This is a genomic window from Rhizobium sp. CRRU65, assembly GCF_048551595.1.
GTDB lineage: Bacteria > Pseudomonadota > Alphaproteobacteria > Rhizobiales > Rhizobiaceae > Rhizobium > Rhizobium leguminosarum_J.
The window spans coordinates 1-55,094 of the sequence record NZ_JBLYZH010000001.1; the positions used below are offsets into that span (position 1 = coordinate 1).

Annotated in this window: 56 protein-coding genes and 6 pseudogenes (1 of these 62 running past the window's edge); 24 read left to right on the forward strand and 38 right to left on the reverse strand. The window is 60.7% G+C overall.

The genetic code is table 11. The annotated features are described in order from the left end of the window. The 6 genes and pseudogenes from ACM5SV_RS00005 to ACM5SV_RS00030 form a co-directional block, all read right to left on the reverse strand. Positions 1–199: pseudogene (locus ACM5SV_RS00005) on the reverse strand (hypothetical protein); the annotation flags it as partial. A 379-nt stretch (positions 200–578) separates the two neighbouring features. Continuing rightward, complete coding sequence (locus tag ACM5SV_RS00010) at positions 579–1,736, reverse strand: glutathionylspermidine synthase family protein (protein WP_128450342.1); 1,158 nt, start codon at positions 1,734–1,736, stop codon at positions 579–581. A 1-nt stretch (position 1,737) separates the two neighbouring features. Then, positions 1,738–2,334: a DUF1190 domain-containing protein gene (locus ACM5SV_RS00015; RefSeq protein ID WP_419424869.1), complete on the reverse strand. Its 597-nt coding sequence runs from the start codon at positions 2,332–2,334 to the stop codon at positions 1,738–1,740. A 12-nt stretch (positions 2,335–2,346) separates the two neighbouring features. Next, entirely contained in the window at positions 2,347–2,748 is a 402-nt protein-coding gene (locus tag ACM5SV_RS00020) for a DUF350 domain-containing protein (RefSeq protein ID WP_003550237.1), read from the reverse strand. Positions 2,749–2,783: 35 nt separating this feature from the next. After that, positions 2,784–3,440, reverse strand: coding sequence for a YjfK family protein (locus ACM5SV_RS00025; protein ID WP_012755588.1), 657 nt, complete (start codon positions 3,438–3,440; stop codon positions 2,784–2,786). Further along, a complete protein-coding gene (locus ACM5SV_RS00030) occupies positions 3,437–4,492 on the reverse strand; it encodes an ion channel (RefSeq protein ID WP_128450341.1) in 1,056 nt (351 codons plus the stop codon). Before ACM5SV_RS00030 ends, ACM5SV_RS00025 begins: the two co-directional genes overlap by 4 nt. A gap of 103 nt (positions 4,493–4,595) precedes the next feature. Between ACM5SV_RS00030 and ACM5SV_RS00035 the strand changes: the two genes are divergently transcribed. The 6 genes and pseudogenes from ACM5SV_RS00035 to ACM5SV_RS00060 all read left to right on the forward strand — a co-directional run. After that, positions 4,596–5,042: a YjfI family protein gene (locus ACM5SV_RS00035; RefSeq protein WP_419425040.1), complete on the forward strand. Its 447-nt coding sequence runs from the start codon at positions 4,596–4,598 to the stop codon at positions 5,040–5,042. Beyond that, on the forward strand, positions 5,039–5,773 hold the full coding sequence (locus ACM5SV_RS00040) for a PspA/IM30 family protein (RefSeq protein WP_017956566.1): 735 nt from the start codon (positions 5,039–5,041) through the stop codon (positions 5,771–5,773). Before ACM5SV_RS00035 ends, ACM5SV_RS00040 begins: the two co-directional genes overlap by 4 nt. Positions 5,774–6,043: 270 nt before the next feature. Further along, positions 6,044–6,529, forward strand: coding sequence for an antitoxin Xre/MbcA/ParS toxin-binding domain-containing protein (locus tag ACM5SV_RS00045; RefSeq protein WP_012755584.1), 486 nt, complete (start codon positions 6,044–6,046; stop codon positions 6,527–6,529). Further along, positions 6,526–7,032 (forward strand): RES family NAD+ phosphorylase, encoded by a 507-nt coding sequence (locus ACM5SV_RS00050; protein WP_017996235.1) that lies wholly within the window; start codon positions 6,526–6,528, stop codon positions 7,030–7,032. The genes ACM5SV_RS00045 and ACM5SV_RS00050 overlap by 4 nt, the downstream gene beginning before the upstream one ends. 109 nt (positions 7,033–7,141) lie before the next feature. After that, positions 7,142–7,399, forward strand: a complete 258-nt coding sequence (locus tag ACM5SV_RS00055) for a ribbon-helix-helix domain-containing protein (protein ID WP_003550229.1) — start codon at positions 7,142–7,144, stop codon at positions 7,397–7,399. Continuing rightward, a pseudogene (locus ACM5SV_RS00060) lies at positions 7,399–7,767 on the forward strand (type II toxin-antitoxin system RelE/ParE family toxin); the annotation flags it as partial. The gene ACM5SV_RS00055 and the pseudogene ACM5SV_RS00060, both read left to right, overlap by 1 nt. A gap of 273 nt (positions 7,768–8,040) precedes the next feature. On the opposite strand, the gene ACM5SV_RS00065 reads toward ACM5SV_RS00060, so the two are convergent. From ACM5SV_RS00065 to ACM5SV_RS00085, 5 genes are all read right to left on the reverse strand, one after another. Next, positions 8,041–8,766, reverse strand: a complete 726-nt coding sequence (locus ACM5SV_RS00065; protein ID WP_012755581.1) for an amino acid ABC transporter ATP-binding protein — start codon at positions 8,764–8,766, stop codon at positions 8,041–8,043. Beyond that, positions 8,744–9,403 carry an amino acid ABC transporter permease gene (locus ACM5SV_RS00070; RefSeq protein WP_011648875.1) on the reverse strand — a complete coding sequence of 220 codons (660 nt, stop codon included), beginning with the start codon at positions 9,401–9,403 and terminating at the stop codon, positions 8,744–8,746. Before ACM5SV_RS00070 ends, ACM5SV_RS00065 begins: the two co-directional genes overlap by 23 nt. Beyond that, entirely contained in the window at positions 9,400–10,071 is a 672-nt protein-coding gene (locus ACM5SV_RS00075; RefSeq protein ID WP_011648874.1) for an amino acid ABC transporter permease, read from the reverse strand. The genes ACM5SV_RS00070 and ACM5SV_RS00075 overlap by 4 nt, the downstream gene beginning before the upstream one ends. Before the next feature lie 79 nt (positions 10,072–10,150). Next, a complete protein-coding gene (locus ACM5SV_RS00080; protein WP_012755579.1) occupies positions 10,151–10,936 on the reverse strand; it encodes a transporter substrate-binding domain-containing protein in 786 nt (261 codons plus the stop codon). Beyond that, positions 10,930–11,691: a GntR family transcriptional regulator gene (locus ACM5SV_RS00085; protein WP_128450339.1), complete on the reverse strand. Its 762-nt coding sequence runs from the start codon at positions 11,689–11,691 to the stop codon at positions 10,930–10,932. Before ACM5SV_RS00085 ends, ACM5SV_RS00080 begins: the two co-directional genes overlap by 7 nt. A 258-nt stretch (positions 11,692–11,949) precedes the next feature. Between ACM5SV_RS00085 and ACM5SV_RS00090 the strand changes: the two genes are divergently transcribed. Then, positions 11,950–12,216, forward strand: a complete 267-nt coding sequence (locus ACM5SV_RS00090; protein ID WP_012755578.1) for a type II toxin-antitoxin system prevent-host-death family antitoxin — start codon at positions 11,950–11,952, stop codon at positions 12,214–12,216. After that, a pseudogene (locus ACM5SV_RS00095) lies at positions 12,213–12,640 on the forward strand (type II toxin-antitoxin system VapC family toxin). The gene ACM5SV_RS00090 and the pseudogene ACM5SV_RS00095 overlap by 4 nt, the downstream one beginning before the upstream one ends. 36 nt (positions 12,641–12,676) lie before the next feature. Here ACM5SV_RS00095 and ACM5SV_RS00100 read toward each other — a convergent pair. The 4 genes from ACM5SV_RS00100 to ACM5SV_RS00115 form a co-directional block, all read right to left on the reverse strand. Further along, the gene (locus ACM5SV_RS00100; RefSeq protein ID WP_012755576.1) at positions 12,677–13,447 is read right to left on the reverse strand and encodes an amino acid ABC transporter ATP-binding protein; all 771 of its coding nucleotides are present in this window, start codon (positions 13,445–13,447) and stop codon (positions 12,677–12,679) included. Positions 13,448–13,459: 12 nt separating this feature from the next. After that, complete coding sequence (locus ACM5SV_RS00105; protein ID WP_011648868.1) at positions 13,460–14,119, reverse strand: amino acid ABC transporter permease; 660 nt, start codon at positions 14,117–14,119, stop codon at positions 13,460–13,462. A gap of 5 nt (positions 14,120–14,124) precedes the next feature. Further along, positions 14,125–14,787: an amino acid ABC transporter permease gene (locus ACM5SV_RS00110; protein ID WP_017996239.1), complete on the reverse strand. Its 663-nt coding sequence runs from the start codon at positions 14,785–14,787 to the stop codon at positions 14,125–14,127. Positions 14,788–14,904: 117 nt separating this feature from the next. After that, a complete protein-coding gene (locus ACM5SV_RS00115) occupies positions 14,905–15,744 on the reverse strand; it encodes a transporter substrate-binding domain-containing protein (protein ID WP_012755573.1) in 840 nt (279 codons plus the stop codon). Between ACM5SV_RS00115 and ACM5SV_RS00120 the strand changes: the two genes are divergently transcribed. After that, positions 15,743–15,919: a hypothetical protein gene (locus ACM5SV_RS00120; RefSeq protein WP_157628365.1), complete on the forward strand. Its 177-nt coding sequence runs from the start codon at positions 15,743–15,745 to the stop codon at positions 15,917–15,919. The genes ACM5SV_RS00115 and ACM5SV_RS00120 overlap by 2 nt on opposite strands. Before the next feature lie 95 nt (positions 15,920–16,014). Here the strand turns inward: ACM5SV_RS00120 and ACM5SV_RS00125 are convergent, their stop codons facing one another. After that, positions 16,015–16,650: a TetR/AcrR family transcriptional regulator gene (locus tag ACM5SV_RS00125; RefSeq protein ID WP_050786656.1), complete on the reverse strand. Its 636-nt coding sequence runs from the start codon at positions 16,648–16,650 to the stop codon at positions 16,015–16,017. Between the two features lie 37 nt (positions 16,651–16,687). On the opposite strand from ACM5SV_RS00125, the gene ACM5SV_RS00130 reads away from it, so the two are divergent. Next, positions 16,688–17,491, forward strand: a complete 804-nt coding sequence (locus ACM5SV_RS00130) for a crotonase/enoyl-CoA hydratase family protein (protein ID WP_012755571.1) — start codon at positions 16,688–16,690, stop codon at positions 17,489–17,491. Positions 17,492–17,530: 39 nt separating this feature from the next. On the opposite strand, the gene ACM5SV_RS00135 is transcribed toward ACM5SV_RS00130, so the two are convergent. From ACM5SV_RS00135 to ACM5SV_RS00145, 3 genes are all read right to left on the reverse strand, one after another. Beyond that, positions 17,531–19,318, reverse strand: a complete 1,788-nt coding sequence (locus tag ACM5SV_RS00135) for a methyl-accepting chemotaxis protein (protein ID WP_419424870.1) — start codon at positions 19,316–19,318, stop codon at positions 17,531–17,533. 222 nt (positions 19,319–19,540) lie between these two features. Next, positions 19,541–21,724, reverse strand: coding sequence for a DUF1217 domain-containing protein (locus ACM5SV_RS00140; RefSeq protein WP_012755569.1), 2,184 nt, complete (start codon positions 21,722–21,724; stop codon positions 19,541–19,543). A 209-nt stretch (positions 21,725–21,933) separates the two neighbouring features. Continuing rightward, entirely contained in the window at positions 21,934–22,581 is a 648-nt protein-coding gene (locus ACM5SV_RS00145; RefSeq protein ID WP_017996244.1) for a TetR/AcrR family transcriptional regulator, read from the reverse strand. Between the two features lie 163 nt (positions 22,582–22,744). On the opposite strand from ACM5SV_RS00145, the gene ACM5SV_RS00150 reads away from it, so the two are divergent. The 8 genes from ACM5SV_RS00150 to ACM5SV_RS00185 all read left to right on the forward strand — a co-directional run bounded on the left by ACM5SV_RS00150 (position 22,745) and on the right by ACM5SV_RS00185 (position 30,754). Further along, positions 22,745–23,623 carry an EF-hand domain-containing protein gene (locus ACM5SV_RS00150; protein ID WP_222026814.1) on the forward strand — a complete coding sequence of 293 codons (879 nt, stop codon included), beginning with the start codon at positions 22,745–22,747 and terminating at the stop codon, positions 23,621–23,623. A gap of 308 nt (positions 23,624–23,931) precedes the next feature. Beyond that, on the forward strand, positions 23,932–25,224 hold the full coding sequence (locus ACM5SV_RS00155; RefSeq protein WP_012755566.1) for a flagellar hook protein FlgE: 1,293 nt from the start codon (positions 23,932–23,934) through the stop codon (positions 25,222–25,224). 13 nt (positions 25,225–25,237) lie between these two features. Continuing rightward, the gene (gene flgK / locus ACM5SV_RS00160) at positions 25,238–26,698 is read left to right on the forward strand and encodes a flagellar hook-associated protein FlgK (RefSeq protein ID WP_017996246.1); all 1,461 of its coding nucleotides are present in this window, start codon (positions 25,238–25,240) and stop codon (positions 26,696–26,698) included. Positions 26,699–26,700: 2 nt separating this feature from the next. Next, entirely contained in the window at positions 26,701–27,747 is a 1,047-nt protein-coding gene (locus ACM5SV_RS00165) for a flagellar hook-associated family protein (protein WP_017996247.1), read from the forward strand. An 11-nt stretch (positions 27,748–27,758) separates the two neighbouring features. Next, positions 27,759–28,133, forward strand: coding sequence for a DnaT-like ssDNA-binding protein (locus ACM5SV_RS00170; RefSeq protein ID WP_017996248.1), 375 nt, complete (start codon positions 27,759–27,761; stop codon positions 28,131–28,133). Between the two features lie 155 nt (positions 28,134–28,288). After that, positions 28,289–29,182, forward strand: a complete 894-nt coding sequence (locus tag ACM5SV_RS00175) for a DUF6502 family protein (protein WP_419424871.1) — start codon at positions 28,289–28,291, stop codon at positions 29,180–29,182. Further along, positions 29,179–30,252 carry a DUF5666 domain-containing protein gene (locus tag ACM5SV_RS00180; protein WP_419424872.1) on the forward strand — a complete coding sequence of 358 codons (1,074 nt, stop codon included), beginning with the start codon at positions 29,179–29,181 and terminating at the stop codon, positions 30,250–30,252. The genes ACM5SV_RS00175 and ACM5SV_RS00180 overlap by 4 nt, the downstream gene beginning before the upstream one ends. Positions 30,253–30,505: 253 nt before the next feature. Next, positions 30,506–30,754: a hypothetical protein gene (locus ACM5SV_RS00185; protein WP_017996251.1), complete on the forward strand. Its 249-nt coding sequence runs from the start codon at positions 30,506–30,508 to the stop codon at positions 30,752–30,754. 96 nt (positions 30,755–30,850) lie between these two features. Here the strand turns inward: ACM5SV_RS00185 and ACM5SV_RS00190 are convergent. Beyond that, a pseudogene (locus tag ACM5SV_RS00190) lies at positions 30,851–30,937 on the reverse strand (type II toxin-antitoxin system VapC family toxin); the annotation flags it as partial. 223 nt (positions 30,938–31,160) lie between these two features. Between ACM5SV_RS00190 and ACM5SV_RS00195 the strand changes: the two are divergent. Next, complete coding sequence (locus tag ACM5SV_RS00195; RefSeq protein WP_128440191.1) at positions 31,161–32,978, forward strand: methyl-accepting chemotaxis protein; 1,818 nt, start codon at positions 31,161–31,163, stop codon at positions 32,976–32,978. A 20-nt stretch (positions 32,979–32,998) separates the two neighbouring features. Here ACM5SV_RS00195 and doeB read toward each other — a convergent pair whose 3' ends face one another. From doeB to ACM5SV_RS00245, 10 genes are all read right to left on the reverse strand, one after another. Beyond that, entirely contained in the window at positions 32,999–34,006 is a 1,008-nt protein-coding gene (doeB, locus tag ACM5SV_RS00200; protein ID WP_222018033.1) for a N(2)-acetyl-L-2,4-diaminobutanoate deacetylase DoeB, read from the reverse strand. A 7-nt stretch (positions 34,007–34,013) separates the two neighbouring features. Beyond that, complete coding sequence (gene doeA, locus ACM5SV_RS00205; RefSeq protein ID WP_012755557.1) at positions 34,014–35,195, reverse strand: ectoine hydrolase DoeA; 1,182 nt, start codon at positions 35,193–35,195, stop codon at positions 34,014–34,016. A 32-nt stretch (positions 35,196–35,227) separates the two neighbouring features. Further along, positions 35,228–36,220: an ectoine utilization protein EutC gene (eutC, locus tag ACM5SV_RS00210; RefSeq protein ID WP_017996254.1), complete on the reverse strand. Its 993-nt coding sequence runs from the start codon at positions 36,218–36,220 to the stop codon at positions 35,228–35,230. Continuing rightward, complete coding sequence (gene eutB / locus ACM5SV_RS00215; RefSeq protein ID WP_128440194.1) at positions 36,217–37,218, reverse strand: hydroxyectoine utilization dehydratase EutB; 1,002 nt, start codon at positions 37,216–37,218, stop codon at positions 36,217–36,219. Before eutB ends, eutC begins: the two co-directional genes overlap by 4 nt. A gap of 4 nt (positions 37,219–37,222) precedes the next feature. After that, positions 37,223–38,002 (reverse strand): ectoine utilization protein EutA, encoded by a 780-nt coding sequence (gene eutA, locus ACM5SV_RS00220; RefSeq protein WP_222018032.1) that lies wholly within the window; start codon positions 38,000–38,002, stop codon positions 37,223–37,225. 2 nt (positions 38,003–38,004) lie between these two features. After that, positions 38,005–38,664, reverse strand: a complete 660-nt coding sequence (gene ehuD, locus ACM5SV_RS00225) for an ectoine/hydroxyectoine ABC transporter permease subunit EhuD (protein WP_012755553.1) — start codon at positions 38,662–38,664, stop codon at positions 38,005–38,007. Between the two features lie 4 nt (positions 38,665–38,668). After that, positions 38,669–39,328, reverse strand: a complete 660-nt coding sequence (gene ehuC / locus ACM5SV_RS00230) for an ectoine/hydroxyectoine ABC transporter permease subunit EhuC (protein WP_003550191.1) — start codon at positions 39,326–39,328, stop codon at positions 38,669–38,671. Between the two features lie 180 nt (positions 39,329–39,508). Next, positions 39,509–40,357: an ectoine/hydroxyectoine ABC transporter substrate-binding protein EhuB gene (ehuB, locus tag ACM5SV_RS00235; RefSeq protein ID WP_017996257.1), complete on the reverse strand. Its 849-nt coding sequence runs from the start codon at positions 40,355–40,357 to the stop codon at positions 39,509–39,511. Between the two features lie 55 nt (positions 40,358–40,412). Continuing rightward, on the reverse strand, positions 40,413–41,198 hold the full coding sequence (ehuA, locus tag ACM5SV_RS00240) for an ectoine/hydroxyectoine ABC transporter ATP-binding protein EhuA (RefSeq protein WP_017996258.1): 786 nt from the start codon (positions 41,196–41,198) through the stop codon (positions 40,413–40,415). Positions 41,199–41,320: 122 nt separating this feature from the next. Beyond that, entirely contained in the window at positions 41,321–42,706 is a 1,386-nt protein-coding gene (locus ACM5SV_RS00245) for a PLP-dependent aminotransferase family protein (RefSeq protein ID WP_012755550.1), read from the reverse strand. Between the two features lie 101 nt (positions 42,707–42,807). Between ACM5SV_RS00245 and ACM5SV_RS00250 the strand changes: the two genes are divergently transcribed. The 5 genes from ACM5SV_RS00250 to ACM5SV_RS00270 all read left to right on the forward strand — a co-directional run bounded on the left by ACM5SV_RS00250 (position 42,808) and on the right by ACM5SV_RS00270 (position 48,000). Continuing rightward, positions 42,808–43,305: an Lrp/AsnC family transcriptional regulator gene (locus ACM5SV_RS00250; protein ID WP_164902817.1), complete on the forward strand. Its 498-nt coding sequence runs from the start codon at positions 42,808–42,810 to the stop codon at positions 43,303–43,305. A gap of 120 nt (positions 43,306–43,425) precedes the next feature. Further along, entirely contained in the window at positions 43,426–44,922 is a 1,497-nt protein-coding gene (locus tag ACM5SV_RS00255; RefSeq protein ID WP_017996261.1) for an NAD-dependent succinate-semialdehyde dehydrogenase, read from the forward strand. 43 nt (positions 44,923–44,965) lie between these two features. Then, on the forward strand, positions 44,966–46,345 hold the full coding sequence (locus ACM5SV_RS00260; RefSeq protein ID WP_017996262.1) for an aspartate aminotransferase family protein: 1,380 nt from the start codon (positions 44,966–44,968) through the stop codon (positions 46,343–46,345). A 14-nt stretch (positions 46,346–46,359) separates the two neighbouring features. Further along, entirely contained in the window at positions 46,360–47,433 is a 1,074-nt protein-coding gene (locus tag ACM5SV_RS00265) for an alcohol dehydrogenase family protein (protein ID WP_128440198.1), read from the forward strand. A gap of 171 nt (positions 47,434–47,604) precedes the next feature. Beyond that, positions 47,605–48,000 carry a DUF4112 domain-containing protein gene (locus ACM5SV_RS00270; RefSeq protein WP_012755545.1) on the forward strand — a complete coding sequence of 132 codons (396 nt, stop codon included), beginning with the start codon at positions 47,605–47,607 and terminating at the stop codon, positions 47,998–48,000. 132 nt (positions 48,001–48,132) lie between these two features. Here ACM5SV_RS00270 and ACM5SV_RS00275 read toward each other — a convergent pair. The 8 genes and pseudogenes from ACM5SV_RS00275 to ACM5SV_RS00310 form a co-directional block, all read right to left on the reverse strand. Beyond that, positions 48,133–49,171: pseudogene (locus ACM5SV_RS00275) on the reverse strand (Gfo/Idh/MocA family protein). A gap of 162 nt (positions 49,172–49,333) precedes the next feature. After that, a pseudogene (locus tag ACM5SV_RS00280) lies at positions 49,334–49,486 on the reverse strand (trehalose utilization protein ThuA); the annotation flags it as partial. A 172-nt stretch (positions 49,487–49,658) separates the two neighbouring features. Next, positions 49,659–50,624, reverse strand: a complete 966-nt coding sequence (locus ACM5SV_RS00285; RefSeq protein ID WP_419425041.1) for an ROK family protein — start codon at positions 50,622–50,624, stop codon at positions 49,659–49,661. A gap of 14 nt (positions 50,625–50,638) precedes the next feature. Further along, on the reverse strand, positions 50,639–51,340 hold the full coding sequence (locus tag ACM5SV_RS00290) for a ribulose-phosphate 3-epimerase (protein WP_012755542.1): 702 nt from the start codon (positions 51,338–51,340) through the stop codon (positions 50,639–50,641). Between the two features lie 4 nt (positions 51,341–51,344). Beyond that, a complete protein-coding gene (locus ACM5SV_RS00295; protein WP_419424873.1) occupies positions 51,345–52,154 on the reverse strand; it encodes an alpha/beta fold hydrolase in 810 nt (269 codons plus the stop codon). Continuing rightward, positions 52,151–52,996, reverse strand: a complete 846-nt coding sequence (locus ACM5SV_RS00300; RefSeq protein ID WP_003562554.1) for a sugar phosphate isomerase/epimerase family protein — start codon at positions 52,994–52,996, stop codon at positions 52,151–52,153. Before ACM5SV_RS00300 ends, ACM5SV_RS00295 begins: the two co-directional genes overlap by 4 nt. Continuing rightward, a complete protein-coding gene (locus tag ACM5SV_RS00305; protein ID WP_012755540.1) occupies positions 52,996–54,072 on the reverse strand; it encodes a Gfo/Idh/MocA family protein in 1,077 nt (358 codons plus the stop codon). The genes ACM5SV_RS00300 and ACM5SV_RS00305 overlap by 1 nt, the downstream gene beginning before the upstream one ends. A gap of 134 nt (positions 54,073–54,206) precedes the next feature. Continuing rightward, a protein-coding gene (locus ACM5SV_RS00310; protein WP_017996269.1) for an ABC transporter ATP-binding protein crosses the window boundary here: on the reverse strand, positions 54,207–55,094 show its 3' portion. The gene runs 258 nt beyond the window's last position; only the last 888 of its 1,146 coding nucleotides appear in the window; its start codon lies beyond the right edge, outside the window; the stop codon is at positions 54,207–54,209.

The window sequence follows — 55,094 nt, forward strand, 5'->3', positions numbered from 1 at the left end:
AGAGGTCTTCGGCTGTGAAGCTTGGCCAGAGGAAGTGCACAGCGGCCCAATGCACGAACTTGCGGTTCATGGCGCCGGTCGCAGTCAATCCTATGCCACCCTCACCGTCAGCATAGGCAACCGAAAGGATCATCCCGCGAAGAAGTGGTGACAGCGCGGCGACGTCGATGTCACCCTGCAGCTTGATTTCTGGAAGCATCGTGCGGCTTTGATCCCTACCCTGCAACAGACAGCTGCCAATAGTACAACCGGCGACGGAACAATTGCCACTGAGAAAGCTAAAGCCGATGGGGAGCACCTCACCCGCCCCCTCCCTTCCCTTGCAACCCGGTCCAGTCGGTCCGGTCGGGGGCTTGCCTCAGCGCAAGTGGACATGCCGAGTGACGCATTTGCAAATGGCTGAAGAAGCGCCCAAAGTGACACTTCTACTTTGCACACAAACGGACATTCCAACCCTGCCGCCACACGGTCTGTAGGGGGTACATTCTATTTCCAAGTGCGACATCGCCGCTGAAACTGGGGCTGCGTCGCTCGACGATTAAAAGAAGATAGCCGCGCATGGCGCGATATACCTTCTCTTATCCGACGATGACATGCGGTACGAAACGCGACAAGTTGGCGGTTATGCGCGAGCGATCCTCGCGGACGGCAAGACCGCAGGCGCGATCACCGACGATCCAGCTGCCGAGCACGGCGAAGCCACCATCGCTTTCGAAAAGCGGAGCATAGGCCTGGACGATAAAGCCTTCGTCGCCATAATCGCCGGGGGCGGAAATCAATTCCCGGCCATCTCGGAATATCGTGACGTTCTCGCCTTCTCGCGACAGCAGTGGTTTGCGCACATAATCGCTCAAACTGGACGCCGCCGGGTCGTCTGCGAAATAGCTAGCGAGCAGGTTGGGATGATTGGGGTGGCGCTGCCAGAGCAGAGGCAGAAGCCCTTTGTTGGAAAGCACGGCCTTCCAGGCGGGCTCGACGAAAACATCGCCCGAGCGCACGAGGTCGCGGGCGAACGGCTCGCGCAGCATGAATTCCCACGGATACAGCTTGAAGCAGCGGTCGATCACCCGATCCTTGAGATCGGTGTAACGGCCCTGTGCATCGATGCCGATTTCGCGGATGTCCAGAAGCTCGACGCGATGGCCGGCCTGCACTGCACAGTCCATCAGATAGACCGTCGTGCCGCGATCCTCCTCATTGTCGGTCATCGCCGCGAAGTGGAAGATCGGCTCCTTGGAAAATTGCTCGAACGCCTCGACGAGGCTTTCCTGCAAGGAATTGTACTGGTCCGCATCCTTGGGCAGGATACCCAAAGCCACCTGGTCGGTCAGCCAGTTGAACTGGAAATAGGCTGTCTCAAACACCGAAGTGGGAGTATCAGCGTTATATTCGAGCAACTTAACCGGGCCAGTGCCGTCATAAGCAAGATCGAACCGGCCGTAGAGGTGCAGGTCGCGACGCTGCCAGGAGCGCTGCACCACGTCGCGCAGGTCCTCCGGAATAGCCAGCTTGTCGAGCGACTCTTCGCTTCTGACGATATCATCGACCAGATCCATGCACATGTCGTGCAGTTCCTGGCTCGGTTCTTCAATCCGTGTCTCGATCTCATCGAGCGTGAATGTATAGGCGGCATCGTCGAGCCAGTAAGGCTCGCCGTACATGACGTGAAACCCGAAGCCGACGGCGCGCGCCTTGTCAAGCCAATCAGGACGCGCCGGAAGGGTGATGCGCTTCATGTCAGCCGCCGAAACTGAACGACGAACGGCCCCCGAAGCCTTGACGGGCGACGGTGCGGGTGTTGACGTTGACCGGCTTGACACTCTGACGTGAGGGCGCAGTCACGGTGTCGTTGCGACCGCCCGAGCGAACAGTCGTTGTCACCGTTTGCCCCGAGCGATTGCGATAAATCGGCGTCGAGCCGTAGGAGCCACTCTCCTCCTGGCGCCGGCGATAATCGTAATAGCCGCCGATGTTGTTCAATGCGGAAGACAGCATGTAGCCCGTCAGGAACGGTACGAAAAAGCTGCCGCCTCCGCCGGTATTGTTGGGGACGGCACTGGCCGACTGTTCCGTGCACTGGCCTGAGCCGTATTCGGCCTCGCAGGCGGCCATGCCGTTGAAGCGCGGCGCGGCGGCGAGATGGGCCCGCATGGCATCCTGATAGCCGGCCTGGCAGACCTGCCGGTCCATGCCGGAAGTCACGCATTGGTCGACGGAGGTGAACATTGTCTCCGAGGGAGTCTGATCGCCGCAACCGGACAGGGCCAGGCTCGAGGCAGCGATGGTGCCGAGGGCCAGGAAAGGTCGTTTGTGCCCGCTCTTACGTCTGCGCATCGTTCCCTCCCCTCAATAGGTCATGCAGGCGGCGTTGAGAATACCGATGACCAGCGCGATGCCGCCGCCCCATATGCCCGCGGCGATATCGCCGGCAGTGATCTTTTCATGCAGATCCGTCATGGTGAAATTCGCAATATAGTAAGCCAGGATCTGCGCCAGAATGCCGACCACCGCCCATATGATGTAATCGACTATGCTGACCGAATTGGCTGCGGCCGAAGCCAGCGGCAGGCTGAAACCAACAAGCGCGCCCAAGAATGCCGTGACGGCGGCAAGATTGCCTGCGCGAATGAGTTGGACTTCCTTCTGCGGCGTCAGGAATGTGTAGATCACCGCGAAAACGCCGTAAGCGGCAAGACCAACGGCGAAATAGCCGAGGAAGGCAGGCAGACCCGCCACGTAATCGAGCATTGAAAAAGTCCTCCGTTGAAATTGATAGGATCCCCTCAGACGCGGCGAACATCGGCCGGAGCGAGTCCATAGCCGATCAGAAATTCCACCGAGCTGCCTGCCTGGCTCTGTCCGAGATCGAGGTCGCGCTCGACATTGATCAAAAGCATCTCGCGCGTCGAGCCAAGCGGGCGATAATATAGCATGCAGGTCTGGTGAATGGAGCGCTGCGCCTCACCGTCGTCGACCTTCTCGACAAACTCCGCCAATGGGGTGCGTTCCGGGCCCTCGCCCCAGAAGCGGCTATAGAGGATGCCATCGGCATCGTAGCTTGGCTGACCGATCAGGCCGTCCGGCCCGGTCCAGCGGTTCCATTCGCCCTGCCCGGCAGGCACGACGCTGTCCCAGGGCTGATAAAAGCTGATGTCGTCGACATCACCCGGCTGGCCCGACGTCGACATCACCTGAATCATCCGATGGTCTTCATCGTAATAGCGCGACAGAACCGTCGCGGCATCGAGCGAAACCTCACCGTAGGCGGCAATGATGAACGGGCCGCTCCGTGGCAGCGGCATGGCCGGCTGGCCGGCCAAAGCATCGGCTTCGAGGGAGAGGAAATCGATCTCCAACGCCCCGCCGATGGCGGCGCTCAACGGGCCAAGTTCTTTGGGTAAGGGCCTTTCGTTCTTGTCTCTGCCGAACCAGCCGATCATGATACCTCTCCCATTCGAGCCCAAGCGATGGCAGCGGGATCTAGCCGCATTCCGCTGATGTAGTAAAGGGTCTCGCCGCCCCGCATCAGCGTCTCGTCCTGGCAATTGAGGTCGGTCATGCCCTGGCTCAGCATGCCCACCAGCGTCACATTATGCTGACGCTTGAGCCTTAAAAACACGTCCCCATAGAGTAGCGGCGTTTGCAAAGGCGGCACCGGCAGGGAAAACGCCGTGTCGGTGGAAGCGGCCGACAGCAGCCGTGCGGCGATTTCCGAAGAGCCCGGATCACGGGCGGAACGCGACAGCAGCTCCTCGGCGAGCGAGCCCACCGCCTCGACGCGCGGCCGGCGTTGTTTGACCATCTGTGCCGTGCGGTCGTCGGCGAAATAGGCCACGATATGGGCATTGGGCGCGTGGTCTTCGGCAATCAGCACGGCGGCCAGCGTCTCGTCGTCATTTGCACCGCGCGCGATGATCGCGCGCGCCTGGGCCACTCCGGCCCGCACCAGAGCCTCGGCATCGGCAAGCCGCTCGGTTCTGATATAGTCGGCGTAATTGCTGGCGGGATTTTCCGGCAGGTCCTTGGCAACCAGAACACTCATCGGCTCGTTGGCCTGCCGTTCGGCATGCAGCAGCCGCAGCGTCTGGTATGTCTGCCCCTCTTGCCAGCCCAGGACGATGATATGGCCGGCGCGTTCGCTGTAATCACCCAGTCCGCGCATGCGATTCCTCCAGATCGTACCGATATTTGTCAACAACTTGCCAAGAACAGCGGTGAAGATGGCAATGCCGCCGGGAAGAACGAACAGGACGGCAATTAATCGGCCGGCCCCCGATTTTGGAGAAAGATCGCCATAGCCGACAGTCGTTGCCGTCACCATATAGTAATAAAGAAAGTCGACCGGATTGCCGACGAGATCGGCTTCGCCGGCCAGCATGAAGAGCAGGTAAGAAGCGACCGGGTGGATCACGAGGATAACAAAAAGGGCTGACCAGGCCAATTCGCTGAGCGAGAGATATACACGCCGCATCAATGAAGCGATAAATGGCAAGCGATTCGCCCCCGTTCCCAACGCGTACCCTAGCGAAATTTATTTAGCGCACCAGATCTTTAAGTTGCAAACCGATTACCCAAATATTTTGACGTTCCAACCGATGGAGGACTTTTTGGAGACCTGGAACCTCACCACTTTAACGCGCCTGTTCGCCGCCGATCCCGACGCACTGGGCGATGTGGATGTAGCCGTACCCGAACAGGGCGACGTCATATGCGTGACTCTTAAGGAAAGGGGCGATCTCGACGTCTTCGTCGCGGTGAGCGGGGAGCGCGACATCCTCGTCAGCGCTGTTCTGGTGCCGTGCAAGGACGTGTCCAATCGAGAAGCCTTCGAACGGATGGTGCTGAAGACCCATAAGTTCGTGCCGCTCTCCAGCTTCGGCATCACCACAATCGACGGTGAGGAATGGTATGAATTGTTCGGCTCGCTGTCAGCACGCTCGCCGGCCGAGACGGTGGTCGAGGAAGTCGCGATTCTGGCTGCCAATGCCGTCGATGCGGCACACATGATTGAAGAGTGGAAAAGCGGGGAGATTGCAGCGTGAGCACTTGGGGCAAGATTTTCACCGCCATTCGCGGCGGCATTAACGAGGCAGCGGAAGCGGCCGCCGACAGCCAGTCCATGCGCGTCCTTGATCAAGAAATCCGCGACGCTGAACAGTCGCTGCGCAGTGCGCGATCCGATCTTGCCGGCATCATGGCGTCCAACAAGAGCGTCATGCGCCGACTTGACGAAAACCGCGCCAAGGAGACCAAGGATACCGACAGCGCTCGCGCTGCGATCTCCGCGGGCCGCACGGATCTCGCTCAAGGTCTGGCTCAGCGCATTGCTAGTATCCGTGCCGAAGTGCAGCGCGACCAGGAAGAGCTCGACCGGCTGCTGCCTCGCCAGCAGCAGATGCTGCGCACGATCCAGGAGACCGAAGCGCGCATTGCTCAGATGAAGCGCGAGGTGGGGAATGTCAAAGCCAATGAATCGCTGCTGCGCGCTCAATCGGCGATCGCCCATAGCCAGTCGGGCATCAATACCCGCCTCGGTAGCGCCGTCGAGAGTCTCGAACGCATCAAGAAACGCCAGGAAATCACTGCCGGCCGCATCGAAGCCGGTGCTGAACTGGCCGCGCTGGAAAACGGCAGCGACCTCGATCGTCAACTGCGCGAGGCCGGCATTGGCAGTTCGAGCCACTCGGCCGATGACATTCTTGCACAGCTGATGGCACCGAAACATTCGGTAGAGCCCATCTTGCTGCCAGCGCCGACCAGCAAAAAAGACTGATAATCCCGGGAGCGGCAGCCCTGCCTGCCATTCCCGCGCGCGCTTACGGAATTGGAGCGCCGCGACCCAGCCTCTGTGGGGATCGCGGCATTTCAATCCGCTGCAAGCTGCCCTTGGCAGGCGGTGCCATCGACGCCTGCCCGCTTGTTTGGCGCCGGCAGCGAGAAAGGCACGGTTCCGCGGCCGATACGCCGGATACGCCCGTCAGATCTTGAAATTTGTCGCGACACATGACATATAAAAAGCGACAGATGACGCAGGAGAAAGATCATGGCCGTCGCGGCAAAAGCACCCTCTTCAGCGGCAGGCGGTGGTGAACTGCAAAAAATCGAAGCATTGCTCGGCGGTTCGCGCATTCTGTCGCGTAGCCTGACCAATGCCCTCGACGCCCATGAGCTGCTCCTGCACGGCCTGCCTGCAACAGCACTGGATCATCTTGTCGGCACTCTCGTCGTCCTCGGCAAGAACGAGTCCCTCGAAAAGGCGGTGGGCATGAGCTTGCGCACCTGGCAGCGGCGGAAGGACACGCCTTCCAAGCCGCTCAGCCAGGAACAGAGCGGCCGCGCGTGGAAATTCGCCGAGATCCTCGCAAAGGCAACGGATATCTTCGGATCGCAAGCAGAAGCCGAACAATGGCTGGAGCGTCCGGCAGTCGGACTTGAGCAGCGCCGCCCGATCGATCTTCTCGGGACGCCCGCTGGTGTCGAGCTTGTCGAGGATCATCTCGATCGCCTGGAATACGGCGTCTATGCATGACCCTTTTGCCGATCGCGCTCGGCGGGACCGAGCTGGTCGCGTGGCGGCTCGATCAGGCTGTCCATGCGCCGACTTGGGATAGCGGAGAAGGCGCCTATCGGGTTGGCGGCCGCTGGAACAGCAAGGGGGTTCGCGCGGTCTACTGCTCGCTCGATCCCGCGACGGCGATCCTTGAAGTCGCGGTCCACAACGGGTTCCGGGCGCTCGACACCGTGGCGCACAGGATGACGGCAGCTGTCATTGCCGATGCTGGCGATATCCATGTTGTCGATCCGGGAAACGTGCCCAATCCCAACTGGTTGCGCCCGGGCATTCCCAGCGCCGGACAGCAGATCTTCGGAGACGATTTGCTTCGACAACATCGTTTCGTTGCGATCCCGAGCGCGGTCTCGCGGCATAGCTGGAACCTGATTTTTCTGGCAGGCGGTGCGACGGGCGCCTATGCACTGAAGTTCCAGGAGTCATTTGCCCTCGATACGCGGCTGCATCCGCCCACGTCATGAACGTCTTGGAGCCACGGGGCTATTTGGAAGGGACCGAATTCAATGTCAAATATTGACATCGCGACCCGGATGCAGAACAATTTCAGGAATTTGATAAGGAGGGTGCTTCATGACCAGCAGCCTGCATGTAAGCTTGCCCGATGAAATGCGTGCCTTCGTCGATATGCGCGCCAACGGGAAGAGCCAGTACACGACGCCGAGCGAATATGTACGCGCCCTTATTCGCGAAGATATGGCACGCGAAGAAGATCGCCGCTATGCCATCCGCTCGCTGCTGCGGGCGGAAGAGGAATTCCGGCGCGGAGAGATGCTGCCCCTTTCCGCTCTGGATGCTATCGACGCGGAGCTGGATGAAGAACTGCGCTAGTGGCTCCTCGCGTTCTCATCCTGCCGACCGCCCTTGATAACTACCGTCTGGCAGTCCGCGAAACGGCGCGAAAATGGTCCACCGAACAGGCCAAAGCATATAGCCGCTTGCTGCGGGCGGGATTTGAAGGCATCCCCGAAGCCTACGCCCGCGTAAGGATAAAGAAAGACGAGCGCGCCGGGAATTCGCTCTTCCGGCTCCACAAGATAGAGCACCATTACGCCGTATACATCGTCGTTTACGACTCAACCTTGGTCATTGCCGCGGTCTTGCATGAGCGGATGGATATTCCCGCACAGCTGAGGACAATCGAACGATTGACCGACAGAGAGTATGATGCGTTGATGGGACATCCTCGGCCGAAGTCCTTAGGACGGTCGGCCGCGATCACCGGCGGCGCGGCAGCAGATCGAGCAGCAAGCCGCGTTAGATAGGCGAGAGGCGCCCCGCTTACCGAGACCAAGCGGATAGTCGACGCGCAAACGCAGCACGCCATAAAAATGCTCGATCCGCCAAGTCGGCTATTCTCACTGCCTCCTAAAGCGTGTCGCGATCTTTCAGATTCGCTTGTCGCGCTTTAGCTCTTTGTTTTTACGCATGTCGTTGTCGCAAAACCGCTGCGCACTTTTGCGCGACATGCTTTAGTTGACCCCGAGAAATTGCTTCAACTCCGCTGTCTGCGGATTGGCAAAGACTTCCTCCGGCGGGCCTGCTTCATGGACTCGGCCCTGGTGCATGAAGACGACGCGGTTGCAGACGTCGCGGGCGAACTTCATCTCGTGCGTCACCATCAGGAGGGTCATTCCCTCGGCGGCGAGTTCGCGCACGACGGCCAGAACTTCGGCGACCAGTTCCGGATCGAGCGCGGAGGTGATTTCGTCGCAGAGAAGTGCTGTCGGCTGCATGGCGAGCGCGCGGGCGATGGCGACACGCTGCTGCTGGCCGCCCGAGAGCTCGTCCGGATAGGCGTCGAACCTGTGACCCAGCCCTACCCGCTCCAGCATCTTGCGGGCGGTCGCCTCGGCTTCGGCTTTCGGCGTCTTCTTGACCACGGTCTGCGACAGCATGACGTTGCCGCCGACGGTCAGGTGCGGGAAGAGGTTGAACTGCTGAAAGATCATGCCGACCTTGAGGCGCAGTGCCTTCAGATGCACTTCATCATCGAGGAGCTGCGCGCCGGCCACGGAGATGGAGCCGTCAGTGATGGTCTCCAGGCCGTTGATGCAGCGAAGCAGGGTCGATTTGCCCGAACCGCTCTTGCCGATAATGGCGATGACTTCGCCAGCCTCCACATCGAGATTGATGCCTTTCAGCACCTCGGTGGTGCCAAAGCTCTTGCGGACTTCAGTGATTTCGATGAGCGACATTGAGCTTCCTTTCCAGGATCTGGCTGCTTTTTGACAAAGGCCAGCAAAGGGCGAAGTAGATGAGAGCGACGAGCCCGTAGACGGTGAAGGGCTGGAAAGTGGCATTGGTGACGACCGTGCCGGCTTTCGACAATTCGACGAAACCGATGATCGAGGTCAGCGCCGTTCCCTTGACGATTTGAACGGAGAAACCGACCGTCGGCGGTATGGCGACCCTCAGCGCCTGCGGGAGGATGACATAACGCATCTGCTGCAACCGGCCCATGCCGAGGCTGGCGGAGGCTTCCCACTGACCCTTCACGACCGCTTCGACGCAGCCTCGCCAGATTTCGGCGAGGAAGGCAGCGCTCCACAAGATCAGCGCGAAACCCGCAGCAAGCCAGGCCGGCACGTCTATCCCGAAGAGGCCGAGACCGAAAAAGGCGATGAAGAGCTGCATCAGCAACGGCGTGCCCTGGAAGAGCTCGATATAATATTTCGCGACTGTCCTGAATGCCTTGCGCTTGCTGATACGCAGGAACAGCAGCCCCAGCCCGACCACGCCGCCGCCGATGAACGAGACCAGCGAAAGCAGGATCGTCCAGCGGGTGGCGAGCAGCAGGTTGCGCAGGATGTCCCAGAGTGTGAACTCGATCATCGTGCTGCTCTCCTCGGGAAAATGAACCCGCCGACCACCGCCAGCAGCTGCCGAAGCAGGATCGCCAGCACAAGATAGATGGCTGTCGAGACGATGTAGGCCTCGAAGGCGCGGAAGGTTCGCGATTGTATGAAGTTCGCGGCAAAGGTCAGATCCTCGGCGGCGATCTGCGAGACGACTGATGAGCCGAGCATGACGATGACCACTTGCGACGACAGTGCCGGCCAGATGCGCTGCAGGGATGGCACGAGAACGACATGCCGGAAGGTTTCGAAGCGCGTCATGGCAAGGCTCTCGCCTGCCTCGAACTGGCCCTTCGGGGTTGCCTGGATGCCCGCGCGGATAATTTCGCAGCTATAGGCGCCGAGGTTGACGACCATCGCGAGGTTGGCGGCCGTCAGTTCGGAAAGCTTGAAGCCGAGCGACGGAAGGCCGAAGAAGATGAAAAAGAGCTGGATCAGGAACGGCGTGTTGCGGATCAGTTCGACATAGGTCGCAACGACAGGCTTCAGCCAGGCCGGGCCGAGTGCACGCACCCAGGCACAGAAGATGCCGAGCGATATGCCGAGCACTCCGCCGATGGCGATAAGCTCCAGCGTGATCAGTATGCCCTTGATGATCTCAGGATAATATTCAAGCAGCCAGCCGAATTCGAAATGGTAACTCAAGGAATTGTCCCCTCTTGTGGCGACGGAGCGTCATGTCGTCCCGCGCGCGGGCGCGGGATGACATCCGTGAGACCGGTCCTTAGAGATCCGACGGGAGATCGGCGCCGAGCCACTTCTGCGATATGGCGTTCAGCGCGCCATCGGTTTTTGCGGCGGCGATAATGCCGTTCACCTTCTCCAGAAGGGCCGTCTGTTCCTTGTTGAGACCGATGTAGCAGGGCGAGTTCTTGATGAGGAACTTCATCTCAGGGCGCTTGGGAGGATTTTTGGCGAGGATCGCAGCGGCCACGACGTTGCCGGTGGCGATGGTGTCGACCTGGCCGGACAGGAAGGCCGAGATAGTGCCGTTGTTGTCCTCGTAACGCTTGATCGTAGCGTCGGCCGGCGCGATCTTCGTCAGCTCGAGATCTTCGACAGCGCCGCGCGTGACGCCGATGCTCTTGCCGGCGAGATCTTCCACCTTGGCGATCGAAACATCGGCCGGTGCGAACACGCCGTTGAAGAAGGGTGCGTAGGCCGTGGTGAAATCGATCACCTTTTCGCGCTCCGCATTCTTGCCGAGGCTTGATATGACCAGATCGACTTTGTTCGTCTGCAGATAGGGAACGCGGTTGGCGCTGGTGACCGGCACGAGCTCGGTCTTGACGCCGAGCTTTTCGGCAATGAGATTGGCCACATCGATATCGTAGCCCATCGGCGCCATATCGGTGCCGACACTACCGAAGGGCGGAAAATCCTGCGGGACGGCGACACGCAGCGTACCGCGCGCCGTGATGTCGGCAAGAGCATCGGCGTAAGACGCGGAGCCGAAGCCGAAGGTTGCAGCCAGGGTCGCGATTGCGAAGAAGACTCGTCTTGTCAGCATGTTTTAATTGCTCCTTTGAAGTTGTGGTTTTTTGGGTCTGACAGTTGGGAGACCGAGGGCACGGCCTTGGGAGGAAGTGACAGGGAATTCCGCAGTTCCGAGAGCGGATCGGGCCGTGTGGTGAGGTCGAGGCCCATTTCCACTTCGTCCAGATGTTCGATAGAGAGCTCGGCAGCTCTGACGAAATAGCCCGCTTGCATGGCCTCGAAGATGCGGCAGTGTCCGTCATGGGACTGTGCTGCATGAAATTCAGACTGATAGAGCATCGAAATGAGGATCGTCCTCGCGGTGAGATCACGGAGGATATCGACGATGATGGCGTTCCCGCTCAATTCTGCGATGCGGATGTGGAAATCGCCCATCAAATAGGTCAGGCGCTGGCGGTCGCCCGCAGCCATTGCGCTTTTTTCCTCGTTCAAATGCGCGTCGAGAGCTTCGCGTCCCTCGTTCGTCAATACGCGCATGCTGCGCAACAATCCCGCCTCGATGACGCGCCGTGCCTCATAGACCGCGATCGCCTCTTCAGCGGACGGCTCGACAACAAACCAGCCTCGTCTCGGACTGACATGCACGATACCGCGTGTTTCCAAGCGCATCATGGCTTCACGGACGCGGGTTCGAGACACGCTGAAGAGCGTTGCCAGCTGGTTTTCACTGAGACGCGTCCCAGGCCGAATCCTGGCTGAAAGAATCCCGGAGACGATCGTCTCCTCGATGGTCTTCTGCGTGGTCTCAGATGTCTGGCTATCTTGCATACAAGACAGGAAAGCAAAGCTCGTGCCAAAATTCGGCGTTCAGGACTTCCAAGATGTCTCGGATCCCTCCCCTGGAATTTGCACGCTGGGAATGCAGACTGGGCGTAATTTGAGCGCATGCCCGCAATTCCTTGCAAGCCCCAATCAGCGCCGGCCGCGCGAAACCGACGAAGCCCCTTCCCTATCGGAAGAGTTGCTTGCGGCAAGACCGGCTCGACCTATATAGTCATGTTAGTCACTATAGTCAGGATATAGCGAATGCAGCCATCACGACCAGAGGATAAAAGTTGGACCGTCGCCAGTGCGAAGGCCAAACTGTCTGAGGTTATCCAACGCGCGCAAGCAACGCCGCAAACGATCATGCGCAATGGTAAACCAAGCGTCGTCGTCGTTTCAGCCGAGGAATGGCAGCGGAAGACCGCGCGCAAGGGCACCCTCGCAGAGTTTCTGATGCAATCGCCGCTGCGGGGCGCCGATCTCGATCTCGAGCGTGAACGCGACGAACCGCGTGATCTCCAGCTGTGAGAGTTCTGCTCGACACCAATGTGCTTTCCGAGGTGACAAGGCCGCGTCCCGATGCACATGTCTTACAATGGCTGGACAGTCTCGACGAGGATCGCTCATTCATCAGCACCGTATCGATCGCGGAGATCCGGCGTGGTGTCGCATTGATGGAAAGCGGGCGAAAGCGCGACGCGCTGGCTGAATGGCTTGCCCAGGATCTGCCGCAGCGCTTCGAGCAGCGCGTCATCCCTGTGCACCAGCCGGTTGCGATAGCCTGGGGCGACCTGATGGGGCTCGCAAAGCGAAGCGGACGCGGCTTATCGTCAATGGACGGCTTAATTGGCGCCACCGCGATTGCTCACGATCTCACCCTCGCCACGCGCAATATAAAGGATTTCGAGGGCCTTGGGATCGAGCTTGTCCACCTTGGACCGAGCGCCCGTGACGATCCACAGAGCGGACCGCCACGGGATCTTTTCGTCTAGTTGAAACTCGAGGTTTTGAGGAATTCCGCCAGCCGTTCGGTCTTCGGATGCACGAACATGTCCTTCGGATCGCCCTCCTCGCAGATGACGCCCTGGTTCATGAAGATGACGCGTGACGAAACGTCGTAGGCAAAGCGCATCTCGTGGGTGACGAGCAGCATGGTCATGCCGTCGGCGGCAAGCCCCTTGATGACCTGGAGCACTTCGCCAACCAGTTCCGGGTCGAGCGCCGAGGTCACTTCGTCGAACAGCATCAGCCTCGGCGACATGGCGATGGCACGGGCGATCGCGACGCGCTGTTGCTGGCCGCCTGAAAGCTGGCCGGGATAATGGCTCGAGCGGGCGGAAAGGCCGACACGATCGAGCCATTTTTCCGCGATGGCGCGGGCATCCGGCTTCGTCATCTTCTTCACCTTGACGAGGCCGAGCATGACATTTTCAGCGGCACTCATATGCGGGAAGAGATTGAACTGCTGAAACGCCATGCCGGTCAGCGCGCGCTGGCGTGCAATCTCCTTCTCGCTCTTGCGGCGCCGCGTTGCGCCTTCGGCGCGGTAGCCGATCTCCTCGCCGTCGAGGCTGATCGTGCCACCCTGGAATTCCTCAAGCATGTTGATGCAGCGCAGCAAGGTGGTCTTTCCGGAGCCGGACGAGCCGATGATGGAAATGACTTCGCCCTCCTCAACGGCGCAATCGACGCCCTTGAGGACTTCGTGGATGCCGTAAGTCTTACGCAGACCCTGGATGTCGAGAATGGTCTTGGCCATCGGGGGAACTCCTCAGGACGGCAGGGCGGTCTTGCGCTCGACGTATTTGCCGAAGTGCTCGATGCCGTAGTTGATGATGAAATAGAGACCACCGGCCAGGAAGTAGAACTGGAGGCTCATGAAATTGCGGGAGATGATCTCCTGCGTGCGTAGGAGAAGCTCCGCAACGCCGATGACGGAGAGCAGCGTCGAGGCTTTCACCATCTCGGCCGCCGTATTCACCCAGGCCGGCAGGCATTGGCGCATGGCCTGCGGCCACAGCACAGAGGTGAAAGTCTGGGTAAAGGTCAGGCCGATCGCCTTGGCGGCTTCGGTCTGGCCCTTCGGGATTGCCTGAAGCGCTCCGCGCACGATTTCGCCGACATGGGAGGAGCAGAAGATGGCAAGGGCGAGCACCCCGGCCGAGAACGGCCCGAGATCGAGGCCGACGGCGGCGGAGACGTAGTAGCTCGCCAGCACCAGTACGAGCACCGGCGTGCCACGGATGATATCCGTATAGGCACGCACGGCCAGCCGCAAAACAACGCCGCCATAGACGAGCGCCAAACCGACGAAAACGCCAAGTATGGAACCCGCAAGGATGGCCAGCAGGGAGATCGACACGGTCACGCCGATGCCGTTCATGATGACGTATCGGGCGATCCAGAGTTGTTCGAGAAAAGTGTGGGACATCAGGTCTATCTCGGCAGGGCCAGACTGCGCTCGACGAAGCGCATCACGGCGGCGATGAGGAAACAGGCCGCGACATAGAGCGCTGACGTCACCATCCAGGTCTCTATGACGCGGAAGCTCTCGACATTGATCTTGCGGGCAGCAAACGTCAGTTCGGGCACGGCGATGGCGGCGGCGAGCGAGGTGTCCTTGAAGAGCGAGATGATCGTCGAGGACAGTGATGGCAGCACGTTGCGCAGCATCAGCGGAGCGATGATGGAGCTGCGGATCTGCATCCCCGTCAGGCCGATGGCAAGCCCCGCTTCCGTCAACCCTCTTGGAATAGACAGCAGCCCGGCGCGGAACACTTCTGCCAGATAGGCGCCGGAATAAAGCGACAGAACCAGGACGAAGCTTTTTATCTTGTCGAGGCGCAAACCCATTTGCGGCAGCGCGAAAAAGACGAAAAGCACCAGGACGAGAATCGGCAGGTTGCGAATGACAGTGACATAAACTCGCGCCGGCACCACCGCAAAGCGGCTTTTGGAGGTCAGCGCGAAGGCCACCACAAGGCCGATCGCGGCCCCGATCAGGATCGAGATCACCGCAAGGCCGAGACTGAGCGCGAGCCCGCTCAAAAGATAATCGAAGTTGCGCCAGACGGCAGCGAAATTCAACGTGTAACCCATACGGGCCGCCCTTTCAGACCAGAGCAGGATGCCGAAAAATATGAGCGGTTTTCGGACGGCGTCATGCTTTCACTCTTTAAATGCGGAGCGGGAAACATGTCCCGCTCCGCATGGCTGTTACTTGAATTCGACCGGGAAGCCGATCTGCGGCGGCGTCAGATCTTTGCCAAACCAGGTCTTGAAGGACTTGGCGTAAAAGTCGAATTCAACGCCGGTCATGGCTTCGTGCAGGGCGGTGTTGACGAAGTTCAGCCAATCCTGATCGCCGCGCTTGACGGCGCAGGCGTAGGTCTGCGGATTCCAGCCATAGCCGGCATCTTTGTAGCGGCCCGGATTCTGCGTCATGTACCAGGCGAGCGACGACTGGTCGGTGGCAACTGCATCGGCGCGTCCCGATTCCAGCGCCTGATAGATCAGGTCGACGGAATCGTACTGATCGACGGTCGCCTCCGGCAACGCCGCATGCACCATCGCCTCGGCATAGACGTTCTGGAGAACCGAGATGGTGACGGAGGAACCGGCCGCCTTGAGGGCTGCGTAGTCGGCATATTTTCCGTCCGCCTTGAGCATCAGTCCGACACCCTCGCGATAATAGGGAATGGTGAAGGCAACCTGCTGGGCGCGCTCGCCGGTAACGGTCATGAACTGGCAGGTAATGTCGACTTTGTCGGTGGTGATGTTCGGGATGCGGGCGTCGGAGGACTGGTTCACATATTCGATCTTCTCAGGATCGCCGAAGAGCGCCTTGGCGATGATATGGCCCATGTCGACGTCAAAGCCCTGAAGCTTGTCGTCGGCGCTTTTGAAGTGCCAGGGCGCATTGGTGCTGCCGGTGCCGAGGACGAGATGGCCGCGGGCCAGCACTTCATCGAGCTTGCTGCCGTCGGCCAGCGCAGGGGTGGACAACAGAGCGGCGACGGCCAGCGACATCACGCCGGTGCGAAAGGAAATAGTCATGGCGTTCCCCTTATCATGGTTTCTATTGTTCCAGTATAATGGACGCATGTCTGTTTTACTGGAACAACGTTATCAAGTGCCATCAAGGGTGAATTGTCAATGGGCCATGCTGAAAAAACGCGCAGTGGCGCGCGTGGCGATTTTTTCGGCAGTGCAGCATTGTTCTGTTGTTTAGAGGCTCAACATCATGCCCTTCCCGCTCAGCGACCTCAGGCCATGCCGAGGGCGCAAGATGTGCTCTTTACGGCGAGCGTCTCAGGATCCGGCGCCTTACCGGTTTGCGATTGCAGCGCGGATCAGTGAACCCGCCGCCTCGCCGGCGGCTTCCATGTAGGTCGGGTCGCGATGCAACAGAACGACGGCGAACGAGCCATCGAGCAGCAGGACGATCTGCCGGGCGAGCTGCGGCGCTTCCGTCTTGATCCCGGCCGCCTCGAATGTGACCCGCAACCACGCCTCGACCCTCCTCTTGTGTTCAATCCCGACTTTCATGGCTGGATGGCCGGGCATATTGACGAGTTCCGCAGAGGTGCGCAGGAAGCCGCAGCCCTTCCATTTCGGATGGCGGGCCGCGCGGGCGAGATTGCGAAAAATGCCTTGGACCTTATCCGCCGGTTCGCCCGCCGTTTCCGCGTACCAGCGCTTGAATAGAGAGAGGTTGGGCTGATCGCGCGCCTCCAGATATGCCCCGATGAGATCGTCCTTGCTGGCGAAATGGTAGTAAAGGGTGCGTTTGGTGACGCCGGCCTCTTCAGCCACCGCATCGACGCTGACGCTTCTGATGCCCTCGTTGTAAAACAGCTTGGCGGCGGCTGAGATGATGCGTTCGCGCGTTGGAACTGCAGGTGAGATCATGCCGCTATGTATACCGACTAGTGAGTATACACAAGCATCGGGCGGCGGCATACTTCTCCTGACGCAGCATACCGGAAAGGAAAACCGAATGGCCGACACTGTTTTGATCGACAGCCGCGACGGAATCGCCACGCTCACTCTCAATCGCCCGGAAAAACTCAATGCGCTAAATTACGCCTTGATAGACCGCTTGCTCGCGATCCTCGACGCCATCGAAACCGACAGATCAATCCGGGTGGTCATCCTCACCGGCTCCGGCGAGCGGGCATTCTCGGCGGGCGGCGATATCTACGAATTCTCAGAAAGCGTGGCGCAGGGCGCCGATGTCGCCATGCGCGATTTCGTCGCGCGCGGGCAGCGATTGACAGCGCGGTTGGAAGCCTACCACAAACCCGTCATCGCCGCCGTCAACGGCCTTGCCTTTGGCGGAGGCTGCGAGATCACCGAGGCAGTGCCCCTCGCCATCGCCAGCGAACGCGCCCTGTTCGCCAAGCCCGAGATCAATCTCGCAATGCCGCCGACCTTTGGCGGAACGCAGCGTTTGCCAAGGCTGGCCGGGCGTAAGCGCGCGCTCGAATTGCTGTTGACGGGCGATGCATTCTCCCCGCAGCGCGCCCTCGAACTCGGCCTTGTCAACCAGCTTGTCCCGCATGACGCTCTCATGCCGGCAGCCCACGACCTCGCGCGGCGCATTCTGCGTCATTCACCGCTGGCGGCGGCGAGCATTTTGACGGCGGTGACGCGCGGCATCAACCAGAGCATTGCCGAGGGGCTGCTAATCGAAGGCGAACAATTCGCCCGCATGGCGCCAACCGCCGATCTGCGCGAAGGGCTCGACGCGTGGATCGAGCGCCGCAAGCCGAACTATCCCGGCTCGTGGTCGCTCGATTGATTGTCGCCAATACTGCTGAGAATGGCTCAGCCAGCGTAATCAGAACTCTTCCCAGTCGGACTTCAGCGCGACGGAGGCCGAACCGCGCTGGATGGACGCGAGGGGCGAAGTACGAACGACTTTCAAAGGCGTCGGTGGGGCAGGGTGACGATCCGCCGGCGCAAACGAAGTCCTGGATCTCGGCGCATCGTTGAAACGGAACTGTTCAAGAAGCTCGAAGAGCGCGGCAGCCTCTCGTGCGAGACCATGGCTTGCAGCCGTCTGCTCTTCGACCATTGCGGCATTCTGCTGCGTTCCCTGGTCGACGGTGTTGATGGACTGGCTGATCCCACCGAGCGCAGTCGATTGCTCGCGCGCCGCCTCCACGATCGCCGTGACGTTGGTATTGATTTCGTGAACCTGAGTGGCAATTTCCTGGAGCGCGGATCCGGCATTCGTGACAAGGGCGACGCCGTTTGCGACATGGGAACCGGACGCTGTGATCAGGCTCTTTATCTCCTTGGCAGCTTTCGCCGACCGCTGCGCCAGCTCACGAACCTCCTGGGCAACGACCGCAAACCCCTTGCCAGCCTCCCCAGCTCGTGCCGCCTCGACGCCGGCATTGAGCGCCAAAAGGTTCGTCTGGAAGGCAATCTCATCGATGACACCGATGATATTGGAAATTTCCCGTGACGAGTTTTCAATCTGGTCCATCGCTCCGATGGCGTCACGCACCACCTGGCCGGAATGCTCGGCGTGATTTCTGGCGCGCCCCACGAGTTGACCGGCTTCCTCGGCGCGGCGGCTCGAATCCTTGACCGTCGTCGTGATTTCCTCAAGGGCGGCGGCCGTCTCCTCGACGGATGCCGCTTGCTGCTCGGTACGCTTTGCCAGGTCGTCGGCCGCTGTGCGGATTTCGTTGGAACCGGCTGAGATCGCCTTGGCATTTTTGGCAACCGTTGCCATTGCACCCTTCAACTTTTCCGAGGCGCTGTTGAAGTCGGCACGCAGCCTTTCCAGCGAAGGAATGAAAGGCTTCTGGATCATCTGCGACAGGTCACCGTCCGCAAGATTCGTCAGGCAACGGGCAAGTTGTTCGACATTTTCGACGCGCGCCGTGACATCGGTTGCGAACTTCACGACTTTGAACACTTTGCCGTTCAGGTCGAAAATCGGATTGTAGGAAGCCTGGATGTAGACCTTCCGTCCGCCCTTGCCCACGCGCATGAATTCGTCCGCGACCAGCTGACCGCTCGCAAGTCTCCGCCAGAATTCCTTATAAGCCTCCGACCTCGAGTAGTCGGCTTCACAGAACATCGAATGATGTTTGCCCTGGATTTCGGCAAGCGAATAACCTAGCGCGGACAGGAAGTTGTCGTTCGCGGTCAGGATTTCGCCGACCGGCGTGAATTCGATGATCGCCTGAGCCCGGGACAATGCGTCGATCTTGCCCGAATCCTCGGCAGACTTCAGCTTCTGCGCAGTGATGTCAGTTGCAATCTTGATAACCTTGACCGGCTTCCCGCGTCGGAACACGGGATTGTAGGATGCCTCGATCCAGACCTCGCGCCCGCCTTTTCCGACCCGCTTATATTGTTGTTGATCGAATTTCCCCGCTGACAGCTTTGTCCAGAAAGCCGTGTATTCCGCCGAGGATGCGTAGGCAGGTTCGACAAACATGCTGTGATGTTTTCCGACGATCTCCCTCAACTCGTAGCCGAGCGCCCGGCAGAAGTTTTCATTCGCGGTGAGGATCTTGCCCGATAAGTCAAACTCGATCATGGCCTGCGAATTTGATAAAGCGGCAAGAGCCGCCACAGCATTTGCTCCACGATCAAGAATACTCACGCGCAATCCCCCTAGATTTCATTGCTGTTGGGCCAGCCATGTCGGAAATATTCGCTTATGCTTATTAACGGGGATTTAATTATGAATATAACGCGCAGGATATTTTCTTTTCAACCAGCGCTGCGTTGATCAGGCACATCCTGGCAAAGGCAGCCGGCCCCCTGCCCTGCCGTGGATGGCAATGCACCTCTGTCAGGCTCCCCGAGGAAGGGGGCTTGCCGCTCAACCGCTTTTCAATTGCGCCATAGCAAGCAGCGTATCGGCGCTTATCGTCGCCGAGCCGGTCAGGATCGAAAGGGCTGACGACGTGGTGCCCGTGCCGTTGGCCATGTCATACATGGCGGTGAAGCGTTTGATCAGATCGTCGACTTTGTCAGGATCCGACAGATCCTTCATGTCGATGAAATTGTCGACCATCTCGGCTTGCTTGTCGACGTCCATGTTCGAGACGTAACTGGACAGGTTGAAGGTCGTCGTAAAGAACTCGAAGAGCGCGCTGTCGCCTAGAATGTTATAGGCGCTCGATATCTCCGGCGCCTTGCGCTGGAAGTAAAGGGCAAGGCGCACGCCGGTGTTGCTATCGCCTTGGTCGTCTTCGAGCGTCAGCCTGACATAGGCGTCGATCGTCTCCAGCACATCGCCGCGCTGCTGCACAGTCCCGGTCGGATCGGCGGAAATATTGCCGTCCTGATCGAAATTGAACGCGCCGACGAGTTCGGCGAAACGATTGTCGTCCAGCTTGTTGACATAACTGTCTTCGTCGTCGAGGTCGGAAGAAAACATCTTCTCCAACTCGTCCGACGTGACATCATCAGGGTCGAGCCCCTTCGCCTCAAGCGCAAAGCTAACCAGGCGATCGTCGGCCAGAAATTCGCTGGCCGTCGTGATCGTCGCCATCTGCTCGCGAAAATAGGTGATCTCGTCATTCGCTGCATCGGTCGCCTCGGTCAGTTCGGCGCCTTCGAGGTAGCGGATTTTGTTCTGCTTGTAATAGGCGGCATAGTCGTCGACGACGGATTCCGACATGGCCTGCAAGGGAACGGTGACATCACCATTGTCGTCGAAGTTGAAGGCTTTGCGAAAGGCTACGAACCGGTCGTCGTCGAGGCTGTTGACATAACTTTTCGAGTCCGCGGGATCGCTTTCGAGAATTTTCCGAACTTCGCTTCTCGAAACGCTGTCCGGGTCTATGTCATAGGCGCGCAACGCCATTTCCCACAGTTCCGGAAGATCGTCGTTGTCGTCGTCATCATCGTCATCGTTCGATACCAGGAAATCATCGATCGAGGTGACGCTGGCGATGCGTGTCGTATAGTTGTCGGTGGCATCTTCCGTGCTGGCGTTGGCGACCAGCACCTGATAATTTTCGTCGAAGGCTGCCGTGGTCGTGGCGGTCTGGTCTGAAGTCTGGGCGGTGTCGCCATCGGCAAGATCGCCGTCCTCATCGAAATTGAAGGCGTCGTGCAGGTCGGACAAGCCGATCGCGTCGGCGACGTCGGCGCTTTTCAGCGCCGCGGAAATGAAGTTGTCGGTCTCGCTATCGGTAAGCCCGTAGGCAGTTCTCAGATAGGAAACCAGTTTGTCGTCGCTCATCAACTCATCGACGGAGGTGATGTTGCCGATTTGCGCCGCGAAGTAGGTGTCATAGGCCTCCCCGGTTTCCGAGGAAGCGATCGTCGCCGAGGCCACCGCATAAGCGCTCGTGACCAGCGAGATCTGATCTTCCGACATCACGTCGCCGTCGGTCGAGCCGTCCTCGTTGAAGTTGAAGGCCTTCGCCAGGTTGACATAGACCGCGTCGTCGAGCTGGTTGACGAAACTATCGGCGTCTTCGAGATCGCTCGTCAAAACACTCTTCAGGAAGCTGGTCGAAGTATATTCGGTGCTGAGCCCGAAAGCCGTCAGCACATAGTTCTTCAGCTTCGAACTCGACAGGAGATCGTCGACCGAGGTGATCGACGAGATATTCTCTTCGAAATAGTCCGTCGCGTCCGCGATGTCGTCCGCCTCGGTGTCGAAGGACTCCTCATAAGCATCGAGCAGATTGTCCCGCTGCACGTCCGATTGCGCCGTCTTCGTCTCGCCGGCGAATTTGAAGGCGGCGGCAAACTCGGCATAGCGGGTGTCGCTCAAGCTGTTGGCGAAGCTCGATGAATCGCTGAGGTCACTCTCCAGCACCTTCGTCATGAAGGCCTTGGCATATGTCATGTCTTCAAGGCCGTAGGCCTTCATGGCATAGGAATAGAGCTTGTAATCGCTCATGAACTCGTCGACGGTCGTGACCTTGTCGATGTTTTCCTTGTAATAGGCACTGTCGCGGGAAACCGTTGCCTGCGAAGCCACACTCGAGAGACTGGCGTTCAGATTTCTGGCGACCGAGAGGTAGCTCACATAGGTGGAAACCATCGTCTGTCCCTTTGCATGAGCGCGCGCGCGAAAGCCTGCCGGCAGTCACGGTTGAAACTTTTCATGTTTGCTGAGATGTTTGCCGCCGCTCATGGCGCATACGGACCGCATTTCATGCGGCCGAATCAATTTAATAGAACCGCATGGTACTATAATTATTCGAAAATGCAATAGGAGGTCGAAAACCGAGGGATCGCGGCTCCATCGCGTTAAGCGGCCCCGACGCCCGCCGCAAAGATTGCAATGCAACGCCTGAGATGGGCAAGCAGCACCGCCCGATCAGGCCAGGCCTGAGCGCGCCCTTCCGGCGGACCCATGCCGCCGAAAATCATATCCATCAGCATCCGGGCTCCGCTGGCCGGATCATCAAGCGACAACTTGCCTTCCGCCCTACGGTGGCTCAGCCAGTCGGTGAGGTCCTGCCGGCTGGCAAGCATGCCTTCGCGCTGCAGAATATCGACGAGCTCGGGAAACTGCCCCGCCTCGCGAAAGACGAGTTGCAGGAAACCGGCACGATCCGCGTCCTTGTCCTCATCCATATCGATCATGAAGATGCGTTCGAGGCTCTCGGCGATCGAGATATCTTCAGCAGGCCGCGGCAGGTCGAGCATCAGGCGCCGATGCGCGCCGACCACAGCGGCAAACAGCTCTTCCTTGCTCTGAAACAGCTTGTAAAGCGTCTGTTTTGAAACACCCGCCTCGCTGGCGACGACTGCGGTCGTACTTCCGGCATAGCCGCATTTTACAAAAACGCGGCGGGCAATTTCGACGATATGCGCCCGCTTGTCCTCGTCGCTGGAGACTTTCGGCCGGCCTCGCTTGCGCGGCTCATCTACGGGCTCGTCGGCAACATCCATGATGATCTAGACCGCCTCAACGAAGCGCAAGCCGACGCCCGCAGAAAGGAGACTACGATTTCTGAGGGACGATTTTTTCGGTTGTGGCATTAGTAATTTCGATTTAGAGAACTCATCAGTTCTGTAATGCGTTGCATCCCCACCCTCTATCGATGGAGCGCTTATGACGACCATTTCTGCCGCAACGTCGATCTCTTCCTATTCGTACAGCAAGAGTTCGACGTCAGCATCCCAGGACATCCTATCCTGTAATACGGTTTCGGCAAAAAAATCAACCGCAAGCCAGCAGCTCAGCGAAGACGCGACCAACAGCGCTGAGAAACTCATGTCGCAGTTGATGTCGTTGACGATGAACGGCCTCGCCGGTCAGTCCGCTTCCAGCGAGCAGCAGGACGGCAGCGCAGACATGGACGTTGCGCAGCTGGACAGCGATGGCGACGGGTACGTGAGCAAGGCCGAGTTCGTCACAGCCCGGCCGTCCGATGTGTCGGAGGATGAAGCCGGCACGCTGTTCGACAGCTTCGACAGCGAAGGTTCCGGCTCGCTGTCGGTCGATGCGCTGACCGAGGCCATGTCCGCTCAGCAGTCGGAACGTGCCGAGGGGCCGCCACCCCCGCCACCTTCCGACGATGACGATCTTACATCCATGCTCTCCGATCTCGATACCGACGGCGACGGGCAGCTGAGCAAAGCCGAGTTCGTTGCAGGTCGGCCGTCCGATGTGAGCGAGGAGCAGGCCGGCACGCTGTTCGACAGCTTCGACAGCGAAAGTTCCGGCTCGCTATCGGTTGATACGCTGACCGAGGCCATGTCCGCTCAGCGGTCGGAACGTCCCGAAGGACCGCCGCCGTCCGCTGACGATGACGATGACCAGTTTGCATCCCTGCTCTCCGATCTCGATACGGACGGAGACGGGCTTGTGACATTGGACGAGTTTATGGCGGGTGAGTCGGACGACGTCACCGAAAGCCAGGCGAGCCAGCTCTTTAGTCTGCTCGACGCGTCAGGCACCGGTTTATTGTCTGCACAGTCCACGAGCTGACGGTCGTTAAGCCGTCGCCATTGCGGGCGCTGGAGGATCCGCACTGAGACGGTTTTAAAGCGAACCGGCAGTCGAGCCGGCAGAGCCTTCAGTCGGGTCGCTTGCGAAATATGGAAACGTTCGAATGGTGCGCCGTCACAGGCGCACGGATAACCAGCGCGCGGATGAGCCGAAGCGCCTATCGCCATCACGGGGTCAGTCCAGACAATCAGATCATCGACCGGTGTCGGCCTTGCCCGGCGCCAGCGATGTCGTGCGCCCCGCCCCTCGTCACATGGCATGTTCCCAGACCATAAAGGAATCGAGCCATGAGCATTTTTGGAAGCATGAAAACCGCCGTCTCCGGCATGAGCGCCCAGGCAAACCGGCTGAGCACGGTCTCCGACAATATCGCCAATGCGAACACCACCGGCTACAAAGCCGTTTCCACGTCCTTTTCGTCACTGGTTCTGCCGTCTTCCTCGGGCAATTATAATTCAGGCGGCGTTCAGACATCCGTGCGCCAGGCGATTTCTCAGCAGGGCGACATTTCCTATACGACCTCGGCCTACGACCTGGCGATCTCGGGAGACGGGTTCTTCATCGTGGAAAGCGCCGACGGCACGCCTGTGCTTACCCGGGCCGGCGACTTCTCGGTCGACAGCGACGGCAATCTCGTCAACGGCGCCGGTTTCACGCTGATGGGATATTCCTATGACTCCGGCGTGCCGGCGGTGGTCGTCAACGGCTTCGACGGCCTGGTGCCGGTCAACGTATCCCAATCGGGCTTGAGCGCCGTCGCTTCGAGCAGCGCTTACTTCAGCGGCAACCTGAACTCCGAAGCGACCGTCGTCACGGATACGACGACGCTGCCGAGCGCCAACACGGCAAGCGTCACCGACGACACGCAGAAGATGTCGCTGGTTGCCTATGACAGCCTCGGCGGCACCGTCCAGTACGACTATTACTTCACCAAGACCGGCGTCACGACGGACGCGAGCGGCGCGGTCACCGGCAGCACCTGGGAGGTTGCCGTTTACCGCAATGCCGATGCATCCACCGGCAGCACGACGTCCTTTCCCTACTCTTCCGATGCCGTGAGCGTTGCCACGCTCTCCTTCGACGCCGATGGCCAGCTGACCTCGGCAACCGACACCGACATCGTCGATCCGGTGACGGCCAAGACGATCACCATGGATTATTCCGACTTCACCCAGCTTTCCTCCGACTTCTCGGCAACGGGCTCAGCAGACGGCCAGGCCGCAAGTGCCGTGAGTTCGGTGTCTATCGGTACGGACGGCGTGGTGTCGGTCTCCTATGCGAACGGCGCGACAAAGGCTCTCTATCAGATCCCTCTCGCGACGGTTGCCAGCCCCGACAATCTGACGCTGCTCAGCGGCAACGTCTACAGTGCCAACGGATTGTCCGGCGTCACGGTCACCGGCTTCCCGCAGACGAACGGGCTCGGCTCCATCCAGTCCGGCGCTCTCGAAAGCTCGAACGTCGATCTCGCCGGCGAACTGACGGAGATGATCGAGGCGCAGCGCAGCTATACCGCCAATTCCAAGGTGTTTCAGACCGGCTCCGATATCATGGATGTCCTCGTCAATCTGAAACGATAGGGAGGGCGCCGGCATGTCGCTCACCTCCGCCTTGAACAGCGTGCAAAGTATTTTCAACAATACGGGCCAGCAAAGCAGCGTCATCTCGACGAATATCGCCAATGTCGGAAATTCCGACTATGTGAGACGGGAGGCGTCGGTTACGACGTCTCTTTCCGGCGCCCAGGTCGTCAGCATCAGCCGGGCGCAGGAAACTGCGCTGCTTGCCCAGTATCTGCAAACGAATGCCAAGGACAGCGCCCAGCAGACGCTGGTGACCGGTCTCGAAAGCCTGAAGTCGCTGGTGGGCGGCAATGACTACGAGACCTCGCCGAGTACCTATCTCACGGAATTCCAGCAGGCGCTCCAGACATTCGGCACGTCGCCGAGCAGCACGACATCAGCGCAATCGGCCGCGACCGCCGCGCAGGATCTCGCCAATTCGCTAAATACTGCAAGCGACGGCGTCCAGTCGATCAGAGCCGAGGCGGATGCGGAGATCGCCACACAGGTCTCCACCTTGAATACGCTGCTGTCGCAGTTCGAGGCGGCCAACAATGCGGTCAAGCTGGCGACAGCGACCGGCACCGATACATCCTCGGCACTCGACGAGCGTGAAAAGCTGCTGAAGCAGATCTCCTCGCTCGTCGGCGTCACCTCAACCGTGCGCGACAATAACGATATGGCGCTCTATACCTCTGATGGCACCGTGCTGTTCGAGACCATTCCCCGCACCGTCACGTTCGTATCGACGGCAACCTACGTTGCCGGAACCGAAGGCAATTCCATCTATATCGACGGTGTTGCGCTCGACGCCGGCGAGGGATCGACGACGAGTGCCTCGGGCAGCCTGCAGGCGCTGCTGCAGCTTCGCGACGAGATCGCCCCGACATTCCAGGCCCAACTCGACGAGATCGCCAAATCGCTCGTCCAGATCTTCTCGGAAACCGACGGCAGCACGAGCGCGCCGGGACTTTTCGTGTGGACGACGGCGTCGGGCGCAACCGGGGCAACACCTGCTGCTTCCGACGATACGACAGGGATCGCCTCCACCATCGCGGTCAATCTAGCCGTCGTCACGAGCGAGGGTGGTGATGCGACAAAGCTGCGCGATGGCTCCATCAGCGGCATCACCGATCTCAACACCGCGGGAAACAGCGGCTTCTCGGACAATCTCGACGCCCTGTATCAGGCGCTGACGGAACAGCGCTCGTTCTCTTCCGACGCCGGTCTCTCCACGTCACAAAGCCTGACGGACTACGCCAGCGCCTCCATCGGCTGGCTCGAACAATATCGAAGCGATGCCACGTCGGCCTCCGAAACAACGGCTGCGGCCTTGTCACGCTCCGACGAGGCCTATTCCAACGAAACCGGCGTCAACCTCGACGAGGAACTGACGCTGCTTCTCGACATCGAACAATCCTACAAAGCGGCGACGAAGATCCTGAACGTCATCGACGAGATGTTCCAGTCGCTCCTCGACATAGCGAGCTAGTCATGAAAGCATCTTTTGTCTCATCATCGGCGATGCAGAATGTTTTGCGGCTCACCATCAGCCAGTCCCAAAACAAGCTGCAGCAGGCCTCGACGGAAGCAACGACGGGAACCTACGCCGATATCGGCGTATCCCTCGGCAACGGCGCTGCAAAGTCGATCAATCTCACCAGCGCTATCGCCCAGGCTGCCTCGTTCAAGACGAGCAATGCCGTCGTCGAGTTGCGGATGGACGCATCGCAAACCGCCCTTTCGAGCCTCAAGGATGCCGGCGACAGCCTGGTCTCAAACCTGACGGCGCTCCAGGCGAGCCAGGATACGACAAGCATCGCCGTTGCCCTGCAGACGGCGGGCGCCACGATTTCGCAGTTGGTCTCGACGGCAAACACGTCGGTCAATGGCGAATTCCTGTTCGGCGGGACGAACCTCGACAGCCAGCCTCTGAGCGATCAATCCTCGGCGGTCTCGGATACGATCGTTTCGGGGCTGAACGATTATGCAACCGGTCTCGGAAAAGACGTCAACGAGTTGACAGGCGAGGAAATTGGCAGCTTCATCACGGACACGGTCGAGCCGATGTTCTCCGAGAGCGCCTGGACGGACACTTCCGACGGCTGGTCGACCGCTTCCAGCACCGACATGACGAGCCGGATTAGCGGATCGGAAACCATCACCTCGTCGACCAACGCCAATTCCGAAGGCATGCGTTATCTCGCGCTGGCATCCGTCGTCGTCTCCGCCCTCTTCGGCCAGGATCTCAGCTCCGACGCACAGAGCACCGTCGCATCCAAGGCGATCGCCTATGCGGCGCAGGCGACCTCCGGGATCGTGACGCAGCAAAGCGAACTCGGCCTCGCGCAAGAGCGGCTCGAAAAGGCAAATGACGCCCTCGACGCTCAATCCACTCTGCTTCAGGGAAACCTCGTCGATCTCCAGGGTGTGGATACCTATCAGGCTTCGACGCTCGTCAACCAGCTGCAGACGCAATTGGAAACGGCCTACACGCTCGTCTCGAAACTCCAGAGCCTGAGCCTGGTCAACTATCTCTGACGGATTGAAAAATGCGGGAATTCAAGCGGATGCAAATACCGGCCTTAGCGAGGGAGCCCAACACGACGTGTTCCGAAATCGTGGCGGAAGCGGCCTTCGCGCTTGCTTCCGGCATCATCGATACGATCCCCTTCGTCGGCAGCAAACTCGACGAGCAACAGACGCGGGCATGGCCACGATCGGGTGTCTTCACGGATGACGGCGTCGAGATGACCGGTACGCCCCCTGAAATATTTCAGCTTTGCGAGCTGCTGGCAGCCCACATCGAGAAAGGCACGTCCTTCGACGTTTTTGAGGTTTTCCACAAGATTGCGCGCATCGACCGGCTGATCGACTGGCGCCATGGCGCAGTGCTGTCACCCGAACCGCATCCGGTAACGCATTGACAGAAGGCGCAAAATATCTTCCGAATAGCGGCGCGATCACGGCCGCGCCACCAGGAAGCATGGCATAAGCCGGTCTTGCATATGGCTCGTCCGTTGCGGCAGTCTGGACTTTCCCATAGGGGAGACTGAAGACGATTGTCGAAGGTCTGCCGGCAATGGTCTTTCAGAGACCGAGTGTGTTGTTAATGTCGAAGCCGCGCGCAAAGCTTCCGTTCTCCGAAGAGACCTTGCAGGCCATGCTGATCCGCGTGCTTCGCCCGCTGGTCAAGCTCGCACTCGCCTCCGGCTTCAACTTCATCTCGTTTTCGACCGTTCTTCGCCGCCTCTATATCGAGGTCGCGGAGAAGGAATTTGCGCTGCCGAACAAGAACCAGACGGATAGCCGCATCTCGCTTCTGACCGGCATTCACCGCAAGGACGTCAACCGGCTGCGCGGACAGGTGCTTGCGGCATCCTTCCTGACCACCGGCGTTTCGCAGACGAGCCGCATTCTCGCCAGATGGCTTGCCGATCCGTTTTATTGCGATGCGGAGGATCGGCCGAGCGCCCTGCCCCGGACCTCCACCGACGGCGGTCCGTCATTCGAGAGCCTGGTGAGCGACATCACCAAGGACTTCCACCCCCGCTCCATCCTGGACGACTGGCTGGATAAAGGCATCGTCGTTGTCGATCAGAACGGCTGGATCCAGCTCGACCTTTCATCGATCGTCCCCAATGCCGGTGACGAAGCCCGCCGGCATTATTTTACGCGCAACCTCCGTGACCATGTGCAGGCGTCGGTCATGAACCTGATGAACGAGCCTCCTCCCTACTTCGAACGTGCGGTTCACTACGACGGGATGTCCCCCGAGCTGGCGGCCCGGCTCGACGAGATTGCGCGGCAGGAGGGGATGGCGCTGCTCCTGAAACTCAACAAGATCGCCCATCAGGCCATCAAGGACGACCCCGGCGGCAGCAGCCGCTGGATCACCGGGCTCTATGTCATGACCGAGGAGGGCGAGGCCGATCTTCAGCCAGACGCCGCATCGAAGACGGAGACGGGCGAATGACCCCGTCGGCGATCTCGAGAAGGCAATTTCTGCTGGCCGGAATAGCGCTTCAGGTCCTGGGGCCGAAGATTGCCGCCGCGCAGCCGACGGGCACCAGCGATCATGGCATCGGCGGATCCGGACTTTCCATCCAGGGCGGCGGGGAGAACGAAGATCACGGCATCGGTGGAACGGGCATCGTCGGAACCATCCAGGGCTTTGGAAGCATCATCGTCAACAACATCCACATACCGTTCAGTGCGACGACACCGATCGAAATCGACGGCCGGCGCGTTCGCGCGAGCGCGATGAAGGTCGGTCATGTCGCCCGGGTGCTGCTGACGGGCAAGCTTGCCGCCCGCATCACCATCGCCAGCGAAGTCCAGGGCCGCATCGACCGGATAGACAAGACCGGCATTACCATACTGGGGCAGACGATCGACACGACGGGTGTCGCGACGAAGGGCCTGCGCAAGGGCAAGCGGGTCGCCGTGTTCGGCATCCGCAAACCTGACGGTACGATCATTGCCCGGCGCATCGAGCCCCGCTCCGTTTCCGAAGGCGCCCATGTTCGCGGCATCCCTGTCAAGAGCAGCAATCGCGTCCTGCTCGGCGGCCTTTCGCTTGGAAGCACGCATGGATACCTGGCCGGCAAGCAAACGCTCGTGCGTCTCAAGGCCGTCGCCGATCGATTAATCATCACGCGCATTCAGGCTGAACCCCTGGTGCCGGGCTTGAAACAAGGCATCGTCAACGTCGAGACCTTCCAGCCGACGGATAAGGACAGGCCGGGCGCGGGACCCAGAGGCTCCGCGCCTTTCGGTACGACGCCGCCATCTCCTGATGGTCATGGCTTCGTCGATGTCGGCGTGCGGGACTCAAGCAGAATGACCGGCTTTCCCGACGGGCGCATTCCGCACGACTTCGGTTCGCGACGTCCAGGTGGCCCTTCGGATCGACCGCCTCCCGATCGTTCGCCCTTCGGCAGAGACGGGCCGGACCGAGATTTTCCTGCTCCGGATAGAGGCGGGGCGCCACCGCAGGACGGCCCGCCTCCTGGGCCGCCGCCCCCGGGGCCGGGTCCGCACTGAAAACGCTGTCATCGGCATTGACAAATGGGAAATTTTCCCATTTATTGTTCATGCGAATTCTACTCCGGGTGATTCCAGGAAGGGTTTGCCGATTGGCTAACGTGTCCGCCCCACACCCGCTAGCCAATCGTTTGATTTTCAATCGTTCCGAGACTGTCAAACCATGTTCTTGAGTCATCGCAGGAATGGCCCATCCTGTAGGCTGGATGGCGCCATCAGAACCAAACCGTCATCGCCCAAGAGGAATCAGGAATTGTTTTTGCTGGAACGCGAACCAGACATGTCGGTGGAGATGGACGAACCGACCATCGTTGCAACCTGGGAAAACCGCGCTCAAATCATCGAAATTATGAGCAGCGCACGCACCATGAGCCAGGAATTTCAAGATCTTTGGAACAGCAGCGGCGGAACGGGCCGGCTCAGCCAGGAAAACACGGACAGATTGGTCGAGCTTCTGCGCGAGATCGGCAGCCTGAACGAAAAGCTCATGCGCTTGGCTTGAAAGGCCTCTCAGCTACGAACGCCAAGCATGTTTCGGGAATTCAAAATGCCATGGTGAGATCAACTCAAGACCTGTGGTCGCAAAGTCCCCCAGGTTTCACGTCGCAAGCCGACCGCCTCTAACCCGCGCAATCGCGGCTATCATGCCATCTGGAGCCGACATTCCACGCCCTCGACGAGCAGCAAGAGGTTCAGCCAAGTTGGTGTCCCTTCACCTGTGTGCGCAGCATTAACCTGTCAGCCATCAAGGATGACAAATGATGGCTTGATACCACAAGTATTCATGGCTCTTATTCCGCCTAGATCTCCAAAATAATTAACCATATTTCAGTGTTCTCACGACATAATACTGCACCAGGGATCAGGCGTCTCGAACCGGAGAAGCCATATTATTCGGGAGACAGTCCTTGGCATTCACTATTGCCCGTAGTTTGGTTGCGTTTGGTGTCGCCGTTTCAGCAGGCCTTTTCATGTCGATTGGATTGCAGCAGTCGGCGCTCGAAAGGCTGAAAGTCAACGGGCCGGTGTACGAACAGGTCGTCTACGGCAAGGATTTGATCGCCGATATTCTGCCGCCGCCACTGTTTGTGGTGGAATCCTACATGCTGTCCTTCGAGGCGAGCAAATTTCCAGAGCTCACAGAAACCAATCTTGCCAAGATCGCAAATCTCAAAGCCGCTTACGACGACCGCCGTGCCTATTGGAAAACCACCCGGCTGCCGCAGGCTTTGAAGGACGAGCTTGAAAACGATGTCATCGCCAAGGGCGATGCATTCTGGGGAGTGATGAACCGTGAGATCATCCCGGCCCTGAACGCCAAGGACGAAGACAAGGCGCATGGTGCGATCGAGCAGCTGCGCGTCGCCTTTCATTCGCACCAGGACGCGGTCGAGAAACTCGTTGCCAATTCCGACGCCTTCCTGAAGGGCGAGGAGCGCAATGCCGCCTCGGAGATCGTCACCTGGACGATCTATGCGGGTGCTGCAGGCTTCGGATCGTTCGGGCTTTTGCTGGTGGGGCTTTATCTCCTGCGTCGACGGGCGATCGTGCCGCTCGATGGCATGAAGGCCTATATGGGCAACCTTGCCGAAGGCGACTTTTCGACCGATGTTCCCTATGCCAAGCGGTCCGACGAGATCGGAGCCATGTCCAAGGCCGTGGCGGTATTCCGCCGCAACGCGCTCGAACGGCAGGAGGCGCAGAAGCGCGAGACCGCACTTCGCGACGCGGAATTTGAGCGCGAACGCAGCCAACTGGCCGAAAGAGCCGCCGAGGAGCAGATCCGCGAAACGGTGATCGATCGGTTGACATACGGCCTGGAACAGCTGTCGACCGGCAATCTCGATTGCCGGATCACGACGCCGTTCGCCGCCGCCTACGAGACTTTGCGCGCCAAGTTCAACGACAGTATGGACGCGCTTTGCGCTTCGATGGCGGAGATCGCCCAGACCTCCAAGCAAGTGGGCAGTTCCTCGGCCGGCATCACCGATGCGGCCGACAGTCTTGCGTCGCGCACGGAACAGCAAGCCGCAATGCTCGAGGAGGCCACAGCCGCGCTCGATGAGATGAATACCAAGGCGAAAGACGCCTCCGCTCATGCCGGCAAGGCAACCGGTATGATGGCCGAGACCCGCACCAGCGCCGAACATTCGGCAGCCGTCGTTCGCGAAGCAATCGCCGCCATGGAAAGGATCGAAGGCTCGTCCTCCCAGATCGGCGATATCGTCAATGTCATCGATGAAATCGCCTTCCAGACCAATCTTCTGGCACTCAATGCCGGGGTTGAAGCCGCCCGTGCGGGCGAGGCGGGCAAGGGTTTTGCCGTGGTGGCGCAGGAAGTGCGCGAACTCGCTTTGCGCTCGGCCAACGCCGCCAAGGAGATCAGAGGACTGATTTCCACTTCCTCGTCTCAGGTCTCCAGCGGGGTGCAGCTTGTCAACCGCACCGGCAAAGCGCTGCTGGAAATCGAAGGACAGGTCGAGCAGGTTGCCGGGCTGATCGCCCGCATCGTTTCGGTGTCCGCCGAGCAGGCGGTGGCGATCGGTGAGATTAACGCCTCCGTCAACGCCCTCGATCAGGTAACGCAACGCAACGCAGCCATGGCCGTCGAAACCGCCTCGGCCTGCCGGGCGCTTGGCAGCCAAACGCAGACGTTGGAAGGGGTGGTAAACCGCTTTCAGATCGACGCGGCGGCCGGCGGGTCAAGACCGCAGAAAGCGGCTTGACGTGTGATCGTCGATCTACCTTAGTCGTCGACGATCGCCACGACGGCAACACAGTCACCAGCCTTGACCAGCCCCGGGAAATGCCGGGCACAGAGAATACCGTTCATGCCGGCGCGAATCTCGCGCGGCGCCACCCCGGTCCGCCCGGTCGGATAGATGCGCGCGATCACCGCATCGTCAGTGACGGCTTCACCGAGATCGATGACAGGTTCGATCAGACCTCCCTCTTCCGCGAAGGAGAAGCAGCGGCCGTCCGGCATGTTGAGCCAAGTCGTCGGACCGGGATCGACGGCGCCGGCGACAATCCCTGCGTGGCGTAGCACGTTCATGGTGCCGCGCTTGGCAATCGCCGCACTTTTGGCCGTGGCGGTGCCGCCGCCGCCGAGTTCCGTGGTGATGAAGATCTTGCCCATCTCCTCGGCCGCGGTGTCGTACATGCCGACCGCATCGATCTCCAGCATCTTCATCGAATAGGGTGCCGCAAACGCTCTCACGAATTCGAAAGCTTTTTCCTGCTGCTGCTTGTTCGGCAGGATGTGGGCTGCGCAGAACGGCAGAAAATCGAGCGTCTTGCCGCCGGAATGGAAGTCGAGGACGAGATCCGCCATCGGCAGAAGCACACGGCTGAAATAGTCGGCGATCTTCTCGGTCACCGTGCCGTCCGGCCGGCCCGGGAAGCTGCGGTTCATGTTGCCCCTGTCGATCGGCGAGGTTCTGGTTCCCGCTTCGAATGCCGGATAATTCATGGCCGGCACGATGATGACTGTGCCCCTCACCTCTTCGGCCTTCAGCGTGCGGGCAAGATCGAAGAGCGCGATCGGTCCTTCATACTCGTCGCCGTGGTTGCCGCCGGTCAGAAGGGCCGTGGGGCCCGTGCCGTTCCGGACGACCGTTATCGGCACCATCACCGATCCCCAGGCGGAATCGTCGCGGCTGTAAGGCAGACGCAGGAAGCCGTGCTGGATGCCCTCGGCGGCGAAATTGACCGTCGCGCTGATCGGCGACGGCCGCAAGCCAATCTCTGTCATGACAGCCTCAATCCTTGACCATCAGCCTGCGCGGCACTTTGGCGAAGCACTCGACGCCGCTGTCGGTGATGAGGATGCTCTCGGTCGTTTCGAAACCCATGTCGTCGAGCCAGAGACCGGTCATGAAATGGAAGGTCATGCCGGGCTTCAGCTCCGTCCGATCGCCCGGTCGCAGGCTCATAGTGCGCTCGCCCCAGTCCGGCGGATAGGAAAGGCCGATCGGATAACCGGTGCGGTTATCCTTGACGATCCCGTATTTCTTCAGCACCGCGAAGAAGGCGTTGGCAATATCCTCGCAGGTATTGCCGGGTCTGGCGACTGCAAGACCGGCTTCCATGCCTTCCAGCGTCGCCTTTTCGGCATCAAGAAAGGCCTGCGTCGGCTTGCCGAGGAAGACGGTGCGCGACAGCGGCAGGTGATAGCGGTTGTAGCAGCCGGCGATCTCGAAGAAGGTGCCCTCGCCCTTCTTCAGCGGCCGGTCGTCCCAGGTCAGGTGCGGTGCCGATGCCTCGACGCCGGACGGCAGCAGCGGCACGATCGCCGGATAATCACCGCCGATGCCGTCGACGCCGCGGGTGCCGGCATCATAGATTTCCGCGACCAGATCGCACTTGCGCATGCCGACTTCGATCTTGTCGAAGATGCGGGCGTGCATCGCCTCGACGATTCGGGCGGCATTGCGCATATAGCCGATCTCGGTGTCGCTCTTGACGGCTCGCTGCCAGTTGACGAGGGCGGTCGCGTCGACAAAGCGCGCGTTCGGCAAATGTTTTTGCAGCGCCGCAAAGGCCGCCGCCGAAAACCAGTAATTGTCCATCTCGACACCGATCGTCAGCTTGCCGAAGCCGCGCTCGGTCAGGATGCCCGAGAGGTAGTCCATCGGGTGGCGCTCGGTCGACTGCACGTAGTGATCGGGATAACCGACGATGTTGTCGTGCTTCAGATAGGCAGTGAATTTGGCGCCGTTGGCATCCTGGCCGCGGCCGAACCAGATCGGCTCGCCCTGCGGCGGCACGATCACCGCCTGGTGCACGTAGAAGGACCAGCCGTCATAGCCGGTCAGCCAGGCCATATTCGACGGATCGCTGACGATCAGCAGGTCGACACCCTTCGCCTCCATGGCACGCCGTGTCTTTTCCAGCCGCGCGGCATATTCGCCGAGCGAGAATTTGAGTTTGGGCTTTGTCATGTTTCTTCCCTTCTCTTCCGGCGCCGCGCCGGTCAGCTTTCGAATGTGGTCCCGGCATTGGCCGCGCCGGCGCGGGTAAAGGCGAGCGTGGCGATGGCGGTGTCCTGGATGCCGGTTCCGGTCAGGTCCGCAATGGTGATCTGGTCGTTGCGCGTCCGTCCCCGCGTCCGGCCGGCAACGATCTGGCCGAGCTCGGCAAAGATCGCGTCATCTGCGACCAGGCCGCCATCGATTGCGTGATGCAACTCGCCGAGACGGCGCGTCTGCTTCAGGCTGTCGGCGACGTAGAGGTCAGCAACCGCAATGGCGGCCGGATCGATCTCGTTCTTGTGTTCGGCATCCGAGCCCATGGCCGTCAGATGCTGTCCGGGTTCCAGCCAGCCGGCGTCGATGATCGGGGTTTCGGAAGGCGTGGTGGTAACGATGAGATCGGCGCCGGTCACTGCGCCTCTGGCGTCCGGTGTGGCGGTGACGGAAAAGCCGAGCTTTGCGGCCAGTTCCGCTGCCACGCTTTGCGCCTTGGCAGAATCGCGCGCCCATATCCTCGCTTCGCGGATCGGCCGGACCAGCGTCAGTGCCTCGAGCTGCAGCCGCGCCTGCATGCCGGCGCCGAAGATCGCGGCCACGGACGCATTTTCCCGCGACAGATGTTTTGCCGCGACGGCGCCGGCCGCTGCGGTGCGCACGTCGGTGAGATAGCCGTTGTCCAAGAGCAGCGCCTGCACCAGTCCGGTTCGGCTTGACAGCAGCACCATCATGCCGTTGGTGCTCGGCAGGCCGATCTTGGGGTTGTCGAAGAAGCCGGGGCTGATCTTGATTGCGAAGCCCTCGATGCCGGGCACATAGGCGGTCTTTACGTCGACTTCGCCCCGATATTCCGGAATGTCGAGCCGCAGGATCGGTGGCATGGCGACAGCCTTGGTCGCAAGCGCTGCGAAAGCGGCCTCGACGCAATCAACCGCATCGCGATCAAGCGCGATGACTTTCCGCAGTTCCGCTTCCGTCAGAATGATCATCCGGCTCATGGTCCCTCCTCCCCACAGAGTGCCGCCTTGCCATTGATCACCCGCCGGTGCTGTTCCATGTCGACATTCTGCCCGGACAGGATCGCGACGATGGGACCGTTCCCCACAATTTTCCCGGCAAGAAGCGCTGCAATGCCGACCGCGCCCGCGCCTTCGACGATCTGCCGTTCGCAGGCATAGGCATGGCGCATGCCGGCGGCGATTTCCGCTTCCGTCAGCAGGATGACCTCGTCGAGAAGGTCTCGGCACATGGCAAAGGTCACGCGATTGTCGAGGCCGATGCCGCCGCCGAGCGAGTCGGCAAGGCTCGACAATTCCTCGACCTGCACCGGCCGTCTAGCATCGAGACTTGCCTTCATCGCGGCACCCTTCTCCATCGTCAGGCCGATCACTTTGGTCTTCGAGCTGATGCCTTTGACCGCGGCGGCAACGCCGGCCGCCAGGCCGCCGCCCGAGAGCGGCACCAGCACGATTGCCGCCTCCGGCAAGGTGTCGATGATTTCAAGCCCCAGTGTCCCCTGCCCGGCCACGACATCAGGATCATCGAAGGGCGGGACCATCACCAGCCCCTCCTCGCGCACCAGCCGGTCGACCTCCTGCTGCGCTTCGTCTTGCGACCTTCCGATGATACGGACATCGGCACCGAGGCGGCGGATTTCCGAAACCTTGTTCTCCGGCACCAGCCGCGACATGCAGATGGTCGCGACGGCACCTTCCGCCTTTGCCGCATAGGCAAGTGCACGGCCGTGATTTCCGGTCGAGGCCGCGACGAAGCCGCGCGAGCGCTCCGCCGGCGACAAAGAAAGCACCGCGTTGGTCGCTCCGCGCAGCTTGAAACTGCCGGTCGTCTGATGATGTTCGAGCTTGAGATGGACAGGCGCGCCGGCCAATTGGCCAAGTGAAGCGGACTGCACCATCGACGTACAGAGCACGCGGCCGGCAATCCGGCGGGCCGCGGCGCGGATATCCTCCAGCGAAACGGGCAAGGTGCTCACCATGATCTCAGCCTTCCCGATAGGGCATGGTCATCAATTGACCGAGTTCGGGCCGCGCCCGATCATCGCCGCAAAGCCGCAGGCAAGCCCAGGCGGTCGCGAGATTGCTAGTGACCACCGGCTTGCCGACTTCAGCCTCGATCCGGGCCGCGACCTCTGCTGCCCGCACGGCCGTACAGGAAATAAACAGCGCGTCCGACTGCGGCGCCAGCGCCTGGCGTGCGAAGGCAAGGATCTCGTCCGGCGCGATCCGCGCCATCTCGCGATCATCGGTCAGGCCGAGACAGGTGAAGCGGTCGATAGCAAAGCCAAGCTCCGCGAAATAATCCGCCATCGGCCGGCTGGTCTCGATCGTATAGGGCGTCAGCACCGAAATCCGCCTGGCGCCCAGCGCCTTCAGGCCGGTTACGGCGGCAGCCGTCGGCGTCACGACGGGAACGCCGGGTTTGCCCGCATGGATCGCCGCCTCGATGTTCCGGTCGCCGATCACCACCGAGGCGGAGGTGCAGGAATAGACGATGGCATCGAGCGCCTCGCCCGGCAGGATCAGTGCCGCGCCTTCCGTCAGTGACGGCTGCATATTCAAGAGGTTTTCCGGCGTGACCGGATTGGCATAGTGGATGCGGCTGACATAGACGCCGAGGCGATCGCTGGCGACCATACGCTGGAAGTCGACTTCCGTTGTATGGTCCGTCGCGAGGATGACCAGGCCGATGCGCTTTTCCAGCGGCCGGTCCTCCAGCCGCGGCAGCCGGCCGGCCGGGATGATCTCGATCTCTGCGGTCATGGTCAGTCATCCATCCTGGCGTAGCGTTCTTCGAGCCAGCGTAATCCCACGACCGAGATCAGGCTGATGACGAGGAAGAAGACACCGACCAGCGTCATCGGCTCGATGTAGCGGTAGTTGCTGTTGGCGATGCTCTTTGCCTGGTTCATGAGTTCGAGCACGGTGATCGCCGAAAGCAGCGGCGTTTCCTTGAACATGGCGATGAAATAATTGGCGAGCGCCGGGATCATCGGCGGGATCGCCTGCGGCAGGATCACGTGGATCCAGGCCTGGCGCGTCGTCAAATTGGTGGCCTTGGCCGCCTCCCATTGGCCGCGCGGCACGTTCTCGATGCCGGCGCGATAGACCTCGGCGGTATAGGTCGCATAGTGAATGCCCATGCCGATGACGCCGGCGACCAGCGGCGCCAGCCGAATGCCGATATCCGGCAGTACGTAGAAGATGAAGTAGAGCTGCACCAGCAATGGCGTGCCGCGGATGAATTCCGAGACGAAAGCGACCGTCCTGGAAATGCCGGCGACCGGTGAGCGTCGCGCAATGGCGAGCCCCAGGCCGACGATCATGGCGACGGCAGCGCCGAGGATGGTCGCGAGAAGAGTGATCTTGAACCCTTCGAGAAGGGTCGGCATGATCTGCCAGACGAAGTCCCAATCCCATTCCATCTGATCAGGTCCTTATGCCGTCGAGGCTGCGCGCCATCCGTCGCTCCAGCCAGCGCATCGTCGCGGAGATCGCCGAGGCCATGAGAAAATAGAGGATGAGGATCGTCGCGAAGGGCACCAGCGTGTTGCCGGTTTGGGCCCGCACTACCTGCGCCTGGAAGGTCATATCGGTCAGCGAGATCAGCGACACGACGGCCGTGCCCTTCAAGAGTTCGATCGCATTGTTGCAGAAGGTCGGCAGCATCAGCGGCAGCGCCTGCGGCAGGATGACGTGGCGCATGCGCTGGTATCGCGAAAGGTTGAGCGCGATGCAGGCTTCCGACTGTTCGCGCCCGACGGCCTTGACGGCGCCGCGCACCACTTCCGCCGCATAGGCGCCAACATTCAGCCCGAGCGCCAACACGCCCGCCTGCAGCGGCGTCAGGGTCAAGCCCGCGAAAGGCAGTACGAAATAGACCCAGAAGAGCTGGACGAAGATCGAGGTGCCGCGGAAGAACTCGATATAGGCCGTCGCCAACGCGCGTACGGCGAAGAAGCGCGACAACCGGCCGAGGCCCGCCAGGAAGGCCATCACCAGCGCCAGCGCAGATCCCATGATCGTCAGTTCGAGCGTCACCAGGGCGCCCTCAAGGATCAGTGTCAGATAGCCGGACCATACCGACATCGGCAACTCACTTCTTCGAGCATGTCGCGCAAAACTGTGCAGCGCTTTTGCGAGAACGACATGCGTAAAAACAAGGACCTAAAGCGCGAGGTGCCAATCTGAAAGATCGCGACGCGCTTTGGAAGATCGTTCGGGGACAATCCGGCCATGTCCATGACATGGCCGGCTGCTAACCCCTTGTTACTTCGCCACGGCGCAGAGCTTTTCGCGGCTCGTCGACATCGCCGCCTTGGCCGAGAAACCGTAGGGCTCGATGATCTTGGCGAATTCGCCGGATTCCTTCAGCTTCTTCAGCTCGACATCGAAGGCGTCGCGGAGCGCAACGTCCTGCTTGCGGAAGGCCGCGCCATCGCAATAGACCGGCGCATTGACGACGGGTGCGACGGTCTCGAGGTTCGGATCGTTCGCCTTGGCCATCAGATCGTGGATCGACAGAACCGGCAGCGAGTAGACGTCGATGCGGCCGTCCTGCAGCATCTTGATGCCGCTCTGGCCATCCGGAACGACGATGACGCGATCGCGCGGCACGCCGGCCTCAAGCGCCAGCTTCTCCTCGGTACCGCCGCCCGGCGCGCCGATCTTGGCGTCCGGATTGTCGGCGATGTCCTTGTAGCTCGTCAGCTTCAGCGGGTTGCCCTTCTTGAGCGCGAAAGCTTCGGCGTCGCAAAGGATCGGTTCGGAATAGGCGACTGCGTTGCAGCGCTCGGGCTTCATGAAGAGGCCTGCGGTGATCGCGTCGTGGCGGCCGGCCTGCAGGCCGGGGATCATTGCGCCATATTCCGAGATCGAGGCGACCACTTCCTTGACGCCCAGCTTTTCGAATATTGCGCGCGCCACATCGGGGGCCGCGCCGGAAACCTTGCCGTCGGCGCCGACGGCGGTGAACGGCGGCTCGTTGGCGATGGCGATACGCGCAAAGCCTTGCTCCTTCAACTGCTCGAGCTTGTCATCGGCGGCGGAGGCAGGCGAAGCCGCCGTGATCAGAAGCACTGACAGGCTGGCGGCGCTCAAAAGATATCGTGTTTTCATCGTTCCCAACTCCTCTGATTTTCCTTGAGTTTGTTCTTGCGGGCAATGTCTGAGGTCAGACGCGGTGCCCCGCCGCAATGATCTTGCGCAGGAAGGTCTGCGTTCTCTCCTGTTTCGGATTGCGAAAGATGTCGCCCGGCTTGCCTTCCTCGACGATTTTGCCGCGATCGAAGAACAGCACACGGTCGGCGAAATCATGGGCGAAGCCCATTTCATGCGTGACGAGAAGCATGGTCATGTCGGTCTCGGACGCCAGCCGCCGCATGACGTTCAGCACCTCCTCGACCAGTTCCGGGTCAAGCGCCGAGGTCACCTCGTCGAACAGCATGATCTTCGGCGATAGCGCCAGCGCCCTAGCAATGGCGACGCGCTGCTTTTGCCCGCCGGAAAGCTGCGCCGGGACACTTTTAGCCTTGTCGGCCAAGCCGACCATGTCGAGAAGCTCCATCGCCCGTTTTTCCGCCACGGGCCGCTTGATGCCCTTGGTCAGCATCGGCGCCAGCGTCACGTTGTCGAGCACGCATTTGTGCGGGAACAGATTGAAATGCTGAAAGACCATGCCGATCTTTTCGCGCATCCGATGCAGGTGCCGTTCGTCGGCCGGCACCAGCCCACTGCTACCAGGCATATGGTAGAGCTGTTCGCCGTCGACTTCGATATGGCCGCCGCTGATCGTCTCCAACGTCATCAGAATACGCAGGATCGTCGTCTTGCCGGAGCCGGATGGCCCGATCAGCGCCAGCTTCTCGCCCGGCATGACATTCATCGACAGGCCGTCGAGCACGGTCAGCGGGCCGTATTTCTTGACGATGTTGTCAATGCGGATGATGGGCGGAAGCATTCATGTCTCTCCCTGTTGAGACAAGCAATGTCCTAACGATGACGGCCCATCAAAATCATGTCAATTCGTAAAATAATATCATGACAATTATTCTGCATATGCTCAAACGCAAGGCATTTGCATCAGATCGCGAGCAGCAGCTCTTGCGGATTTCCCTGCGCCAATGAGGCGACGATGCCGAGCCCGGTCCGCAGCTCGCTTTCGGTCGTCGAACCGAGCGAGATGCGCACGGCCGGCGTCCAGCCCTGATCGGTGGTGTGGAACGATTTGCCGGGCGCGATCGCCACGCCGCGCAGCCTTGCCTGCGATACGAACCCGTCTTCGGTATGGTTGCCGGAGAGCGGCAGCCAGACGTGCAGGCTTTGCGGATGCGCCCGGTATGGCTGGCCGGCCAGCATCTCCGCCGCGATCGCATGCCGGCTCAAAAGGGCGCGGCGCTGCCAGTTGACCAGTTCCATCGCCGTGCCGTCGCTGACCCAGCGGGTGGCGATCTCGGCCATGGCAGGCGTCGCCATCCAGTTGGAGACGAGATGCCGGTTGGCGACGGCGGCGACATAGCGGTCAGGCGCGGTGAGATAGCCGATCCGCAGGCCCGGAACGGTAATTTTCGTGAAGCTCGTAACGTAGAGTGTCCGCTCCGGCGCAAACGCGGCCATCGGCGGCGCACGATTCTCGACCATCGGGCCGAGAATATCGTTTTCGATGATCGCGATATCATGTTTGGCGGCGACAGTGGCGAGCGCCTGTCTGCGTTCCGCGCTCATCAGCGCCGCCATCGGATTGATCACCGAGGGCTGCAGGAAAATCGCCCGGATCGGTCCCTTCCGGCAGGCTTCGTCCAGCGCATCGGGGATCATGCCCTCCTCGTCGATCGCCAACCCTTCCAGGTGCAGACCGAGATAGGTCGAGAGCGGAACGAGCGTATGATGGCTGATGGCTTCGGTCGCAACCGTCGAGCCGGGCGGGGCAACGCTCATCAACGCCACGGTCATGCCCGATGTCGCACCGTTCGTCACGCTGATGTTCAGCGGCGATATCTCCAGCCCGCAGCGCGCCAGCCATTCCGTGGCGACGGCGCGGTGGCGCGGAAACACCATGTTCGGCCTGAACGACAGCGCCGAGCTGGAAGGCAGGTTTTCCGAAAGCCAGCCGAAGGCCTGCCGCAGCCTTTCCAAATGGATCTGCTCGCAGACCGGTTTCAGGATCGACAGATCGATCACCTCGCCCAGCCGTTCCGGCAGATAGGGCGGCTCCGGTTCACGCGGCCTGGTCTGGACGAAGCTGCCGCGTCCGATCTCGCCTGATATCAGCCCCCGACGGATCAGCTCGTCATAGGCGCGGCTGACCGTCTGCACGGAAAGATGCAGGTCGTCCGCCAGCTTGCGATGCGGCGGCAATTGTGTGCCGTCGGTGAGCTTGCCGTCGGTGATCGCGTTTGCGATCTGTTCGGCAAGCGAAAGATAGGCCGGCCGGCGAAGTTGCGAGGGATCGGGGCGCCACTTTGTCATGATTTCAACACTGCTGAAAATCAGTTCAATTGACAATGCCAAAATGCGCTCCCATTGTCTTTTCCCTGCGTTTGAAATGATTTCTTTCTAAAGAAAGCACCATGAAGCTCGACGCCATCGACCTGCGCATTCTCGACGCCGTCCAGCGCGACGGCCGCATCACCAAACTGGCGCTGGCCGAAAAGGCCGGGCTGTCGCCGACGCCGTGCTGGATGCGGCTGCGAAAGCTCGAAAAGGCCGGGATCATCACCGGATATCACGCACGCATCGCGCCGCGGCGCATTGCGCCGGTCGCCAGCGTGATGATGGAAGTGACGCTCGCCAACCATCGCCAGGCGGATTTCGAGCGCTTCGAGCGGGCCATCAGCGCAATCCCGGAGATCGTCGCCTGCTGGTCTGTCGGCGGCGGCGTCGATTACATCCTGAAAATCATCGCGCCCGATATCGATGCCTATCAGCGGCTGGTCGACGGGCTTCTCGAACGCGAACTCGGCATCGACCGCTACTTCACCTACATCGTCACCAAGACGGTCAAGGAGGACACAGTCCTTCCGGTCTCGTCCTTCACTGCCACCGGCGAGGAACAGGCCGCGTCGTAGACAATCTCTCTGTCAGGCCGCCGTCCTTTAGACCATCTCTCTCTTTTTGCATCAGCCAACAGACAATCTCTCGCCCGCTCCCGTGGAAGACTGACGTCAACCGCCACGAGGAGACTGGACATGACCGCCGTTTTTGCCCGCCCCGCCTATCATGACGCGCTGTCGCGGCTCGCCGACCGTCATCTCCTGCGCGATCTGGCCTATGTCGGCGGCCGGTGGATCGCCGGCAAATCAGGGAAAAGTTTCGAGGTCACCGATCCCGCCTCTTCGGCGACGCTGGCCTGGGTTGCTAGCCTTGACGCCGATGAGACGGCAGTGGCGATCGATGCTGCGTCGGAGGCTTTTGCCGGCTGGCGCGCAATGCTGCCGCAGAGCCGCGCGGCGATCCTGCGCAAATGGTTTGAGCTGATGCTTGCGGCCAAGGAGGATCTGGCGCTGATCATGACGCTCGAACAGGGCAAGCCGCTTGCGGAATCGCGCGGCGAGATCGATTACGCCGCCTTCTTCGTCGAATGGTATGCCGAGGAAGGCAAACGGCTGAACGCCGAAAGCGTCACCAGCCATCTGCCCGGCGCGGAAATGATCGTCCGGCGTGAGGCGCTCGGCATCGTCGGCATCGTCACGCCCTGGAATTTCCCCTCTGCCATGCTCACCCGGAAGGCTGCCGCGGCCCTCGCCGCCGGTTGCACGGTCGTCGCCCACCCCTCCTCAGAAACGCCGCTTTCGGCACTGGCGCTTGCCGAGCTCGGCGAGCGGGCAGGCATTCCCACCGGCGTCTTCAACGTGGTCACCGGCAACGCCGCAACGATCGTCGGACGGATGTGTGCCGATGTCCGCGTGCGCGCCATGAGCTTCACCGGCTCCACCGGAATCGGACGGCTGATCGCCGCCCAATGCGCCCCGACCCTGAAGCGGCTGGTGATGGAACTCGGCGGCCACGCCCCGCTGATCATCTTCGATGACGCTGATATCGAAAAGGCGGTCGAGATCGCCGTCAACGCCAAATTTGCCACATCAGGCCAGGATTGCCTCGCCGCCAATCGCATTTTCGTCCAGCGGCGGATCGCCGATGGCTTCGCCAAGGCCTTCGCAGACCGCATTGCCGAACTGAAAGTTGGTCCGGGTCTTGAGGATGGCGCCGAGATCGGGCCGCTCATGCATGAACGCGCCGTCGCCAAGGTCGAAGAACAGGTCGCCGACGCGCTGGCGCGCGGCGCGCGGCTCGTTACCGGCGGCAAGCGCCATAAGGCCGGCCGGCTTTTTTATGAGCCGACGCTGCTGAGCGACGTGCCGGCGGATGCGCTGATCATGCACGAGGAGACCTTCGGCCCTGTAGCGGCCATCACCGCCTTCGATACGGAAGACGAGGTCATCACCCGCGCCAACGATACCGAATACGGCCTTGTCGCCTATATCGTCACGGAAAACGGCGCCCGGCAGATGCGCCTCGGCCGCGCGCTCGAATACGGCATGGTCGCCGTCAACCGCGTGAAAATCACCGGCGCTCCCATTCCCTTCGGCGGCTGGAAGCAGTCCGGCCTCGGCCGCGAGGGTTCACGCCATGGGCTCGAGGCCTTCACCGAGCTCAAATATCTCTGCATCGACACGGCCGCCTGACCCCATTTCAAGTGAGCCCCCATTTTCAAGAAAGAGGCTAGACATGCTCGACAGAAGCAACGAACTTACCGCCTGGGACCGCGATCACTTCTTCCATCCCTCGACCCATATGGGCGGGCATGCCCGCGGCGAGACGCCGACCCGTGTCGTTGCCGGCGGCGAAGGCGTCTACATCACCGACACGACAGGCCGCAAAAGCCTCGACGCCTTTGCCGGCCTCTATTGCGTCAATGTCGGCTACGGCCGCCAGAAGATTGCCGATGCGATCGCCGAGCAGGCAAAGAACCTCGCCTATTACCACGCCTATGTCGGCCACGGCACGGAAGCCTCGATTACGCTGTCGAAGATGATCATCGACCGCGCCCCCGCCGGCATGAGCCGCGTCTATTTCGGTCTCTCCGGCTCGGATGCCAACGAGACCAACATCAAGCTCATCTGGTACTACAACAACATCCTCGGCCGTCCGGAAAAAAAGAAGATCATCTCGCGCTGGCGCGGTTATCACGGCTCCGGTGTCATGACCGGCAGCCTCACCGGCCTGGCCCTCTTCCATAATGCCTTCGATCTGCCGCGGGCGCCGGTGCTGCACACCGAAGCACCCTATTATTTCCGCCGCCCCGACCGGTCGATGAGCGAGGAGCAGTTCTCGCAATATTGCGCCGACAAGCTCGAGGAGATGATAATCGCCGAAGGCCCGGAAACGATCGCCGCCTTCATCGGCGAACCTATCCTCGGCACCGGCGGCATCGTGCCGCCGCCGAAAACCTACTGGCAGAAGATCCAGGCCGTGCTCGACAAATATGACATCCTGCTTGTCGCCGATGAAGTCGTCACCGGCTTCGGCCGTCTCGGCACGATGTTCGGCTCGGATCATTACGGCATGAAGCCGGACCTGATCACCATCGCCAAGGGCCTGACCTCGGCCTACGCTCCCCTTTCCGGTACGATCGTTTCGAACAAGATGTGGCAAGTCCTGGTGCAGGGTTCCGATCAGATGGGCGCGATCGGTCACGGCTGGACCTATTCCGCCCATCCGATCTGTGCTGCCGCAGGCATTGCCAATCTCGAACTGATCGACGAACTCGGCATTGTCGAGAATGCCGGGGCGACCGGCGCCTATTTCCGCTCGGAACTCGCAAAGGCCGTCGGCGGCCACCGCAACGTCGGCGAAGTCCGCGGCGACGGGCTGATGGCAGCCGTCGAATTCGTCGAGGACAAGGACGACCGCACGTTCTTCGATGCCGGCCGCAAGATCGGCCCGCAGGTCGCCTCTGCCCTCCTCGAACGCGGCGTCATCGGCCGCGCCATGCCGCAGGGCGACATCCTCGGCTTCGCCCCGCCGCTCTGCCTGACACGCGAGGAGGCCGACATCGTGGTCAAGGCCGCGGCGGACACGATCGAAACCGTCTTCAAGAACATCTGAGGGAGAAGATCGGCATGACGATCCCGGAAAAGATGGCGGCCGTATTGCTCACCGGCCATGGCGGTCTGGACAAGCTCGTCTATGACAGGGACGTGCCCGTCCCGAGACCCGCGGACGGCGAGGTTCTGATCCGCGTCACGGCCTGCGGCATGAACAATACCGACGTCTGGGTCCGCCAAGGCGCCTACGGCACCGAGGACGATCCGTCGGCCGTCTCCACATGGCGCAGGCAAGGCAATACGCTGACATTCCCGCGCATTCAGGGCACCGATACGGTCGGCCATATCGTCGGCGTCGGCGCCGGCGTTAATCCGGCGCGCGTCGGCGAACGCGTCATGGTCGACTTCTCGATCTATAACCGCGACGACGACAGCCTCGCCGACATCGATTACATGGGCCATGGCCGCGACGGCGGTTATGCCGAATACATGGCACTGCCGGCCGAGAACGCCCATGTCGTCGCAACCGATCTGACCGACGTCGAACTCGCCACCTTTTGCTGCGCCTATCTGACCGGCGAGCGCATGCTGGAACGGGCAAGGCTTGTCGCCGGTGAACGCGTCCTGGTGACCGGCGCCTCGGGCGGCGTCGGCTCGGCGATCATCCAGCTCGCACGGGCCCGCGGCGCCATCCCGATCGCGGTCGCCGGCCCCGGCAAGGAGGCGGCGATGCTCGATATCGGCGCCGAGGCGGTGGTGACCCGCGGCAAGGGCGATCTGGTCGAAGCCGTCCATTCCGCCAGCCGTGGCCAGCCGATCGATGTCGTCGCCGATCTCGTCGGCGGACCGCTGTTCAACGATCTCCTGAAGATCCTGCGCCCCGAAGGCCGCTACACGACAGCCGGCGCCATCGCCGGCCCGGTCGTTCAGCTCGATTTGCGGTCCATGTATCTGAAGCAGCTGGAGCTGCACGGCTCGAGCCAGGGAAGCCGCGCCGACTTTCGTCGGATCGTCGGTTATATCGAAAGCCGGAAAATCCGGCCTCTCGTCGGCGGCGTCTATCCACTATCGGAATTCCACCGCGCGCAGACCGATTTCATGGCGAAGAACTTTGTGGGCAAATTGGTCGTGGTCCCCGACGCGAGATGATCCTTGCTTTAGCGGGCGAACCTTATCGGGTTTGCAGCGTTTCACGGCCATGGGAACTGATGATGGCACCGGGCTTTCGCTGCGTCGGACTATTTCGCAGCAATGCGACGACATTCTTGCCGCGCCCTCACTGGAGGAGGCGGAACGTTCGTTCGCGCCAAAAGGTCGCTGATGCCAGCCTCCGCCAGCACCAAACATCTGACCTCCATCGAACTTGGAAGAATTCGGCGCGCCGTCGCCATAGCGCGCCTGATGGATACCGCGGTCAGATTGCCTGTCATCGGCGTGCGGATCGGTGCAGACTCGATTCTCGGCCTTATCCCGGCCGTCGGAGACATTGCCGGATCCCTGATCGGTCTTTTCATCATCGATGAGGCAAGACGCCTCGGCATTCCCACCCAAAAGCTCGCACGCATGGCCGTCAATCTCGGGATCGACGCCGCCGGCGGGACGGTTCCGTTGCTCGGCGATATCTTCGACGTCTATTTCAAGTCTCATCGCCGAAACGTCGGCATCATTCTCGACCACTTTGGGATCAGCGAAGACGAGTTGAACCGGCGCATCTGAGCAAGCCGACGTCCCTTTGAGGAATTTATACGAGGCTGTCGGCGCCGGCTCCAACGAGGCCGCGCAACCGGTACCCTGGCCTTAAGACGACGAGCAACCTGCCGAGGTGGCACTGAACTGGAGCACCTTTGCTTAAAGTTCGATCAGAGCGCCGGCCGTCTTCACTGCGTGGTCAAGAACGAATTGCAGCTTGGCTGCGTGGCCAAAACCAGGCTCATCCAGCTGCCCCTTTTGCACGGCGTTTGCAAAGCGCTGGAAATTAGTGATAACCGGTTCGACGTCGATCTTACGCCAGATTGCCTTGTCGGCATCGGGACCTTCACAGGCCCTGAGCGTCGAACCTTCAGGCGTATGCACCACCTCCAGCGCGCCCTTGTCTCCATGCAGGCGCAGGCGCAATTCGTTCAGATGGCCGGTTGCCCAGCGCGTTGCGTGGATGACGCCAGCGGCACCGTTTTCGAGTTCAGCCATCATCAGGAAACTGTCGTTGGCGTCGAGATCATACTCGCCGATCCGATTTCCGGGGCTCTTGTCGAACACCTTAAGATGCGATGCGGCCGCCTTGACGTCACTTCCGGCGGCAAAAACCGCGAAGTCGAGAATATGGATACCGACATCGCCCAGCACGCCATTGGAGCCGTGCTTTGTCGACAGCCGCCAAAGCCATTGCGATTCCTTGGTCCAGTCGCCCCACGCCTTTGAGACCAGCCAGCTCTGGAGATAGGATGCTTCGAAGTGGCGGATCGCGCCGAGGCGTCCGTCCAACACCATCTTACGCGCTGCTTGCAGCGGCGCTACATTACGATAGGTAAGGTTTACCATCGTGACCTTGCCGGACGCAGCGGCAGCGTCGGCCATCTCTTTGGCTTCGCGGTAGTTAACCGCCAGCGGCTTCTCGCAGAGGACATGCTTGCCGGCGCCGAGTATCTTCATTGTCGTGGAATAATGCGCGCGATCCGCGCGTGACATTGGTCACGGCGTCAAACTCTCCCCAGGCAAGAGCGTCATCAAGCGACGTGAAGGTAAGTGGGATACCATGCCTTAGCGCGAAGGCCCGTAGCCGGACCTCGTCCGTATCAACAGCAGCAACAATTTTTACGTCGGCGATTTCGGAAAAATTCATGGCATGGGTGTTTGCCCATCCTCCGGTTCCGAGAATGATCAAGCGCATTTTTGTCCTCATGGTCGTTTATCGAGATCATTCGCGCCAGAACCGTCGTCTTTCACAAGCGCCAGATGGTCTTGCCAAATGGAGAGCGACGACTGTCAGCACAGCGTTTTGCCGGGCGGACCGCATACGTGGCGTCCCGCCCAAGGACGGTGTTTCAGTTCCTCAGCGGTAACCGGCTTCGCCGGCCTGGTGCAGTCTCGGGCCGCGTTCGACGATCGGCTCCAGTGCTTTTTCTACAGGCACATTTGGAGCATCGGTGATACCAGTCAACGACCCCTCGGGATTATAGGCCCACGTGACGCCGTTGATCAGCACCGTAAGTATCGCCTCGCCGCCCTGACGGAGAGCAACCTCTCGATACGGAAAGGGGACGTCGACGATTGTCTTGGCTGCGCCCATTTCGACGCTGCCCGTCGCACAAACCGTTCCCGTGTCTCGAGGGGCCTTGCGTCATTGCGTTTACAGCACGCAGGATCGGCCTGCTTTTCTAAATCTGATCGACCGCCGGGACCTTTCCGGTCAGAAACGCCAGAGCAGCTGCGCCGACGAGGCCCGAGTTCTGGTCCAACGCCGCCAGCATTACCCTGACATCCTTGAATGCCGGCATTGCCCATTGCGTGATGTAGCCTTGAATGCCGGGTTGCAGTCGGTCGAACTCGTGGGAAAGACCGCCTCCCATCACGATGATATCGGGACTGAAGATATGGATCAGGCTGGTGAAGCCGCGACCCAGAATTTCCGCTTCCTCGTCAATCAGTTGATTTGCGAGACGATCGCCATTTCTTGCTGCGGCAAAAACGCTGCGGCTATCGATGGCGCCGCCATCGCTGCCTATTGTCGTCGCGCTGGATTCCACAGCCCTGATTTGGGCGCGGCGCGCAAATGCCGTTCCGGATCCGTAGGCCTCGAAACAACCCCTGTTGCCGCAGGGGCAAAGCTCTCCGTTCGGCACGACCGACATGTGCCCAACATGGGCTGCCATGCCCTTGCGGCCGCGCACGACGCGACCATCCGACACAACGCCACCGCCAATGCCAGTGCTCACGGTGACATAGACCAAATTGTCGAGCCCCTTGCCGGCTCCGAACTGCCACTCACCGATGGCAGCGGCAATCGCATCATTCTCGAGGTCGACCGGAAACGGAAACCGCTTCTGCAACTCCGCCTTCAGCGGAAAGTCGACAAAGCCGGAGAGGGTCGGGATATTCGAGGCGACACCGGCGACCGTATCGAGCGGGCCCGGAGCGGATAAGCCGACGCCCACCACCGAAGCGGGGTTCGATGCTGCAAGCAGTCCGTCGGTCAGGCCGCAGATTTGGGCGAGCACGCGGTCGGGGCCCGCCAACGCATCCGTCGGTTCGGCTGCGCGCGTCAGAATCCTGCCCTGCTCGTCGACGAGGGCAGCGCGCACCTGCGTCCCACCGAGGTCGATTCCAATGGCAACCTGCTGCATGTGAAGACCACGAGTTAGAGTGCGCGCACCCATGCCATCCGCTCGTCTAGCGATGGCGCATTGAAAGCCAGGGAACCGAGGACCACCGTTTCCGCACCCGACTGGCGCAGAAGCGGCACGGTGTGCTCGCGAATACCGCCGTCGGCCGCCAGCACGATCCGATGCGCCGCACCGCAACCGGCGATGATCTGCTTTGCCTGCTGAAGCCGCGCACCAGCCTTTTCGTCGAGGCCCTGGCCCTTCACGCCAATCGCCGTGCCGAGCAGCGTCACAAAGCGCAGCCGGGAAGCATATCTCTCGACCCGTTCGACGGGGGTGTCGACCTTGAGCACCATGCCGGCAGCGACACCGCGGCGATCGAGAAGATCGAGAGCCTCGACAGCGACGCTTTCGTTTTCGACATGAAGACTGATCAGGTCGCTGCCCGCATCGGCGAACTGCTCGATCTGCGACAGGAGGATGCTGTCGGCGACCATCAGGTGAACATGGATCGGGCGCGCGGACACTTTGCGCACGCCGGCAACAAGATCGGGGAAAAACAACATGGCCGGCGCGAAATGGCCATCGGCGACATCGATGTGGAGGATGTCGACGTGAGGATCGACACGCGCCAGATCATCCGCCAGATGCACGAGATCGGCCGACCAGACCGAGAATTCGGCAATCAGGCGATCCTTCGGAAGATCGGCGATCCAGGTCTTGGAGGGGGTCGTCATTGTTTCAGAGCTCCTTCAGAAAATGGCCCATGGCAAGCCGGAAGTCGGCGACGTATTGCGGACGGCTCTCAGTCTTCGGCGTGATCTGCACGAAGCGCGCGCCGGCAATCCGCTCGACAAGAGCATGCGCGTATGCGAAAGGATGAATGCTGTCCCGATCATGGCCGATAACCAGCGTCGGTACGGTGAGATTGCCGACCTCCTCGTCGGTCACATCGGGACCATCATTGGAAATCCTGGTGAGCAGTTCGGCGGTCACATCCAAAGGCGTGCGGGAGAAAAAACCGGCAAGCGAGGCCAGATTGTCCGGCGCCTCGGCGGCGAGCCGCACGCCCACCGGCCCGGCAAGGAATGCGGTCTTTGCTTCGCCCAGTGGCAGAGTTTTCAGAAGCCGCCCGACTTCGGCGTTGGGTGCCATATTCTCCGGCGCGGATGCCGTCAGCCAGGCCGGCCTTGCTATGATCAGAGCCTTGACAAGATCGGGCCGCTTGACCGCGAGACGCAGGGCGATCGCCGCGCCCATCGAGATGCCGCCGATCACGATCGGCGGCATAAGGTTCTTTTCGATATAGGCGGCGATATCATCGCAGAAGGTCGCGATCGACAGCTGCTCCGGATTGCCGGTTTGGGAATGGCCGTGGCCGCGCGCTTCGATCGTTACCCGGCGAAAACCCGCTTCGAGCGGAAAGGCTTCGTCGGTCTGCGCCGCGTCGCCGCATAAGCCATGCTGGAAGATTATGGACGCGCCCTCGCCCGCCATATCGACATTGAGAATGGTCCCGTCGCTGGTTTCGAACGGTTCAGCCCATCTCATCTTCCTGCCCCCACAGCTTCGCCGCCGAGACTGCTCTTCAGGAAACTCGCCGCACCGGCCGCCTCCGAAGCCGAAAGGCCATGTGTGACGAGACTGCCCTCGAAGCCGATCGCCTTGAGACGGCCGAGATAATGCGCGTAGTCGAGCACACCCTTGCCGGCGGTCGCGAAACTACCGTCCGGATTGCGATCTTTCGCATGTGCCATGACGATCCGATCGGCCAGAAGGTCGATGGCGGAAGAGACAATGTTCCGCTGCTCATCGAGCGTCGCGACCTCGAAGAGATTGGCTGGATCGAGCACGATCTTGATGCGGGGGCTCTTCAGTGCCGTAATCAGCCGATGGGCTTTCTCAGCCGAGTTGACGACATTGGCAAGCTCGGGCTCGACGCCGAGATCGACATCGTAACGCTCGGCGATCTCGATGGCCGCGCCCATCGCCTCGAGGAGATCCCGCCAGGCCTCCGGCGTGTCGTTGTCGGCATGCGCCTTCCACTGGTCGATGGGGTCGCGTGTGCCGGTGCAGAGCGTGATCAAGGTGGTCGACATGCCGGCGCAGCGCTCGGCCAGGGTCGCCAGTTTGCGAAGGCCGGCCTCGCGCACGGCGAGATCCGGATGAATCATGTTGAAGGTGCCGGAAACGGCAACGATCTCGACGCCGCTGCTACGCGCCGCTTCGCCGACTGCGCGGGCCTGGGCTTCCGTGATGATCTCCGGCATCGGCGCAAGGCCCGAGCAGGCCATATTGTATTGTGCGCAACTGAACCCGGCGCCAGCGACCGAGTTGAGAACGGTTACGGGTTCCGTTCCCTCGAAGGTCTTTGCGAAGATGCCGAGCTTCATCACACGCCACCCGTGACGTCGGACAGCGCAACCGCCTTGCCGCTTTCGGCGGAACGCGCGACGGCAACCATGGCCCGGACGGATGCGAGGCCATCATCGATATCGGCCCCTTCCATCACCGCGCCATCCAGAATGGTGCGGGCGAAGCCTTCGACCTGGCGGCGGTAGAAATGGCCGTCGGCACCGAGAACACGGTGTGTGGCGCCGTCCGCTTCCCGGAAAATGTCGACCTCACTGCTCTTGTAGTACCACGGGTTATAGGTCTTGCCCAAAATGCTGCCGTTCTTGCCATAGATCTGGAAGCCTTCGTGCCAGTCCATGCGCACCTGGACGGTGAGATCGAGATGGCCGAGCGTGCCGGAGGCAAATTCCACGTCCACGAACCAGCACCAGATACCGGCTCGCTCGGACAGACGAGCGTTGACGGAAACGATGTCGCCGGCGAAATAACGGGCCGTGTCGATCAGATGGCAACCATGGGCAAGCATATAGTAGCGCCGCAGGTCGGCCTTCGGATTGGCGGAGGGTTTCTTCGCATTGGCGCTGGTGACGATCAGGGGCTGAACCGCATCGGTCATCGGATAGCGGTGCGTGCTGTCGCAATACCATGCTTTCAGAGCGACCATCTCGCCCATTTCATCGCGGATGAAGGACTTGGCAGCCTGCAGCCCCGCGTCGAAACGCTTCATATGCCCGACCTGAAACACCTTTCCCGACGTGTCGACCACAGCCTTCAGTTCAAGGCATTCCTCGATGGTGACACCGACGGGTTTTTCGCACAGCACATGCTTGCCTGCCTGAAGGGCGCGAATGGAAGCAGGCACGTGAAAGGCGTCGGCGGTCGCGATGACCACGGCATCGAGGTCGGGATCGGCCAGCATCTTGTCGTAGTCGTCATAGGTTTTTTCCGCCCCATGGGTGATGGCCATACGTTCGCGGAGATCTTCGGCAACATCGCAAATTGCATAAAGGTCGGCATTGGCTGCCTTGGTGCAGCTCTCGAAATGCGCGGCCTGGGCAATCTGGCCCGCTCCCAATACGCCGATGCGGAGACGTCGTTCCTGTTTTGCTGGCATCGATAAGCCCTTTAAGTCGGATACTGAAGATGAACGCTGGTTTCGGCGTCGGATGGAATGCTTTCAAGACATCGAACGTCGACAACGGCTTGTGGCCGGACTGCCAGCAGCGCCTGCGGCTCTCCCTCGTCACGTCACAGCGCCATATGCGTTTGAGGGTGGAAAAAGTGCAGTTTCGCCGGGTCGATGGCCAGGTCGATCGATTGGCCTGTCTCGACCGCGCTGACCGCTTCGAACCGCGCGACGGCATTGGCGGCCCCGCTCAGGTCCTCGACGGCATCGGGGTCGCCCGAGTCGATGCGGACCGCGTCGATCTTCAAATGCACGATCAGCTCGGAGCCAAGCTCCTCGATCGATTTCACGACAACCGGGATCGTCGGATGGGAGGCGCCAGATGGCAACCGGCTGTCGTAGAGGTCCTCGGGCCTGACCCCAAAGATCACATCCTTTCCCTCGAAAGCGGATAGACCGGGAGCGCCCTCGAAGGCGCCGCCGGACAAGGGGATGGAGAAGCCCGGCAGATGGATCCGTCCGCCCGCCAGACGCCCTTCGAAAAGGTTCATCGACGGCGAACCGATAAAGCCGGCGACAAACGCATTGACCGGGCGGTGATACAGAGCCTTGGGCGTATCCACCTGCTGCAGCACGCCGCCCTTCAGCACCGCGACCCGATCGCCCATGGTCAGCGCTTCAGTCTGGTCGTGCGTCACATAGATCGTCGTCACGCCCAGCTGTCTCTGCAGGCTGGCGATCTCTGCCCGCATCTGAACACGCAGCTTCGCATCGAGGTTCGAGAGCGGTTCGTCCATGAGGAATGCCGCGGGCTCGCGGACCATGGCGCGGCCCATCGCAACACGCTGGCGCTGGCCGCCCGAAAGCTGCGCGGGCTTGTTGCCCAGCAAGGGCTCCAGCTGCAGGATCTTGGCGATTTCGTGGACACGTTTGGTGCGTTCGGCCTTGTTCTTTCCGGCCAGCTTCATCGAAAAGGCAATGTTATCGAACACGGTCATGTGCGGATAAAG

Bases quoted from the DNA above. Each gene is read 5' to 3' on its own strand.
- ACM5SV_RS00010 (WP_128450342.1), bottom strand. From the start codon at position 1,736: ATGAAGCGCATCACCCTTCCGGCGCGTCCTGATTGGCTTGACAAGGCG.
- ACM5SV_RS00015 (WP_419424869.1), bottom strand. From the start codon at position 2,334: ATGCGCAGACGTAAGAGCGGGCACAAACGACCTTTCCTGGCCCTCGGC.
- ACM5SV_RS00020 (WP_003550237.1), bottom strand. From the start codon at position 2,748: ATGCTCGATTACGTGGCGGGTCTGCCTGCCTTCCTCGGCTATTTCGCC.
- ACM5SV_RS00025 (WP_012755588.1), bottom strand. From the start codon at position 3,440: ATGATCGGCTGGTTCGGCAGAGACAAGAACGAAAGGCCCTTACCCAAA.
- ACM5SV_RS00035 (WP_419425040.1), top strand. From the start codon at position 4,596: ATGGAGGACTTTTTGGAGACCTGGAACCTCACCACTTTAACGCGCCTG.
- ACM5SV_RS00045 (WP_012755584.1), top strand. From the start codon at position 6,044: ATGGCCGTCGCGGCAAAAGCACCCTCTTCAGCGGCAGGCGGTGGTGAA.
- ACM5SV_RS00050 (WP_017996235.1), top strand. From the start codon at position 6,526: ATGACCCTTTTGCCGATCGCGCTCGGCGGGACCGAGCTGGTCGCGTGG.
- ACM5SV_RS00055 (WP_003550229.1), top strand. From the start codon at position 7,142: ATGACCAGCAGCCTGCATGTAAGCTTGCCCGATGAAATGCGTGCCTTC.
- ACM5SV_RS00065 (WP_012755581.1), bottom strand. From the start codon at position 8,766: ATGTCGCTCATCGAAATCACTGAAGTCCGCAAGAGCTTTGGCACCACC.
- ACM5SV_RS00070 (WP_011648875.1), bottom strand. From the start codon at position 9,403: ATGATCGAGTTCACACTCTGGGACATCCTGCGCAACCTGCTGCTCGCC.
- ACM5SV_RS00080 (WP_012755579.1), bottom strand. From the start codon at position 10,936: ATGCTGACAAGACGAGTCTTCTTCGCAATCGCGACCCTGGCTGCAACC.
- ACM5SV_RS00085 (WP_128450339.1), bottom strand. From the start codon at position 11,691: ATGCAAGATAGCCAGACATCTGAGACCACGCAGAAGACCATCGAGGAG.
- ACM5SV_RS00090 (WP_012755578.1), top strand. From the start codon at position 11,950: ATGCAGCCATCACGACCAGAGGATAAAAGTTGGACCGTCGCCAGTGCG.
- ACM5SV_RS00100 (WP_012755576.1), bottom strand. From the start codon at position 13,447: ATGGCCAAGACCATTCTCGACATCCAGGGTCTGCGTAAGACTTACGGC.
- ACM5SV_RS00105 (WP_011648868.1), bottom strand. From the start codon at position 14,119: ATGTCCCACACTTTTCTCGAACAACTCTGGATCGCCCGATACGTCATC.
- ACM5SV_RS00110 (WP_017996239.1), bottom strand. From the start codon at position 14,787: ATGGGTTACACGTTGAATTTCGCTGCCGTCTGGCGCAACTTCGATTAT.
- ACM5SV_RS00120 (WP_157628365.1), top strand. From the start codon at position 15,743: ATGGCGTTCCCCTTATCATGGTTTCTATTGTTCCAGTATAATGGACGC.
- ACM5SV_RS00115 (WP_012755573.1), bottom strand. From the start codon at position 15,744: ATGACTATTTCCTTTCGCACCGGCGTGATGTCGCTGGCCGTCGCCGCT.
- ACM5SV_RS00125 (WP_050786656.1), bottom strand. From the start codon at position 16,650: ATGCCGCCGCCCGATGCTTGTGTATACTCACTAGTCGGTATACATAGC.
- ACM5SV_RS00130 (WP_012755571.1), top strand. From the start codon at position 16,688: ATGGCCGACACTGTTTTGATCGACAGCCGCGACGGAATCGCCACGCTC.
- ACM5SV_RS00140 (WP_012755569.1), bottom strand. From the start codon at position 21,724: ATGGTTTCCACCTATGTGAGCTACCTCTCGGTCGCCAGAAATCTGAAC.
- ACM5SV_RS00145 (WP_017996244.1), bottom strand. From the start codon at position 22,581: ATGGATGTTGCCGACGAGCCCGTAGATGAGCCGCGCAAGCGAGGCCGG.
- ACM5SV_RS00150 (WP_222026814.1), top strand. From the start codon at position 22,745: ATGACGACCATTTCTGCCGCAACGTCGATCTCTTCCTATTCGTACAGC.
- ACM5SV_RS00155 (WP_012755566.1), top strand. From the start codon at position 23,932: ATGAGCATTTTTGGAAGCATGAAAACCGCCGTCTCCGGCATGAGCGCC.
- flgK (WP_017996246.1), top strand. From the start codon at position 25,238: ATGTCGCTCACCTCCGCCTTGAACAGCGTGCAAAGTATTTTCAACAAT.
- ACM5SV_RS00165 (WP_017996247.1), top strand. From the start codon at position 26,701: ATGAAAGCATCTTTTGTCTCATCATCGGCGATGCAGAATGTTTTGCGG.
- ACM5SV_RS00170 (WP_017996248.1), top strand. From the start codon at position 27,759: ATGCGGGAATTCAAGCGGATGCAAATACCGGCCTTAGCGAGGGAGCCC.
- ACM5SV_RS00175 (WP_419424871.1), top strand. From the start codon at position 28,289: ATGGTCTTTCAGAGACCGAGTGTGTTGTTAATGTCGAAGCCGCGCGCA.
- ACM5SV_RS00180 (WP_419424872.1), top strand. From the start codon at position 29,179: ATGACCCCGTCGGCGATCTCGAGAAGGCAATTTCTGCTGGCCGGAATA.
- doeB (WP_222018033.1), bottom strand. From the start codon at position 34,006: ATGACAGAGATTGGCTTGCGGCCGTCGCCGATCAGCGCGACGGTCAAT.
- doeA (WP_012755557.1), bottom strand. From the start codon at position 35,195: ATGACAAAGCCCAAACTCAAATTCTCGCTCGGCGAATATGCCGCGCGG.
- eutC (WP_017996254.1), bottom strand. From the start codon at position 36,220: ATGAGCCGGATGATCATTCTGACGGAAGCGGAACTGCGGAAAGTCATC.
- eutB (WP_128440194.1), bottom strand. From the start codon at position 37,218: ATGGTGAGCACCTTGCCCGTTTCGCTGGAGGATATCCGCGCCGCGGCC.
- eutA (WP_222018032.1), bottom strand. From the start codon at position 38,002: ATGACCGCAGAGATCGAGATCATCCCGGCCGGCCGGCTGCCGCGGCTG.
- ehuD (WP_012755553.1), bottom strand. From the start codon at position 38,664: ATGGAATGGGATTGGGACTTCGTCTGGCAGATCATGCCGACCCTTCTC.
- ehuC (WP_003550191.1), bottom strand. From the start codon at position 39,328: ATGTCGGTATGGTCCGGCTATCTGACACTGATCCTTGAGGGCGCCCTG.
- ehuB (WP_017996257.1), bottom strand. From the start codon at position 40,357: ATGAAAACACGATATCTTTTGAGCGCCGCCAGCCTGTCAGTGCTTCTG.
- ehuA (WP_017996258.1), bottom strand. From the start codon at position 41,198: ATGCTTCCGCCCATCATCCGCATTGACAACATCGTCAAGAAATACGGC.
- ACM5SV_RS00245 (WP_012755550.1), bottom strand. From the start codon at position 42,706: ATGACAAAGTGGCGCCCCGATCCCTCGCAACTTCGCCGGCCGGCCTAT.
- ACM5SV_RS00250 (WP_164902817.1), top strand. From the start codon at position 42,808: ATGAAGCTCGACGCCATCGACCTGCGCATTCTCGACGCCGTCCAGCGC.
- ACM5SV_RS00255 (WP_017996261.1), top strand. From the start codon at position 43,426: ATGACCGCCGTTTTTGCCCGCCCCGCCTATCATGACGCGCTGTCGCGG.
- ACM5SV_RS00260 (WP_017996262.1), top strand. From the start codon at position 44,966: ATGCTCGACAGAAGCAACGAACTTACCGCCTGGGACCGCGATCACTTC.
- ACM5SV_RS00265 (WP_128440198.1), top strand. From the start codon at position 46,360: ATGACGATCCCGGAAAAGATGGCGGCCGTATTGCTCACCGGCCATGGC.
- ACM5SV_RS00270 (WP_012755545.1), top strand. From the start codon at position 47,605: ATGCCAGCCTCCGCCAGCACCAAACATCTGACCTCCATCGAACTTGGA.
- ACM5SV_RS00285 (WP_419425041.1), bottom strand. From the start codon at position 50,624: ATGCAGCAGGTTGCCATTGGAATCGACCTCGGTGGGACGCAGGTGCGC.
- ACM5SV_RS00290 (WP_012755542.1), bottom strand. From the start codon at position 51,340: ATGACGACCCCCTCCAAGACCTGGATCGCCGATCTTCCGAAGGATCGC.
- ACM5SV_RS00295 (WP_419424873.1), bottom strand. From the start codon at position 52,154: ATGAGATGGGCTGAACCGTTCGAAACCAGCGACGGGACCATTCTCAAT.
- ACM5SV_RS00300 (WP_003562554.1), bottom strand. From the start codon at position 52,996: ATGAAGCTCGGCATCTTCGCAAAGACCTTCGAGGGAACGGAACCCGTA.
- ACM5SV_RS00305 (WP_012755540.1), bottom strand. From the start codon at position 54,072: ATGCCAGCAAAACAGGAACGACGTCTCCGCATCGGCGTATTGGGAGCG.